General features: G+C 74.1%; 29 protein-coding genes and 1 pseudogene (1 of these 30 running past the window's edge). 5 read left to right on the top strand and 25 right to left on the bottom strand.

Annotation, left to right across the window (positions count from 1 at the left end):
- From AB0O40_RS15680 to AB0O40_RS15620, 13 genes are all read right to left on the bottom strand, one after another.
- Positions 1 to 518: the 5' end (the start) of a COR domain-containing protein gene (locus AB0O40_RS15680; RefSeq protein WP_365040754.1), read on the bottom strand. 2,227 nt of this gene lie to the left of the window's left edge; only the first 518 of its 2,745 coding nucleotides appear in the window; its start codon is at positions 516 to 518; its stop codon lies beyond the left edge, outside the window.
- 91 nt (positions 519 to 609) lie between these two features.
- Entirely contained in the window at positions 610 to 1,884 is a 1,275-nt protein-coding gene (locus AB0O40_RS15675; protein WP_365040751.1) for an amidohydrolase, read from the bottom strand.
- A 62-nt stretch (positions 1,885 to 1,946) separates the two neighbouring features.
- On the bottom strand, positions 1,947 to 3,863 hold the full coding sequence (locus AB0O40_RS15670) for a TOMM precursor leader peptide-binding protein (protein ID WP_365040787.1): 1,917 nt from the start codon (positions 3,861 to 3,863) through the stop codon (positions 1,947 to 1,949).
- A 26-nt stretch (positions 3,864 to 3,889) separates the two neighbouring features.
- Positions 3,890 to 4,645, bottom strand: a complete 756-nt coding sequence (locus tag AB0O40_RS15665; RefSeq protein WP_365040748.1) for an ABC transporter permease — start codon at positions 4,643 to 4,645, stop codon at positions 3,890 to 3,892.
- Positions 4,642 to 5,616 carry an ABC transporter ATP-binding protein gene (locus AB0O40_RS15660; protein WP_365040745.1) on the bottom strand — a complete coding sequence of 325 codons (975 nt, stop codon included), beginning with the start codon at positions 5,614 to 5,616 and terminating at the stop codon, positions 4,642 to 4,644. The genes AB0O40_RS15665 and AB0O40_RS15660 overlap by 4 nt, the downstream gene beginning before the upstream one ends.
- Before the next feature lie 45 nt (positions 5,617 to 5,661).
- On the bottom strand, positions 5,662 to 6,771 hold the full coding sequence (locus AB0O40_RS15655) for a M50 family metallopeptidase (protein WP_365040742.1): 1,110 nt from the start codon (positions 6,769 to 6,771) through the stop codon (positions 5,662 to 5,664).
- Complete coding sequence (locus AB0O40_RS15650; protein ID WP_365040739.1) at positions 6,768 to 7,883, bottom strand: lantibiotic dehydratase C-terminal domain-containing protein; 1,116 nt, start codon at positions 7,881 to 7,883, stop codon at positions 6,768 to 6,770. Before AB0O40_RS15650 ends, AB0O40_RS15655 begins: the two co-directional genes overlap by 4 nt.
- Entirely contained in the window at positions 7,871 to 10,693 is a 2,823-nt protein-coding gene (locus AB0O40_RS15645; protein WP_365040736.1) for a lantibiotic dehydratase, read from the bottom strand. The genes AB0O40_RS15650 and AB0O40_RS15645 overlap by 13 nt, the downstream gene beginning before the upstream one ends.
- A 19-nt stretch (positions 10,694 to 10,712) precedes the next feature.
- A complete protein-coding gene (locus AB0O40_RS15640; RefSeq protein WP_365040733.1) occupies positions 10,713 to 12,365 on the bottom strand; it encodes a nitroreductase family protein in 1,653 nt (550 codons plus the stop codon).
- Positions 12,366 to 12,419: 54 nt separating this feature from the next.
- Complete coding sequence (locus AB0O40_RS15635) at positions 12,420 to 14,396, bottom strand: TOMM precursor leader peptide-binding protein (RefSeq protein WP_365040730.1); 1,977 nt, start codon at positions 14,394 to 14,396, stop codon at positions 12,420 to 12,422.
- Positions 14,386 to 16,635 carry a TOMM precursor leader peptide-binding protein gene (locus tag AB0O40_RS15630; RefSeq protein ID WP_365040728.1) on the bottom strand — a complete coding sequence of 750 codons (2,250 nt, stop codon included), beginning with the start codon at positions 16,633 to 16,635 and terminating at the stop codon, positions 14,386 to 14,388. The genes AB0O40_RS15635 and AB0O40_RS15630 overlap by 11 nt, the downstream gene beginning before the upstream one ends.
- An 89-nt stretch (positions 16,636 to 16,724) precedes the next feature.
- Positions 16,725 to 18,527 (bottom strand): BTAD domain-containing putative transcriptional regulator, encoded by a 1,803-nt coding sequence (locus AB0O40_RS15625; protein ID WP_365040725.1) that lies wholly within the window; start codon positions 18,525 to 18,527, stop codon positions 16,725 to 16,727.
- A gap of 408 nt (positions 18,528 to 18,935) precedes the next feature.
- Positions 18,936 to 19,106 (bottom strand): thiazolylpeptide-type bacteriocin, encoded by a 171-nt coding sequence (locus AB0O40_RS15620; protein ID WP_365040722.1) that lies wholly within the window; start codon positions 19,104 to 19,106, stop codon positions 18,936 to 18,938.
- Positions 19,107 to 19,419: 313 nt separating this feature from the next.
- On the opposite strand from AB0O40_RS15620, the gene AB0O40_RS15615 reads away from it, so the two are divergent.
- Positions 19,420 to 20,256 (top strand): SDR family oxidoreductase, encoded by an 837-nt coding sequence (locus tag AB0O40_RS15615; protein WP_365040719.1) that lies wholly within the window; start codon positions 19,420 to 19,422, stop codon positions 20,254 to 20,256.
- Positions 20,257 to 20,283: 27 nt separating this feature from the next.
- On the opposite strand, the gene AB0O40_RS15610 is transcribed toward AB0O40_RS15615, so the two are convergent.
- From AB0O40_RS15610 to AB0O40_RS15595, 4 genes are all read right to left on the bottom strand, one after another.
- Complete coding sequence (locus AB0O40_RS15610) at positions 20,284 to 20,637, bottom strand: UBP-type zinc finger domain-containing protein (protein ID WP_365040716.1); 354 nt, start codon at positions 20,635 to 20,637, stop codon at positions 20,284 to 20,286.
- Positions 20,634 to 22,103: an ATP-binding protein gene (locus AB0O40_RS15605; protein WP_365040713.1), complete on the bottom strand. Its 1,470-nt coding sequence runs from the start codon at positions 22,101 to 22,103 to the stop codon at positions 20,634 to 20,636. The genes AB0O40_RS15610 and AB0O40_RS15605 overlap by 4 nt, the downstream gene beginning before the upstream one ends.
- 10 nt (positions 22,104 to 22,113) lie before the next feature.
- On the bottom strand, positions 22,114 to 23,790 hold the full coding sequence (locus AB0O40_RS15600) for an FAD-dependent oxidoreductase (protein ID WP_365040711.1): 1,677 nt from the start codon (positions 23,788 to 23,790) through the stop codon (positions 22,114 to 22,116).
- Between the two features lie 119 nt (positions 23,791 to 23,909).
- Positions 23,910 to 24,425, bottom strand: a complete 516-nt coding sequence (locus AB0O40_RS15595; protein WP_365040710.1) for a CAP domain-containing protein — start codon at positions 24,423 to 24,425, stop codon at positions 23,910 to 23,912.
- 409 nt (positions 24,426 to 24,834) lie between these two features.
- Between AB0O40_RS15595 and AB0O40_RS15590 the strand changes: the two genes are divergently transcribed.
- Positions 24,835 to 25,362 (top strand): hypothetical protein, encoded by a 528-nt coding sequence (locus AB0O40_RS15590; RefSeq protein ID WP_365040707.1) that lies wholly within the window; start codon positions 24,835 to 24,837, stop codon positions 25,360 to 25,362.
- A gap of 60 nt (positions 25,363 to 25,422) precedes the next feature.
- Here the strand turns inward: AB0O40_RS15590 and AB0O40_RS15585 are convergent, their stop codons facing one another.
- Entirely contained in the window at positions 25,423 to 31,638 is a 6,216-nt protein-coding gene (locus AB0O40_RS15585; RefSeq protein WP_365040705.1) for an RHS repeat-associated core domain-containing protein, read from the bottom strand.
- Positions 31,639 to 31,984: 346 nt separating this feature from the next.
- On the opposite strand from AB0O40_RS15585, the gene AB0O40_RS15580 reads away from it, so the two are divergent.
- Positions 31,985 to 35,980, top strand: a complete 3,996-nt coding sequence (locus AB0O40_RS15580; RefSeq protein WP_365040703.1) for a ricin-type beta-trefoil lectin domain protein — start codon at positions 31,985 to 31,987, stop codon at positions 35,978 to 35,980.
- Between the two features lie 73 nt (positions 35,981 to 36,053).
- On the opposite strand, the gene AB0O40_RS15575 is transcribed toward AB0O40_RS15580, so the two are convergent.
- The 5 genes from AB0O40_RS15575 to AB0O40_RS15555 form a co-directional block, all read right to left on the bottom strand.
- Positions 36,054 to 38,336, bottom strand: a complete 2,283-nt coding sequence (locus tag AB0O40_RS15575) for a LamG-like jellyroll fold domain-containing protein (RefSeq protein WP_365040700.1) — start codon at positions 38,334 to 38,336, stop codon at positions 36,054 to 36,056.
- A gap of 246 nt (positions 38,337 to 38,582) precedes the next feature.
- Entirely contained in the window at positions 38,583 to 45,614 is a 7,032-nt protein-coding gene (locus tag AB0O40_RS15570) for a ricin-type beta-trefoil lectin domain protein (RefSeq protein WP_365040698.1), read from the bottom strand.
- Between the two features lie 301 nt (positions 45,615 to 45,915).
- Complete coding sequence (locus tag AB0O40_RS15565) at positions 45,916 to 46,161, bottom strand: hypothetical protein (RefSeq protein WP_365040695.1); 246 nt, start codon at positions 46,159 to 46,161, stop codon at positions 45,916 to 45,918.
- Positions 46,158 to 48,815: a DNRLRE domain-containing protein gene (locus tag AB0O40_RS15560; RefSeq protein WP_365040693.1), complete on the bottom strand. Its 2,658-nt coding sequence runs from the start codon at positions 48,813 to 48,815 to the stop codon at positions 46,158 to 46,160. The genes AB0O40_RS15565 and AB0O40_RS15560 overlap by 4 nt, the downstream gene beginning before the upstream one ends.
- Positions 48,816 to 49,015: 200 nt before the next feature.
- A complete protein-coding gene (locus AB0O40_RS15555) occupies positions 49,016 to 51,097 on the bottom strand; it encodes a restriction endonuclease (protein ID WP_365040691.1) in 2,082 nt (693 codons plus the stop codon).
- A gap of 270 nt (positions 51,098 to 51,367) precedes the next feature.
- Here AB0O40_RS15555 and AB0O40_RS15550 point away from each other — a divergent pair, with 270 nt between their 5' ends.
- A complete protein-coding gene (locus AB0O40_RS15550) occupies positions 51,368 to 52,792 on the top strand; it encodes a tetratricopeptide repeat protein (RefSeq protein WP_365040689.1) in 1,425 nt (474 codons plus the stop codon).
- Positions 52,793 to 52,890: 98 nt separating this feature from the next.
- Here the strand turns inward: AB0O40_RS15550 and AB0O40_RS15545 are convergent, their stop codons facing one another.
- Complete coding sequence (locus AB0O40_RS15545) at positions 52,891 to 56,256, bottom strand: S8 family serine peptidase (protein WP_365040687.1); 3,366 nt, start codon at positions 56,254 to 56,256, stop codon at positions 52,891 to 52,893.
- 417 nt (positions 56,257 to 56,673) lie between these two features.
- On the opposite strand from AB0O40_RS15545, the gene AB0O40_RS15540 reads away from it, so the two are divergent.
- Complete coding sequence (locus AB0O40_RS15540; RefSeq protein WP_365040686.1) at positions 56,674 to 57,354, top strand: hypothetical protein; 681 nt, start codon at positions 56,674 to 56,676, stop codon at positions 57,352 to 57,354.
- A gap of 46 nt (positions 57,355 to 57,400) precedes the next feature.
- Here AB0O40_RS15540 and AB0O40_RS15535 read toward each other — a convergent pair.
- Positions 57,401 to 57,671: pseudogene (locus AB0O40_RS15535) on the bottom strand (sulfate ABC transporter substrate-binding protein); the annotation flags it as partial.

Raw genomic sequence — 57,671 nt, 5'->3', positions numbered from 1 at the left:
AACGCCTTGAGCAGCGAGGTCTTGCCGGCCCTGCCCTGGCCGACCAGCAGCACCTTGGACGTCCACTGGAGCTCGGAGCCGCGGCCCTGCTCGGCGAGGAAGGCGAGGATGGCGGACCGGCCGCCGGCCACGATCTCGGGCGGCGGGGAGATCAGGGGGTTGTCGGAGACGTCCAGTTCGGTGAGGCGCTTGAGCCCGCTGAGTGAGGCGGGTAGGTCGACCAGTGCGTTGCTGCTCAGGTTGAGGAACCGCAAGCGGGTCAACGCTGCCATTTCCTCCGGGAGTTCCGTCAGCGCATTGCCCTCTGCGCGGAGGGTCGTGAGCCGGGTCAGCCGCCCGATGGAAGCGGGCAGCCGGGTCAGCCGGTTGTCGTTGAGGTACAGCCGTGTCAGCTCGGTGAGTGCCCCGATCTCCTCGGGAACCTCTTCGAGTCCCAGCCGCCCGATGTCCAGGGCCTCGCTCTCGTTGCGACGGCACTCCTCGATCAGTCGCAGCGCGGATTCCCGTGCAGTTTCCACCCGACCCCCTCGCCCCTGGGCGCGGCCAGTCTGTCACGGGGGCGTCCGGCTCGTAGGGTGAACGGAGGGGGCTGCGGGGTTGGTTGGGGTGTCACCGGTCCGGCGGGGTCGTGAAGCGGTTCAGGGCCGCGGTCGTGAGGGTGGCTATGGCGGGGCGGAGGGAGCGGCGGATGTCGGGGGCGAAGCGGGGGGAGTGGTTGGGGGGTGGCGGGGTGTCCGTGCCGGGGGCGGGTGGGGGAGCCGTGCCCAGCATCCAGTAGACGAGGGGGACGCCCGGGTGTCCGTGCCCGGCTGCGCCGGCGTCGCCGAAGAGGGGGAAGTCCTCGGTGGCCGGCGAGCCGGGCCAGTCCAGGACCCGCGCGGCGCCCAGGAGGTGCCGGTGCGCCCGGCGTACGGCGGCGGTGGCGGCCGGGTCGCACCACAGCGGTGCGGCCCGGGAGGTGACGGTGAGGTCCGGTGCGCGGGGTGCGTCCGAGGCGGCGCACTCGGCCCGGACGATCCGGTGCACCGCGGCCAGCGCCCGCTCCAGCGCCGGTTCGTCGAAGGCCCGGATCCCGATGCCCAGTTCGGCGTGGTCCGGGATCACGTTGGCGGCCGTCCCGGCGCGCAGCGTGCCCACGGTCAGCGTCACCTGCTCGGCGGGGGCGCTCTCCCGGGCCACCACCGCCTGCAGCCGGGTCACCACGGCGGCGGCGGTGAGCACCGGGTCCACCGCCAGGTGCGGGGTGGCGGCGTGGCCGCCGCGGCCGTGCACGACCACCTCCAGGACCGCCCCGGCCGCCGTCATCGGCACGCCCACGGGGGCGTGCGCGACGGTCCCGGCCGGCAGCGGCGCGGCGTGCTGGGCGAGCACCGCGGCCGGCCGCCCGAAGCGCTCGTACAGGCCCTCGCCGAGCATCGCGGCCGCCCCGGTCAGGGTCTCCTCGGCGGGCTGGCCGACCACCACCAGCGTGCCCCGCCACCGGTCGGCGAGCCGGCCGAGCAGGTCGGCCGCGCCGGCCGCCGCGGCCAGGTGCAGGTCGTGACCGCAGGCGTGCATCAGGGCGGAGGCGCTGGCGTAGGGCAGCCCGGTCTCCTCCCGGACCGGCAGGGCGTCGAGTTCGGCCCGCAGCCAGACGCGCGGGCCCGCGCCGTTGTGCAGCACGCCCACGACGCCGTGTCCGCCCAGGCCCCGGGTGACCGTGCAGCCGGCCGCCACGAGCCGGGCCGCGAAGCGGTCCGCGGTGCGGGCCTCGGCGCCCGAGGGCTCCGGGTGCGCGTGCAGGTCCAGGTAGAGGCCGAGGGCCGGCCGCAGCACCTCCTGGGCGCGGGCCAGCAGTCCCTCGGCCGGTGCGGCGGGCGAGGGGGGCGGCGTGGCAGGGGGCATCGGTGCGCTCCGGGGCTCGGCCCGGCCCCCGCCCGCGGTGCGGCGGGGGCCCGGCGGGGCGGTCAGGGGAAGGGGTGCGGGGCCCGGCGCAGCTCCGCCTCGGTGAGGTCGCGCTCGCGGTGGCCGCCCCGGCGCAGCGCCGTCCGCAGCCGGGGCATCCGCAGGGCCCGCTGCCGGTTCCAGCCGAAATCGATCGGCAGCAGCCCCGGCACCACGGTGGCGACCGTGCTCAGTCCCATCCGGGCCTGCTCGGGCGGGGTCTGGTCGACCGCGATCACGTCGTGGCCGGCCCCGGCCAGGGCGTCCACCACGGCCATCACGTCGTCCCGCAGGTCGCCGGTCTGGGGCCGGCCGTGCGCCTGCCAGTGCGCGTACACCTCGTCGTACGGCCGGGCCGGGCCGGCCTCCAGGTACGAGCGGGCGTACCGGGCCATCGCCGGCAGCCCGTACAGCTGGGGGTGGTCCTTCAGGTGCCGCACCAGGGCGAAGTACTCGGCCATGGCGTCCAGTTCGGCCCGCCGCTCGGCGGTCTGCCGGGCCAGGTGCGGGATGTAGCTGAGCACCTCCGACAGCGCCCCCTCGACCGCGGCGAGCGGGTCCAGGGAGGCCGCGGCGGCGAAGGACAGGGTGCCCGGCCCGCCGTCCCGGCGCACCCCGACCACCGTGACCGCGGGCACCGCCAGGTCGATCCGGTTGTCGAAGGCGTGCACGTCGTAGCCCTGGAGGGCGGCGCGTTCGACCATGGCGGCGACCGTGCGGCTGCCGGTGGTCGCCAGGTCGACGCGGGGCAGGTCGGCCGCCCCGTACCAGCCGATCAGGAAGGAGTCCCGCTCGATCAGCTCCAGCAGCCCGCCGAGCACGGCCTCCTCCGGAGCGCCGCCGATGGCGCAGCCGTTGGAGCACTCGAAGACGAAGTCGTCGTCAGCCGTCGGGATGCTGTAGTAGACCAGCCGGGAGGGCACCAGGACCGGGCGGTCGTCGCGCAGCGACCAGCCCCACTCCCAGGGGATGGCCCGGCCGGGGTCGAAGGGCCGCACCAGCGGGTCGTCCCGGTAGGTCTCGGGGGCGTACAGCCCGCACACCGCCGGGTCGACCGCGTCCGCCCGCAGCTCGTCGTACGAGCCGACGACCGGGGCCCGGCCGCCGCGCCGGTGGGTGCCCGCGTAGCGTTCCAGCCCTTCCAGGAAAGCGAGCCGGCGGCTGGTCGCGAAGGAGTTCTCCTGGCCGCTCCAGGTCACGTCGTGCAGTCCCGCGTACCCGCGGACGAAGGCGCTGCCGGCCACCGGGGCGGTGGTGGAGGAGGTCACGTCGGTCCAGGTGCCTGCCCCCAGCGCCCCGCAGACCGGATTGGCCAGCGCGCCCTCCGGCAGCGGGTGGGCGGAGGCCTTGCGGATCCGGTAGCCGTCCGGGTCCGGCTTGGGCCGCGGGAGCGGTGCGAGCGAGGGGACCTCCCGCGCGGTGAGCGGCCGGGTGGCCGGACCGCAGTCCGGGCAGAGCGGATCGGCCAGCAGCGGGTACGTGCGCACCAGCAGGCTGCCCAGGTCCAGCCGGGTCACCTGCGGCAGCGCCCGGTCGGCGGCCGGCCCCGCCGGGCCCGCCGGCCCGGGGCCGGTCAGCACCGCCGTGCACAGCGCGGCCACCGCGTCCCGGGCGTGTGCCGTCAGCAGCGGCCAACTCCCGGCCGGGCGCGGCCCGTCGGGGCCGGCCGTCTCCAGGGCGTTGCGCTCGCTGCGGCTGCGCAGCCGCTGCCAGCGCAGGGCCAGGCAGCGCCCGCAGGCCGGGGCGCTGCCGTCGCCGCCCCACGGGCCGAGGAGCACCGCCGAGGCGGTCAGGTGCACCCGCGCGCCGGGCCGCCGGGCACGCCAGGGGTCACCGGCGACGTCCGCGGCCCCGCGGCCGCCGACCGGCACCACCTGCGGGCCGCCGGTGCCGAACTGCTCGTCCAGGAAGGACTGGAGGGCGTCCCGGGCCTGCGCCATCGGCTCCGCCAGGCGGGCGGGCGCCGTCATGAGCTCTTCGTCCAGCGGAAGAAGCGGGCCGCGAGCGCCCCGAAGACCACCGCGAAGGCGACCAGGCCCACACAGCCCCAGCCGAGGTCGCCGAGGTCGCCGCGGCCGGTCAGGGCCGCCGACACGGCGTCGTTGAGGTAGCGCAGCGGCAGCAGCAGCGACACCTTCTGGAGCCAGTCCGGCATCGAGTCCAGCGGGAAGAAGGACCCGGACAGGAAGGCCATCGGCAGCATCAGGAAGTTGGCGATGCCGGCCACCGACTCCGCGGTATCGGCGACGGAGCCGATGATCACTCCGAGCAGCAGGAAGGTCGTCATGCCCAGGACCAGCACCGGCAGCAGCAGCGGCCAGCGGGAGGCGGGCACCAGCCCGAAGCCCGGCAGCATCGCCACCCCGACGAAGAGCACCGACTGGACCAGCCCCACGCCCAGGGCCAGCACGTACCGGGAGGCGATCACGCTCGACAGCGGGGTGGGGGACATCCGGATCATCCGCAGGATGTCGTCGGCCCGCCACTGCATCAGGGTGAAGCCGATGCCGAAGACGGCGGCGTTGGCCACGCCCCAGGAGAGCACCCCCGAAGCGGTGTAGGAGAGGTAGGAGTAGCCGCTCTCCTCGACGTCCTCGCCGCGGAAGAGCAGCCCGAAGACCACCAGGAAGATCAGCGGGAAGGCGAAGGTGAAGAAGACGGTGGTCTTGTCCCGGACCTGGGCGCGGTAGCCCGCTGCGGTCAGGGCGGCGTAGGCGCTCATGCCTGCTGCTCCAGGTTGTCCGTGGCGTGCGGGGCCGGGTGGGCGGCTCCCCGGGCGGTGAGTTCGAGGTACACGTCCTCGAGGCTGGCGGTGCGGGTCTGTACGCCGTCCAGGCCGGTCAGGGCGTCGACGGCGGCGAGCACCCGGCCGGTGGCGCGGGTCTCCAGGACGAGGTGGCCGCCCTGCACGTCGACCGCGTCCACCCCGGGCAGCTCCCGGGCCTGCTGCTCGTCGAGCCGGCCCAGCGGCACCAGCAGCCGGCTGCCGGTGCCGAAGGTGCGGATCAGGTGCTGCGGTTCGTCGGTGACGACCAGTTTGCCGGCCACCAGGATGCCCACCCGGTCGCACAGCGCCTCCGCCTCGTCCAGGTGGTGCGTGGTGTACACGATGGTCCGGCCCTCGGCCTTGAGGCCGCGCAGCACCTGCCACAGGTCCCGCCGGCCCTCCGGGTCGAGGGCGGCGGTGGGCTCGTCCAGGAAGATCAGCTCGGGGCCGTGGACCAGCGCCGAGGCGATCGCCAGGCGCTGGCGCTGGCCGCCGGAGAGGTCGTCGACCCGGACCCGCTCCCGCCCGGCCAGGCCCACCGTCTCCAGGGTCGCGTCCACCGCCGCACGGTCGGCGCCGAACAACGCCGCGACGGTCCGCAGGTGTTCGTGGACGGTCTGCCGGACGAAGAAGGCCGAGGACTGGGTCTGCACGCCCAGCCGGGGCAGCAGCCGGGTGTTGCGCGGCCAGGGCGACTCGCCGAAGACCCGCACGGTGCCCGAGTCGGCCCGGCGCAGCCCTTCCATGATCTCCACCAGGGTGGACTTGCCGGCGCCGTTGGGGCCGAGCAGGCCGAAGAACTCGCCGCGCCGGATGGCCAGGGACACCCCGTCCACGGCCCGGCTCGCGCCGTAGCTCTTGGTCACGTCGACGGCCTCGACGGCCGGCCGGTCTCCGGGGCCGGTGCCGGGGGTGGGGGCGCTCATTGGGGTACCTCATTCATGGTGGCGTGGTCCTTGGCCGTCGGGAGGTCAGCGGAGGAGCAGGAGGAGGGCCGTGCAGCTGCCGGCCGCCGCGAGCAGCACCATGGCCGCCGCCGTGACCGCGTAGGCCGTGTGGATGCGGCGGGCCCGCGGCGGGTAGCCGGCGACGGCCGCCCGGCCGCCCCGCCGCAGGGCCAGGTAGGCGCGGGTCTCCGGGGCCAGCTGCGCGCTGCCCAGGGCGTGGCTGAGGATGCGGTACCCGTCCAGCGGCGGCAGCGGGACCAGGTTGCTCAGGGCCTGCACGATGCCGACGAACAGCGCGCCGGTGAGCGGCGGGCGGGCCGGGTCCGCCGGGTCGAGCAGGGCCCACCACAGCCCGAGCGGCAGCAGGAGCAGCAGGTTGACGTGGGCCCCGGCGGCGGCCACCACCAGCTTGGCCCGGCGGCCGGGCAGGAAGAGGTAGTCGTCGACGGTGCAGTACATCATCATGGCCGGGAACCGCCAGCGCAGCCCGATCTCGGTGACGTGGCCGCCGTAGTGCCGGGCGGCGATGCCGTGGGCCAGTTCGTGCAGGCAGACGCTGAACCACAGGAAGACCGCGAACGGCACCAGCAGCAGCGGGCGGCCCAGCAGCTCCCGGGTCCCGTCCAGGCAGCCGGCCGGATCGGCGAGCACCGCGACCGCCATCACCAGGACGGCCGCGACCAGCGGGAGTTGGACCGAGGGCCGCAGCAGCGGGGCGAGCGGCCGGTGCAGCCGCCCGGCGGTCCGGTGGGCGTCGGCGACCGTGCGGCGGCTGCCCTTCCAGAGGGTGCCGGTGCGGGCCGGGCCCGGCTCCGGGGGCGCCGGGTCGGGCGCCCCGGCCAGCAGCCCGCGGGCGCCGAGCAGCCCCAGCAGCCGGGTCCACTGCTCCTCGGGGAGCCGCAGCCGGTAGCGCTCCGCGTACTCCGCCACCACCGCGTCGAGGTTGCGGGTGCCGTCCAGCCGGCTGATGACGAAGTGCTCCTTGGGGCCGACCTCGAAGGTGGCGCCGCTGACCGGGTGCCGGATGAGGTGGACGGTCCGCGGGCCGCGCAGCACCGGCGGGCCGATCTGCACGCCCGGGCGCAGGGCCGGCCGGTAGGCGCGGGCCGCCGCGGCCCGGTCGGTGGTGCTCACGAGGCCCCCGGCTCGCGCAGCACCCGGCCCAGCACGAAGGCCAGGTACGCCTCGTCCCGGATCGTCACGTGCAGCCGGTTGTTGGTCATGTGCATGTACGGCGAGAGCAGCCGGGGCAGTACCGCCGGCAGGTGCGTGACGGTCACCAGCGGGGCCGCGTCGGGGTCCTCGGCCCGCTGCTGGCCGGTGTCCTCGCGGGCCGGGCCGTCCCACGCGGGGAAGGCCAGGTCACCGCGGGCGGTCAGGTCGGCCACCCGGTCGCGCAGCTCCAGGCAGTGCTCGGCCCAGCCGCGCAGGAAGACCGGCAGCCGCCCCGGCTCGCGGCTCGCCACCGCCGCCCGCAGCTGCGCGAACCGGGCGCCCAGCCCGGGCGCCATCCGCTCGTAGGTCTTCTCGTACTCGGTGGAGCCGATGAAGCCGGTGCCGGGGAACAGCCGGTGCCAGAAGGCGTAGTACGAGTCGAGGTAGTCCGCCAGCCGGTCCTCCTCGGGCAGGAAGCAGCTCGCCATCACCATCATCAGCTGGGCGGAGGTGCCCAGCAGCACCGTCCGCAGGTGCAGGTTCATGGTCCGGTACGCCTCCAGGACCAGGTCGCTGGAGTGCCGGAAGTGCCATTCGGCGAGCTCCACCCCGGCCGGGCCGCCGTACTTGGCGTACTCGGGCGCGTAGGGCTGGTACGCGAAGGAGTTGTTGGGCCGTAGCCGCATCCGGCCGTCCGGGCCCATGTACGCGGCCCGGTCCTCGCCGGGGAACTCGATGTCGAAGAGGGAGTTGTAGAAGTCCTTCAGGAAGCCCGAGTCGACCTCGTACAGCGCCGGCCGGGCCTTGAGGAAGCCGCTGACCGCCTCCTCGGCCCGGCGGCGCACCTCCGCCTCGGCGGCCGGGCCGCTGGGCCGCAGCCGCAGCCGGACGTGGGGCCCCTCCAGCCAATAGTTGATGAAGAAGTACCCGGACAGCAGCCCGTCCTCGGTGAGCGCCCCGACCAGCGGGCGCACGCAGTCGACCAGCAGGGGCTGCGGGTTGGCGGCGTAGTGGACGTGCAGCGCCAGCCAGGGCGGGGCCGCGCCGTCCACGGGTCCGCGGAAGGCGGCGGGTTCGGTCAGTTCGGGCATGACGGCGCGACCTCCGGGCCGGACGGCGGGACGGGACGGGCGGACGGGCGGGGCCCGGTGGTGAAGGTCTCGACGGCCAGCTCGGCCACGTGCCGGCCGCGCCGGGAGGTGACGTGCAGCCCGTCCTCGGCGGGCAGCATCTCCTCGAATGCCACCCGGACTCCGGGCGCCCGCTCCACCAGCGCGTCGAGCGCGGACAGGGACAGCGGGCTGTCGAAGTCGACGTAGACCGGTTTGGCGCCGGCCGGCCCCCGGCCGGCTCCCAGGACGCGGGCGAAGCAGCGGTCGGGCAGGCCGTGGCCGCGCCGCCAGCGCTGCCAGGCGAGGAAGTCCGCCGCCTCGGAGTCCGGTCCCGGCCCCGGCACCGGCAGCACCGCCGCCTCGGCGGTCCAGCTGCGCCGGGCGACCACCACGTCCCCGTGGCGCACCCGGGGCCGGTGGCTGACCCCGTCCCCGGCCGGCCCCTCCGGAACCCCGGCCCAGACGTCGAACGGCGCCATGGTGCTGGGCGAGAGCAGCAGCAGGGTCCGGGGGATGGCCGGCAGCGCCAGCGGCACCAGGTAGCCCAGGTAGACCGGGACCACCTCCGCGCCCAGCCGCCGGGAGCGCAGCACCAGCCGGCCGGCCGCCTCGTCGTGCTCGACGTACAGGTCCTCCAGGCCGATCCGGTCCTCCTCGGGCACGCTCGCGGTCTCGCCGGGGCAGACGATCCGGTGGCCGGTCAGCCGCCCGTGCAGGTTCAGGTTGCTGCTCACCGGGCCGCCGGTGACCTCGGCGAGGACCGCGCCGGCCGGGGCCCGGCCGGCCAGCTCGGCGCGCAGCTCCCCGGCCAGTCCCGGCCCGGCCGGGTCCGGCCCGTCGTACAGGTGGGTGAAGCGGCTGAACGGGAAGGCCAGGCCGCCGTAGGACTTGTTGAGCACCACCAGCGGCCGGCCGCCGGGGGGCCGGGAGAGCTGGAGGTGGTGGCTCTGCGGGACGAACCCGGCGGCGAGCGGGGCGAGTGCGGCGGCGGTCCGGTCCAGCAGCTCCGCCGGCAGCTCCACCTCCTCGGCGTCCTGCGCGCCGTCCTCCTCCCAGAGCGCGCGGACGCCCTCGTGGAAGAGCCCGCGGGCCCGGTCCAGGACCCGCATCTCCTCCTGCCCGAGCCAGTTCTCCTCGGGGACGTAGCGGCCGTCCGCGCCGAACGGGACGCGCTTGGCGGTGAAGGACACGTACTGGTCGAAGAAGTCCTCGTGGAAGTCGTGGACCAGGCCGAGCAGGTCCTCGCAGCGGCCGCCCCGGCCGTACCGGGCGAGGAAGAAGCCCAGCAGGGTGATGCGCTGGGGGAGCGTCAGGTCGAAGAGCGGCAGCACCCCCTCGACGGCCCGCAGCGCCCGGCCGGCCGGCCCGCCCAGGACGCCCGGCCCGCAGACCAGGCCGTCGCCGGTGCGGACGTCCTCGTACAGGAGGGTGCCCGGCAGCGTCGGAGTGTCGGCGCCCAACTCAATCTGGATGTCGTTGAGTTGACTGCGCAGGGTGCCGAGCAGCGCCCGCCGGCCGGGGACGTCCGCCGCCGGGTAGCGGGCCAGGCAGTCGGCCGGGCCGCCGAGCAGCGCGGCGAGCCGGTCGGCCCAGGGCGCGCCGAGCGAGCCCAGCGCCGCGCGGTAGGCGGCCAGCGGGTCGGGGTCGTGCACGTCCGTGCGGAGCAGCGGGACCTGCACCATGCCGACGTCCAGCAGGGCGGCGGCGTACCGCTCGCACTCCTCGCGGCCGGCCCGGTGCTCGGCCGCCAGCCAGTCGACCAGCTCCCGCAGCCGGACGCCCTCCGGCCGGGCCCCCAGCCACTCCAGCAGCCGCTCCAGCGTCCCGCTGCTGCGCAGGAAGAACAGCCGGTCGCGGACCGCGTCGAAGGTGACGGCCGCGCCGTCGTCCCCCTGGGTGGTCTCGTGCCGGACGTACCGGATGCGGTCGGCGTCCCGCTCCCAGCCGGGCGAGAGCACCACGGGCAGGTCCCGGCGGCGGTCCGGGTCGGCGGTGATCAGCCGGGTCAGCCGGGTGAGCTGGACGACGTTGAGCCGGACGTGGCTCACCCACTCCTCGCCGGGGTCCAGCGCCGCCCCGTCGTCCGCCGGGCCGCCCTCGAAGGAGGCCAGGCCGATGCCGGTGAAGGTGCTGAAGGGGCTGGTCTTGCACGCCGTGCGGTACAGGTACGCCAGCGCCGAACGCTCCACCTTGCGCAGCCGGTTGGCGGGCCGGGCGGCGGTGTCCCGCAGGTAGGCGTCCAGCCGGCCGTCCAGGGTGGGGGAGGCGAGCAGCAGTCCGGCGCGCAGCCGCTCCTCGGCCAGGGTCCGCCGCAAGGCGGCGCGGGCGGCGCCGAGTTCGGCCCCGAGCAGTTCGGGTCCGGAGTCGGTCAGCTCGGCGAGCCGGACCCGGTCGCGCAGCCAGGCCGCCGCGCGCCGGCCGGTCTCCGGATCGGCCTCGGCCACCAGGCGGACGGCCGCCTCCGGGTCGGCCGGCAGCCGGTTGTTGAAGATCCGCCGGCGCAGGTCGAGCAGGGCGCGGCGGCGGGCGGCGGCGGCCGGGCCGTCCGCGGGGCCGGTGGTGGACTTGACGAGGGTGTGCAGCAGGTCGCTGAGCAGGGCCCCGGTGGTGGCCAGCCGCTGTTCCTCGGCCAGCACCACCTCGGCCCACCGGCCGGTGCCGACGCAGCGCAGGGCGTGCACCGTCTCGACGGGCAGCCCGGCCGCCCGGAGCACGAAGCGCCGGCCGGGCTCCCAGCCGGCCGGCGGCGCCGCGGCGGCCCCCGGCGCGCCGGACTCTGTGGATGTCATGGGCATTCCTCCGGGGCCGTCAGACGATCTCGTGGTGGAAGTCGGCGGGCCCGGGCCGTTCGTGGCCGAGCGCCATGATGAGCAGCGGGGCCTCGTCGCCGTCGGCGAGGCCGAGCCGTTCGGCGTAGGAGACGTTGTCGAAGCCGAGCGCCACTCCGGCGCCCAGGCCCAGGGCGGCCGCCGCCAGGTAGAAGCTCTGGGCGACCGCGCCGGCGGTGGCGACCGCGAGCCGGTAGCCGCGCTCGCCCACCGCGTCCAGCACGGCGGTGGTCCGCACGGTGGGCACCAGGACCGCCCCGGCCTGCTCCAGGTTGTAGTTGGCCAGGAAGTAGTTGGCCTGGAGGAAGGCCCCCTGGGGGCCGTCCGCGACCCGGCGCAGCCCGCCCCGGCCCGGCTCGTAGGCGTAGGCCCCGGGCTCGATGCCGTCCAGGTGGCTGACGAAGGCGTAGAGGCGGGCGAGCCGCACCTCGCCGGCCGGATCGGCGTCCCCGGCCAGCCGGGTGTCGGCGCAGGCCGCCAGGACCGCCGAGAGCTGCGCCGGGGTGACCGGGCGCCGGGCGTCGAAGCGGCCGAAGCTGGAGCGGCGCTCGCGCAGGGTCCGGCGCAGGCCGGTGGCGGGCGGCGCGGGCGGCGGCAGCTGTACCCGGATCCCGCCGCTCTCTCCGTCGGATTCCCCGCCGGGGTCCGGCCGGGCCGCCGCGGCGGCCAAGGCGCCGGGCGCCGGCCGGTCGGCGGCCCCCGCCAGGGTCGCGGCGTGCATCTCCCGCAGGGCGGCGAAGTCCAGCAGGGTGCGGGAGCGTTCGGCGTCCCGGTGCCGGACCACGGGCCGGTGGCCGGGGCCGGCGGCGGGCGCCGGCCCGGCAGCGGCGGGCCCGGCCGGGGGTGCGTCCCAGTGCAGCGGCACCACCGCGAAGACGGCCTCCTGCTCCCCGGGCACGCCCAGCAGTTCGTTCAGCCCCGGCTCGTCGAACCACAGCGCCGGGGCCAGCCGCAGCCCCCGGGCCGCCGCCCACACCCGCCAGGTCTGCACCAGCGTGCCCAGGTCGGTGGCGACCACGTGGAAGGAGAAGCTGTTGTACTTGAAGGAGTTCTGCCAGTACTTCACGCCCAGCACCAGGTATTGGTCGGTGTCCGCGGCGCCGTCCGGGGCCCGGTCGCCCAGCGCCCGGCGCACCCGGTCCGTGACGTCCCCGGCCAGCAGCCGGTGCAGCGCGTGCCGGTGCACGTCGTAGTGGTGCAGCCCGGGCAGCAGCGGTCCGCTCGGCCCGGCGGCCCAGTGGATGCTCACCGGGTAGAGCCCGCCGCCGCCCGCCGTGCCGCGTGACCAGTTCGCGTGCGGGTAGTACGGCAGGCCGGCCAGGTCGGTGTTGGCCTGCACGCCCAGCCGGCGCCCGGTCAGCCCGTACGAGTCCTGCAGCATCGCGGACAGCAGCGGCAGGGTGAACCCGCGGGCCGCGTCCCCCGGCGCCACCGGGGCGAGGCCGGGCCACAGGCCGGGGGCCACCGGCACGTCCGCCAGGTCCCCGGTGCCGGGCAGGGCGAACGCCTCGGCGTGCGGGTAGTGCTTGCCCCGGCGCGGGCCGTCGGCCCAGTCCACGACGTGGTCCACCGGCTCCATCGGGACGCGGCCGCGGTGCAGGACGGCGCGGGCGTACTCATGGGCGTACCCCACGGTTTCCCCTCTCTCGGTGCGCGGCGCGTGCGCGCCGCGGTGGTCGGCGGCCGGTCACGGGAACGGGTGCGGGCCGGGGTTGAGCCCGGCCGGGGTCAGGTCGTCGGGCCGCAGGCCCGCCTCGCGCAGCGCGGTGCGCATCCGGGGCAGCCGCGGGGCGCGCTGCCGCGTCCAGCCGAAGTCCAGCGGCAGCAGGCCCGGTACCAGCACCTTCACGGTGTGCAGTCCCAGCGCGCGCTGCTCGGGGGCGCTCTGGTCGACCACCACCACGTCGAAGCCGGCGCCGGTCACCGCCGCCACCGCGGCGAGCAGGTCCGCCCGGACGTCCGTACCGGAGTCGTCGGCCCGGGCCCAGTGCAGGTCGGCGAGGCGGACCGGCGCCGGTGGCGCGGCCGGGCGGAGCAGGAAGTCGGCGTACCGGGCCATCTCCGGCACCGCGTACACCAGGGGGTGGTCGTGCAGGCTGGTGATCTTCGTGAAGTCGGCGGCCATGGCGCGGTAGCCGGCCTCGTCGCGCGCGAAGCGCTGGTGGAGCTGGACCGAGTCGGTGGCGATCTCGCAGAGCGCCGCGGCCAGCGCGGCGGCCGGCTCGGGCGCCGCACCGGCCCCGAAGCACATCCGGGCCGGGCCGCCGTCGAACCGCTCGGCGACCGCGGTCACCACCGGGACCGGGAAGGTGATCCGGGTGTCGAAGAACCGCGCCCGGTAGCCGTACATGGCCATCCGCTCCACCATGATCCGGACGTCCGGGGCGGTGTCGCCGAGGTCGATCTCGGGCAATGGCTGCCGGCCGTGCCAGGCGAGCAGGAAGGCGTCCCGCTCCAGCACCTCCATCAGCCCGCCGAGTGCCGCCTCCTCCAGACTCCCGCCGGAGGAGCAGCCGTTGGAGCTCTCCTGGACGAACCGGTGCTCGATGCCGGGCTTGTGGTAGTACGCCAGCACCTCCGGTACCGCACGCGGGGCGGCGTCCCGCAGCGACCAGCCCCACACCCAGGGCACCGGGCGGTCCGGGGCGAACGGCGGCACCCACGGGTTGGCCCGGTGGAACTCCGCGTCGTACAGGCCGGTCTCGCGCGGGTCGACGGCGGTGGGACCCAGCTCGTCCAGGGTGGCGACGAGGGTGACGGCCCGGCCCCGGGCGCGCATCCCGGCGAACCGCTCCAAGCCCTCCAGCACGCCGATCCGGGTGCTGTCGCGGTAGTTGTCGGTGTGCCCGCCCCAGAAGGTCTCCCGCAGGTAGTCGCCGGACCGGCTGGAGAAGCAGCCGACGGTGGCCGAGGTGGTCGGCGAGGTGACGTCGCAGACCACCGAGGGCCCCACGGCGCCCCAGTGCGGATTGGCGAAGGCGTCCACCGGCAGCCGGTAGTCGTCCAGGTGCCGGACCCGGCCGGAGCCGGGCCGGTGGGCGGGCGCCGGCCGCAGCTCCAGGGCGGCGGAGTCCGCGGTCACCGGCAGCGGGGTGCCGCACCGGGGGCAGTCCGGCTCGGGCACCAGCGGGTGGTGCCGGACCGTGAGCCCTTCGAGGTCCACCAGCCACACGTCGGGGAACGTCCCCGCCCCGTCCGGGGGTTGGGCCGCGAGCCGCCCGATCAAGCCGGCGACCGCCTGCGCGGCGAACGGCAGCCGGTAGGGCCAGGGGCCCGACTCCCGCGTGCCGCCGCGCAGTTCGAGCCCTTCCCGCAGCCCCACCGAGCGCACCGCCTGCCAGCGGCGCCGCAGACAGGAGCCGCAGCCGGGACGGCCCGGCACCGGCCAGGGGCCGACCATCACCTGGCGGCCGTACAGGTGCACCGGGAGCGGGGCGCCGGCGCCCTCCGGCCCGCCGTACCCGCTCTCCCCTCCGGTGGACGTCTCCTCGGCGAAGGCGTCCCGCACCCCGAGGGCCCGCACCGCGAGGGCGGGGAGCCGGATGCCCGGGGCGGCCGGCAGCTCCGCCAGCGCGCGGCGCAGCGCGGCGGCGAAGCTCCGGCAGTCCGCCTCCCGGGTGCCCGCCGCCCCGGCGGGGGCGGTGCCGGCGGGCTCAACGGCCATCGGCGGCCGCCCCGGTGAGCAGCACCCGGACCGTGTACAGCCCGGCCGCCGGCAGGTCCGCGGCGTGCGTGGGCACCACGAAGGCGTCCCGGCCGGCCGCGGCCAGCCGCTCCAGCACCTGCGCCCAGGTCGACTCGCCCGCCCCGCCCGCCGGGGTGCCCGCCGGGCCGGTGACGGGTATCAGCAGCGGATCGAGGTCGGCGAGCAGCGGGTCCCCGGTGTCGGGGGCGCCCAGCACGCCCTCCGCGGCGAGTTGGACGGTGCCGAGCAGGTCGCGCAGGGCGTCCACGGCCGCGGCCGTCCGGTCCAGGGCGGCCCCCACCGCCCAGCGGGCGGTCTCGGTGGGGCCCGCCGCCGTGGCCCGGGCCAGCACCACGGACACCCCGGTGCGGTCCGCCTCGCCGAGGTCGAGGAGTTCCACCCCGAACTCCAGGTGGCCCGCGGAGCGCAGCAGGAAGCCGGCCTCCGGGTCGTCGGCCAGTGCGGCCGGGTCCAGTACGGCGGTCTGCCCGGCGCCGCGCACCGCGCGCCGCAGCGCGTCGTGGGCCAGCGCGGAGAGCAGGCCCGCGGCGGCGGCCTCCGGCAGGCCGCCGCCCGCGCCGGCCCCGGCCCGGGAGGGTTCGAACCGCCGGTCCTGGTTGTCCGGGCCGAACGGCCGCACCGCGCCGGCCGGCACCCGTACCGGTTCCTTGGTCAGCAGCGAGGTGGCGGCCAGCCAGGCGGTCACCGGGTCGGCCCCGGCCCCGGTGGCCGTGGTCAGCTCCTGCGCCGTCACCGCCCGGACCCGGTCCGGCCGGTCCGCCCCGTCCGGCACGGGCGCCGCGGGGACCACGTGCTCGGCGTAGACGAGGGCGGCGGCCTCCAGCGCGCGCAGCCGGGCGCCCGCGGTGTGCTGCACGTCGAAGGCGGCCACCGTCCGCGTCCCGGCCGCCCCCAGGCCCAGCTCCACCGCGCCCACCTTCAGCGGGGTCTGCACCACCGGCTCGTCCGCGTACCGGGTGAACACCCCGACGGACGGGCGCAGGGCGAGGGCGCGGCGGTCCAGCTCGGCCAGCGGGCCCTCGGTCGCCGCGTCGTCCGGGGCGGCGGCCACCACCGGCCGGAAGGCCGTCCGGGCGGGCAGGCCGGTCAGGTCCACCGGCGCGGTCGAGGCCTCGCCGGCCGGGCAGTAGGGGCACCGCGGGTGCGGCAGCAGCCGCTCCGCCAGCACGTCGAAGGAGGCCATGTCCTGGAGCAGGACCTGGCCCCGGGTCTCGGCCGGCAGCGCCCCGGTGACCAGCCGGAACACCTCGTAGCCCAGCAGGTTGCCGAGCATCGCGGCGAGCGGGCCGCGCGGCTGCGGTCCGGGCGCGGTACCGCCCAGGGCCAGCGCGCTCCAGAAGCCCGCCGCCACCGCCGCATCGCCGGTGGCGGACAGCCGCAGTGCCGCGCAGGCCGGACAGCCCGCGGTGTCCGGGGCCACCACCGGCCCGACCACCGCCCGCCCGCCGAAGGTCCAGGCCGGCAGCAGCAGCCGGCCCGCCGGCACGCCCCCGCGCACCAGCTCGGCCGTGCTCCGGAACGCCGCCGGGCCTCCGGCCGCCACCACCACGTCGTACTCCTCGTACGCGCTCCAGCCCCGCGGGCCGCGGGCGGCCGGCAGCAGGGTCAGGGCGGCCGGCGCACCCTGCTCCGCCAGCTCCGCGGCCTCGGCCCGCAGCGCCCCGAACTCCCCGCCGGTGGCCGGTCCGCCGGCCGGGCCGGGTGCCACCGCGACGGCGGCGCAGCCGTTGCGCAGCAGGGACAGCGCGCACCAGCGGGCCACCGGGCCGTCGCCGAGCACGGCGACCCGGGTGCCCCGGAAGGCCGCGAACCGGGCCGGCGCGCCGTCCGCGTAGTGGTCCAGGTAGCCGATCTGCTCGGCGAACCGGGCCGCGACCGCGGGGTCGAGGACCGGGCCCGCCCCCTCCTCGGGGTCCGGCACCGGGCGGGCGAAGCCCCGCGCGTACAGCGCCTTGACCAGGCCGCCGACCATCGCCTTCTGCGCGTCCTTGAAGCCCGCGCAGATCTCGGCCACGGTCCGGCTGCCGTCCAGGTGGGGCACGAGCAGGGTGGCGAAGCGGTAGGCGGACGGGGAGCTGAGCTGGAAGCCGCCGTCGGCGTTGTGGAAGACCACGCCCTGGGGCGTCTCGGTGTAGAGCACGTCGCGGCGCACCCTGGGCCGGGTGCCGGCGGTCTCCTCGTACGGCGTCGTGGGCATGCGGGGATCACACCTCCGGGTCGCGGCCGGTCGGCCGCACGGAACGGGAAGGGCGGGGCTGCGGGTCGCGGGGCACCGCGCGGGCGCCGTCAGGCGGCCCCGGACGGGAGCGCGCGCCGGACCGCGGCGGCGACCGGTTGCGGGAGGGCGCCGGTCCGCCCGGACCGGCGCAGCGCGTGCGCCCGGAACAGCGGGTTCATCCGGAAGGTCCCGGGCTGGTCCTCCTCCAGGAGGCCGTGGTCCAGGAGCCGTTCGAGGACTTCCTCGGCCTCCGTCTCGGGGACGCCGAGGGCGCCGGCCGCGGCCGGCGCGGCCAGCGGGCCGCCCAGCCGGGCCAGCCGCAGGTGTGCCTCGGCCAGCGGTCCGGGCAGCCGGTGCAGCGCCCCGTCCAGGGCCAGCGGCACCGACATCCGCGGATCGTCCGGCAGCGCCAGCCGGGCGGGCAGGTCCCGGCGCAGCCAGCCGGCGTAGTCCGCCAGCCGGGTCTTGGGCCGGGTCAGCAGTCGCGCCCCGACGATCCGCAGCGCCAGCGGGACGTGTCCGCAGGTCTCCGCCAGGGCGTGCACGGCGGCCGGTTCGGCCGCCACCCGCTCCTCGCCGAGTACCGCGGTCAGCAGGGCCCCGGACTCCGGTGGGGCCAGGGTGCCCAGCGGCACGACGGCCGGGCCGTGGGTGGCCACCAGCGCGGCCAGCCCCATCCGGCTGGTGACCACGACCGCGCCGGGGCCGGCGGGTTCGAGCAGGGCCCGGACCTGGTCAGGGTGGACCACGTCGTCCAGGACGACCAGGCAGGGGCCGGCGGCGGTGGCCGGGCGCACCGAGCGCAGTTCGGCGGCGGCCTCGTCGGCGGGCCGGGGGGTGCCGTCGGGTCTGCTCATCGGCAGCAGGAAGCAGCCGCCCGGGTACCGGTCCGCCACCAGGTGCGCGGTGTGCAGGGCCAGCGCGGTCTTCCCCATGCCGGGGCCGCCGGAGACCACCGCGAGCCGGGGCCCGCCGGGGCCGGGCGGATCGCTCAAGTGGGCCACCAGGACGGCGGATTCACGGGTCCGGCCGGTGAAGCCGGGGACGTGCGGCAGCCGGGGGGCCTCCTGGGCGGGGTCCTCGGCGGCCGGCGCGGCGGGGGTCAGCATGGCCGCGGTGGTCTCGACGGCCGGCCCCCGCGGTTCGTCGCCGCGCAGGATGGCCAGTTCCAGCCGCCGGAGCTCGCTGCCCGGGTCGACGCCGAGCTCGTCGCGCAGGTGCGCCCGGATCCGCCGGAACTCCGCCAGGGCTTCGTTCTGCCGTCCGACGCGGTACAGCGCCCGCATCAACTGAGCGGTCAGGCCTTCGTGTTGGGGATGGGCCCGGGTGGCCTCCCAGAGGTCCACCAGGACCTCCCGACATCGGCCCCGGGCCAACTGGATCTCGCAGACCCGCTCCAGCGCCCGCAGCCGCTCCTCCACCAGCCTGGGGACCTCGTCGCGGTGCACCAGCTCCGAGGGGACGTTGGTGAGCAGGGGACCCCGCCACAGGCCGAGTGCCGTGCGCAACAGGGGGAGTTCGGCCTCCCCGGCGCCGTCCGCCTCGGTGGTCAGCCGGCGGAAGTGCAGCAGGTCCAGGGAGTCGGCGTCGGCCGGGAGCAGGTAGCCGCCGGCCACCGCGACCACCGCCCGGTCCTCGATGCCGTACTTGGCGAACAGCCGGCGCAGCCGCAGCACGCAGCTCTGTAACGCGGCCTTGGCCGTGGCCGGTTGGTGCTCGCCCCAGACGGCCTCCCGCAGCCGTGCGGTCGGCACCACCTCGCCGGGCCGTACCAGGAGCGCGGCCAGCAGCGACGTCGGCTTGGCCGGTGGCAGTACCACCACGTCCCGCCCGTCGGTGATGCTGAGCGGGCCGAGCAACTGGAATCGCACAGAGTGCCCCCTGTTGACCGTCTGTTGACCGTCTCATGCCCGCCCGGAAACCTTCGGTCGCGTGGCAGTGGTGAGTGTCTACCGGCGTAGATTCCGGGTCAAGGGGGGCGACCATGAAGCACATGGGGCGGATGTGACTCCTGAGACGATGCCGGAACGGCCCTCGCACCGGTGAAATCCCAGGTGGCGGACGTTTCAGAGGCCGCGAGTGAACTTCAAGCCGCGTGCTCCGGGTGCTCGGCGGTCCGGCGTTCCTCAAGGGTTGTCGAGGTGTTCACGCCACGTCGGGCGGCCCGGCCGGAGCGGAACCGGAGCGGCACCCGCCCGGCCCGGGAACGCGGAACGCCCGGCCGGCGCCGCCCCGCGAGGGGAGCGGCACCGGCCGGGCGCGGAAGCACCGGCCCGGGATCAGGCGGAGCAGGAGGTGGTGCTGCAGGTCGAGCTGGAGGTCGAGGTGGAGCTGGTGCTGGTGCAGCCGGCCAGCACGACCTCGCTGGCGTCCGAGTAGTCGGAGATCTCGAAGGTCTCGGCCTCCAGCTGCAGGATCTCGTCCGCGAGGGTGCTCAGGTCGTTGTTCATGGTGCCTCCCGATGAGTCAGGGCGGATCGCGGCGGCCGGTGAGTGCAGGGCGCCGGCCGGGCTCCATTCCACCCGCCCCCGCTCACCGTTCGGCACGTCTCCCGCTCACCGCCCGCTGACGGACCGCTGGCACACCGCGCCAGCGGCGTCCCGGGCGCCGGGCCGTGCGCCCGTCCGTGCGTCCGCGCGCCCCCGCATGGGGGATGGCCGTGGCCGGAAAGCACCCGCACGATCGCCTGCGCACGGTCACCCGGGATCGGGCCCGCCCGTGCACCTCGGTCACACGCCCGCTCGGGTCATCACGGAGGAACGCATGGGGAGACGCTGGCTGGTCACGGGTTGTTCGTCCGGCCTCGGGCAGGCGCTGGCCACCGCCGCCGCCCGGGCCGGGGACGAACTGGCGGTCACCGCCCGCAAGACCGCCGACCTCGAGGAACTGGCCGCCGCCTGGCCCGGCCGGATCACACCGGTCCCGCTGGAACTGCGGGACGCCGACTCCTGCGAGGCCGCCGTCCGTACGGCCCTGGACCGCCTCGGCGGCATCGACGTCCTCGTCAACAACGCCGGGGTCGGGCTCTTCGGCGCGGTCGAGGAGGTCTCCGACGCCGAACTGCGCGACCAGCTGGAGACCCTGGTCGTCGGACCTTGGCGGCTCACCCGCCTCGTCCTGCCCCTGATGCGCGCCCAGGGCCACGGGCACGTGGTCAACGTCTCCTCGGTGGCCGGCCGGATCGCCTTCCCGGGACTGGCCGCCTACATCGCGGGCAAACACGCCCTGGAGGGCATGAGCCAGGCTCTGGCCGCCGAGGCCGCACCGCACGGCATCAAGGTCACCGTCCTGGAACCGGGCATGTTCGCCACCCGCTACGGCACCGCCATGACCGAGGCCGCCCGGCACGTCCCGGCGTACGACGTCACCAACCGCGAGATGCTGGAGGGCGCCCGCGGGCTCGCCGAGAACCCCGAGACCGGCCGCCCCGAGGACTTCGCCGCCCGCGTCCTGGAGATCGTCGGGTCCGAGGCCCCCACCCCGCTGCGCATCCCGGTCGGCAACGACGCGTACGGCTACCTCGACCTGGCCGCGGCGGCCGCGGGCGAGGAGCTGGAGGCGGCCCGGGAACTGGTCCACGGCCCGCCGCCGGCGGTCTGAGGCCGCCCGCCCCTCACCCCAGCCGGGTCAGCGGTGCAGCCTGGTCGTCCAGTCCACCGGGACCCGGTCCGCCGGTCCCGGCGCCGGCTGGTCGGCCGGGTGCCCGGTCGGCGGGGCGAGCGCGGGACCGTTCTCGTACAGGGTCTCGGTGGCGAAGTCCCAGAACCACTCCTCGGCCGGCTCGAAGCTCTGCGCCAGCGGGTGCCCGGTCTCCTTGAAGTGCCCGGTGGCGTGCTGGGCCGGCGAGGAGTCGCAGCAGCCCACGTGCCCGCACTGCGCGCACCGCCGCAGGTGGAACCACCAGCCGCCGACCGCGTCGCAGTCCGCGCAGCCCGGGCCGCTGGGCGGCGCTCCCGGGTCGATGCCCTCGATCTCGCTCATGTGCCCTCGCTCTCCGTGTCGTCCTCCGCCCCCGCGGCGGGGGCGGTCAGCGGCAGCAGCACCTGGAAGCGGGTGTCGCCCGGGACGGACTCGACCGTAAGGCTCCCGTGGTGCTTGTCGACCACGATCCGCCAGGAGATGTCCAGCCCGAGGCCGGTGCCCTCGCCGACCGGCTTGGTGGTGAAGAAGGGATCGAAGATCCGGCCCCGGATCTCCTCGGGGACGCCCGGACCGGTGTCCTGGAACTCCACCAGCAGCCGGTCGCCGGACCGGGCGGTGCGCACCGTCAGCACGCCCTCGCCGCCGGTGCCGCCGATGGCCGACACCGCGTTGTCGATCAGGTTGGTCCACACCTGGTTCAGCTCGGCCGGGTAGGCCGGAACGGCCGGCAGGGAGCGGTCGTACTCCTTGACCACCCGCACCCGCGGTCCGATCTTGCCCGAGAGCATCAGCAGCGTGCTGTCCAGCAGTTCGTGGACGTCCACGTCCCGGTGCGGGGCCCGGTCCAGCTGGGCGTACTGCTTGGCCGCGTCCACCAGGTGCGAGATCCGGGTGGTCGAGTCGTCGATCTCGTCCATCAACAGCTCGGTCTCCACCGTGTAGTTGAGCCAGCCGATCGCGCCCGGCAGGATGTCCGCGGCCACCGCCGCGGCCACCTGCTCGAGCCAGTCGGTGTCCAGCCCGGCCTGCACGAAGACGGGCGCGACCCGCCAGCCCTCCGGGAAGCCGTGGTCCTCCAGCCAGTCGGCCAGCTCGTCCTCCCGGTCCGAGGCCTCCAGCGGGCTCAGCGCCGTCGCCTTGGCCACCCGCTCGGCGGTCCGCTCCTGGATCTCGATCAGCCCCGCCAACTGCTCGCGGGAGTAGGGGCCCTGCGCGATGTGTGCCAGCTTGTGACGCATCTTGCCGACCCGCTCGCGCAGCGCCGCGGTGGCCCGGACCGCAGCCGCGGCCGGGTTGTTGAGCTCGTGGGTCAGCCCGGCCGACAACGACCCCAGCGCCAGCAGCCGTTCGCGCTGTCCGATCGCCAGCTGGGTGTTCTTCGCACCGAAGAACAACCCCTCCAGCAGGTGTGCGGCCATCGGGAACCAGTCCCGCATGATGTCCGCGAAGGACTGCGCGGGCAGCACGAAGAACCGGGTCGGCTCGGTGACCCGCATCGAGTTGACGTACGTCTGCGGCACCCGCTCGCCCAGGTACGCCTGCATGGCCCCGGCGTAGACACCGCGCTGCGAGGTGCGGCTCACCTCCACGTCGTCGCCGCCCACCCGCCGGTACAGCACGACGGTGCCCTCGATCATCACGTAGAAGCAGGTGGCCGGCTCGCCCTCGGTGTAGACCGGACCGGGCTCGAATCGTTCGGTCCGCCCCTCGGCGCACAGCCGGCCCAGCTGCTCGGGGGACAGCTTCTCGAACAGGAACAGCGAGCCGATCTCCTGCGGGTCGCAGGGCAGCGCCTGGGCGTTCACCTCGGACTCCTCACGACTGCTCCAGGTAGCGGTGGACCAGCATCACGGCCATCGCGCCCTCGCCCACGGCCGAGGCCACGCGTTTGGCGGACTGGGCGCGCGCGTCACCGGCCACGAAGACGCCCGGGACGCTGGTCTCCAGGTGGTAGGGCGGCCGGTCCAGCTCCCAGCCGGCCGGCGGCCGGCCGTCCGGGGTGAGGTCCGGCCCGGCCAGGATGAAGCCGTGCTCGTCGCGCAGCACCGTCCCGTCCAGCCAGTCGGTCAGCGGGGCCGCGCCGATGAAGACGAAGAGGTACTGCGCCTCGACGTCCTCGCGGGCGCCGCTCACCGCGTCCCGCAGGGTCAGCCCCTTCAGGTGGTCCGCGCCCAGCGCCGCGTCCACCACCGTCCGGGGCCGCACGGTGACGTTCGGCGCCTCCTCGATCTGCTGGATCAGGTAGTACGACATCGAGGCCGTCAGGGACTCCCCGCGCACCAGCAGCGTCACCGACTTCGCCCCCCGGGCCAGGAAGACCGCCGCCTGACCCGCGGAGTTCGCCCCGCCGACCACGTACACGTCCTGCCCCTCGCAGGAGGCCGCCTCGGTGAGGGAGGAGCCGTAGTACACCCCCCGGCCGGTCAGGTCCGCACAGCCCGGCGCGGGCAGCTGCCGGTAGGTGACGCCGGTCGCCAGGATCACGCTGTGCGCGGCGACCGCCGAACCGTCGGAGAACCGCACCACCCGGGCCGGGCCGCTCGCCTCCAGGCCGGTGACCTCGCGGGCGGTCAGGATCTCGGCGCCGAACCGGCCCGCCTGCCGACGGGCCCGGTCGGTGAGCTGGGCCCCCGAGACGCCGTCCGGGAAGCCGAGGTAGTTCTCGATGCGGGAGCTCTGGCCGGCCTGGCCACCGGTCGCCGACCGCTCGACCAGGACGGTGCGCAGCCCCTCGGAGGCCCCGTACACCGCCGCGCCCAGCCCGGCCGGGCCGCCGCCGATCACCACGAGGTCGTAGAACTCCGACGCCGGGGTGGTGGCCAGCCCCACCCGGGCCGCCAGCTCGGGGGTCTCCGGCTCGATCAGCGCGGTCCCGTCCGGGGTGACCACCAGGGGCAGCCGGCGGCCGTCCGCGCCGGCCGCGGCCAGCAGCCGCTGCCCCTCGGCCTCGTCGCTGGAGTACCAGCGGTAGGGCACCTGGTTGCGGGCCAGGAACTCGCGCACCCGGGAGGAGGGGGCCGACCAGCGGTGGCCGACGACCTTCGTGGCCGGTACCGGCCGGTAGTCGCTGGAGCGCCAGGCCGTGAGGAGGTCGTCCAGGACCGGGTACAGCTTCTCCTCCGGCGGGTCCCAGGGCTTGAGGAGGTAGTGGTCCAGGTCGACCACGTTGATCGCGTCGATGGCCGCGTCGGTGTCCGCGTAGGCGGTCAGCAGCACCCGACGGGCCCCCGGGTAGACGCCCAGGGCCTGCTCGAGGAATTCGATGCCGTTCATCTGCGGCATCCGGTAGTCGGCCAGGATCACCGCCACCAGGTCCCCGCGCAGCTTCAGCTCGCGCAGCGCCTCCAGGGCGGACTCGCCGGACTCCGCCCGGACGATCCGGTACCCGTCGCCGTAGTGGCGCCGCAGGTCACGGGCGATCGCCCGGGAGACTCCCGGGTCGTCGTCCACCGTCAGGATGACGGTCCGCGCCGCGTCGGTGGCCTGTGCCATGCGTGTGCCCTGCCTGCTCGGGGCGGCCGGCCCGACGGGCCCCCGCGCCGGCTCCCGCCCATCGTATGTGCGATGGCCCGGGACCGCCGCGTGGGCGGTCCCGGGCCATCGGCCGCGCATCACATGCGGGTGGCGAAGTCCTGGGTCCAGTAGTGGTTCGAACCGGACACGCCGACGCCGATCTCCTTGAAGGAGCAGTTCAGGATGTTGGCCTTGTGGCCCGGGCTGTGCATCCAGGCGTTCATGACCTTGGTGGGGGTGCTGTAGCCGTAGGCGACGTTCTCGCCGTACGCGCGCCAGCGGTAGCCGGCCCGGGTGATCCGCTGGCCCGGGTTGGAGCCGTCGGAGCCGGTGTGGGACATGCGGTGGTGGACGGCCTGGTCCTTGCTGTGGTTCTGGGCGGCCTTGGTCAGCTTCGTGTTGACCTTCAGCGCGCGGCAGCCGACCTTGGCGCGCTCCCGGTTCACGAGGGTGACCACGCGGGCGGTGGCGGTCGAGGTGGCCGAGGCGGTGGCCTCGGGGGCCGGGGCGGCGCCCGCGGGGCCCGCGAGGGCGGTCGGGATGCCGAGCGCGCCGAGCGCGACGGCGCCGATGGCTATCTTCTTGAGCTGCGTGTTCTTGCGGTGCTGCTGCATGCGTGACCTCGTCCGGTGGTCTCGGAAACGTCGTGGCCCGGCCGCTGTGGCGCCGAGCGGGTCGCCATTCTTAGAAAGCCGCCAAGGGGGTCGCAAGTCCCGCCGGTTGCCGGCGGGGGCGGCCGGCCGGGGGCAGCTTGAAATGCACACGCGCTCGTGCAGTGCGGGCCGCGGGGGAGTACCGCGAGATACTTGATGGGTCGTCAAAAAGCCCTACCAACTGCGCTGTTGTGCAGATCCGCCCACCTGTCGAGACGGGCATTCCGGCGCAGTGGGGAATGTCCGTGCTGGGGCACATGTCCCGACATGCGGCAGGGTGCCAAACGGTCGTAACCCTTCCGTGATCCGAATGGTCCGGGTGATCCATGTCACGCCCGAACGCCACGCACGGTGACGGAAGATGGGCTCCGTGATCTCAAAGGAGCGTGCGGTCGAACTGGCCGAGACCTACCTGGCCGAGAGCGGTGCCACGTGGCCCTGGCGGGGCGAACCGCCCGAACTGGCTGTTTACGACGTCGAGGAGTACTCGGTCGGCTGGGTCGCGCACTGGTGCACGGCGGAGCACCTGCGGGATCCGCAGCCGACCACCGTACGTAACCACGTGTTCGTGGACCGGTACGACGGGAGCATCCACCACGTGCCGGAGGCGTGGTTCGGCGGGGGCTGGGAGGGCAAGTACCTGTCCCAGGTCAAGGGCGTCCAGCGGCCGGACCCGCTGGCGGACCGGGTGCGGGAACTGGCGCTCTCGGACGGGGTGGTGGCCGCGATGGCCCACCTGCGGACGGCCGCCCCGGCGCTGTCCCTCACCCAGGCGAAGGCGTACGTCACGGCGGTCCGGGACGGCGGCGACCCGCCCAAGGACGTGTGGCTCCTGACGCTCGACCGGTCGGCCTGGACCGAGTTCCCGATCGAGACGCTGCGGGGCCCTGCGGTCTGAACGTGGCCGCGCCCCGGCCGGAGGGATCCGACCGGGGCGCGGGTTGGCTCTACGTGGGCGTCAGCAGCCCCGCGTGCACCTCCCGTCCGTCCAGGACTTGTCGATCTTCGGGGAACCCCAAACGCCGCTGAAGGGGGCCGAGTCCAACCCGGTGTCGCTCGCCATGCGGTCCGTCATGATCGTGCGCGGGGACTGGTTGGGCAGGTACTGGTACACCTCCATGTCGGGGTACGCGTCCCCCTTCCTGGTGACGGAAACCGAGCCTCCCGACGCCCTGATGGTGATGTCGGCGTCGACGGAGAAGACCGGCAGATAGCTGTTCACGGCATGGACACCGATCCTGAGCTCCTCGGCGGTGGACTCGTTCTTGTACTCGTTGGGCTCCACGACGTTGTCCCACCCGTACGTGTCACTCGAGACGCCGCCGACCTTGAGCGGGCGCGCGGGGATGAACCGTTCACCCGAATGTTGCTTGCCGAAGCGGCTCTCGGGGCGGTTGCTGGGGAACTTGCCGCGGGTGTGCGAGCCCGTGATCGTGAAGGAGATCTCACCCGTGGCGGTGTCCCAGATCATCGTCATCCGGTAGGCGGCCGTCGGATCAGCCGTGAACTCGCGGTCGTCCCCGTACAGCATGCCCAACGCGGCCTGCTTGCTGCTGATGAAGTACGTCATGCGGATGATGCCGCGGTTCTCGCCGGCGGGGACCTTGAAGGTCCTTCGCGAGGAACCCCTGGGCTTGGACCCCCACCCCGCGTCGATCACGCTCGCGACGTAGTCCTCGATGGCGCTGTACGTGTCCTGCGGGTCCTCCGCCGGCGGCTGGTGGTAGTCCGCGTCGTTGTCCACCGGCCGGCCCTGGTGGCACTGGATCGTCCGGTCCCAGCACTCCGACAGGATGCGGCCCGTCGGGTCGGAGAAGACCACCGGGTTGTTGTTGCCGTAGGTGTAACCGTGCGCCTGCTGGGGGTCGTTCAGGTCGACGACCGGGTCGACCGAGAGGAAGCGGCCGGTGGCCGGGTCGTACTCGCGGGCGCCGAGGTGGACGGTGCCGGTGGTGCCGTCCTCCGTGCCGCCGACGAAGCCCTTCTCCGCGGCCCAGCCGGCCGCCTTCGGGCCGCGCTGCGCGCCGAAGGGGGTGGTCCTGCGCCGGGTGACCGCCTGGCCGGCGTCGGCGCTGACCTGGGTCGAGCCGGTGCCGTGGCGGTCGGCGAAGGTGAAGGTGAGCTTGGAACCGGTGCGGAAGGCCACCACCGTGCCGTCCGCGGAGTACGACCGGGTGCCGGTGACGCTGCCGTCCGGGTTCAGGTGCAGCTCGGTGTCGTAGGACAAGTACAGCGACGTGCCGGTGGCGTCCTTGCGGATCAGCCGCTGGCCGTCGGTGTCGTAGACGTACCGGCCCTTCTCGGCCGAGCCCTCCGTGACGGAGGCCAGGTGGCCCTCGTCGTCCCAGTTGAAGGTCTGGGTCGGCGCGCCGCCCAGCTTGCGGGTCGCGGTGTTGCCCACCGCGTCGTAGGTGAAGACGTCCTCGCGCGGCGCGGTGCCGGTCTGGCTGACCTTGGTCAGGTCGTGCGAGCCGGCGCTCGGGGCCGCGTACGTCCGCAGCGTGTCGGCGGCCGGGCCCGACCCGGTCCTGTGCTGGGTCTCGGTCCGGCGGTTGCCCACCGCGTCGTAGGTGTACGAGGTCCAGTACGGGTCCGCGCCGCCCACCGCCGCCGCAGAGGGCGCGGCGGCGCACTGGGTGCCCTTGTCCGTCCAGGCGTCGGTGACCCGGCGCAGCGCGTCCACCGCGAAGCACTGGGTGTCGGTGGTGCGGGCCGCGTCCTTGTCGTAGGAGGTGGCCAGGGACTTCACGTTGCCCGCGGGGTCGTAGGTGTAGTGCGAGTCGTCGATGCGCTGCGGGGCGGTCTCCCGGTCGAGGTAGGTGTCGGTCAGCTCGCCGGTGTGCTCGTCGAAGAGCTGGGTCCGGGTCAGGCTCCGGCCGAACTGGCCGAAGTTGCGCAGCACGTTGCGGCCGTAGTGGTCGTACCGGGTCGAGGAGACCAGCGGGTCGTCCCCGGCACTGACCGAGTCCAGCAGGCCCGCGACCGGGCTGTAGGTGTGGGTGACCTGCTCGGCCGGCAGGCCGCCGATGGCGGGGTGTTTGGTCCACAGCGCCGCGCCCGTGGTGGGGTCGTAGGAGGTGGTCCACTTGTACGTGCCCGCCAGTGCCCCCTCGGCGGCCGGGATCACCGTCTGGGTGGTCACCGGCTGGTAGGTGGGGCTGTAGGAGAGGACCGAGGACTCGTAGGCGTTGCCGCCCACGTAGCGGACCGACGTGTCGACCCGGCCCTTGGCGACCGTGTCGTACGCCCAGCTCGCCAGCAGCGTGGTGCCCTTCTTGAGGGCGGTGCGGCGGCCGAGCTCGTCGAGGTCGGTGTGCAGGGTGACGCCCCGGGCGTCCTGCACGTCGGTGATGCGGTCCGCGTCGTCGTAGGTGGTCTTGGACACCCCCTTGTCCGGGTCGTCGATCTCGATCTGCCGGCCGCGGACGTCGTACGTGTAAGTCCACCGGGCGCCGGACGGGTCGGTGACGGAGGCAAGCTGCCCGCGCCGGTCGTAGGTGCGCTTGGTGCTCTGCGCCGTCAGCCGGGCCGGGTCGGCGTACTGCTTCTGCTCGACGGTGCGGCCGAGGGCGTCGACCACGGTCGTGCTCGCGATGCCGCCCTGCGGGGGCGTGGTCGTCGTGGTGTCACCGGTGTAGACGGTGGTGGTGCGCTTGGTCTCGGTGCCGAAGCGCTTGGACATGACGGCGGTGGGCCGGCCGGCGCCGTCGAACTCGGTGTCCGAGGAGGACGGGTAGTCCAGCTCCTTGCCGGTCACCAGCACGCCGTCGGGGGTGCCGGTGGCGTAGTAGGTGCCGGAGGTGCGCCAGGCCCGGCCGAGGGTGTCGTAGAAGGTCTCGGTGAGCAGCCGGCCGGCGCCGTCGGGGGAGCGGCGCTGGGTCTGGCGCTCGCGCAGCATGCCGTCGTGGACGGTGAGGGCCACGTCGTACTGGGAGTCGTGGGTGAGGGTCTTCGAGGTGATCACGGTCGGGGCGTCGTTGCGCACCAGGTACTCGAAGGCCACGGTCGGCGCGTCCTTGTAGGTGACGGCCGAGCGGCCCGGCTTCCACACCTTGGTGAGCCGGCCCAGCGCGTCGTACTCGCTGGCCGTGACCTTGCCGTTGGCGTCGATGAGCTGCGTGGTGAGGCCCCGCAGCGGCTCGGTGACGGTGGTCGCGGTGTGGCCCTTGGGGTTGGTGACCACGTTCTGCGTGGGGACCTCGCCGGTGGCCGGGGTGTAGACGGTGGTGGTGGCCTTGCCGAACGGGTCGACGGTGCGCAGCTGGCGCCCGTACAGGTCGAAGTCGGCCACCGCGGCGGTGGTCACGGGCGTGTAGCCGGTGCCGGTGCCGTTGATGTGCTCGGTCCGCGTGACCAGACCGCGGGTGGGCGCGACGCCGAACGCGGCGCCGTCGTAGGAGGTGCGGACGTCGTCGATCACGTCGGCCGGCCGGGAGACCGGGCTGCCGCAGGGCACCGCGACGGTCTCGACCCGGCCGGCCCGGTTGAGGATGCTGCCGGCGCCGCGGACGTAGGTGGTCGTGGCGCACTTCTCGTCACCGGACTTGGCGGTGTCGCCGGTCTCGGAGACCTGGTCGACCATGCCGAGAGCGTCGTAGCGGCGGGTCACCTCGGTGGTGCGGACCCCGCCGGTGACGGTGGTGCGGGTGGACTCCTTCTCGGTGCCCGTCTTGTACGAGACGAGGTCGGGCAGGCCGGTACGGGTACGGGTGTTGCCCGGCGCCGAGCGCCAGGGGGTGTACGAGGTCGCCTTGAGGGGCTTGGTGGTGTCGTCGCCGAGGTACTGGACGGTCTCGCGGACCATGCCCGCGAACTGCGGCCGGTCGGTGACCTCGGCGCCGGCGGTGTCCTTGACGGCGGCGCCGTCGATGCCGCGGAAGTACGCCTTCTCGTCCAGGGTCTTCGCGTCGCCCGAGGCGCCGGTGCGGACCTGGACCCGGCCGTAGCCGCGGGCCACCGAGTAGGTGCGGTCCTCGGCCTTGGTCAGCTCGTCCGTGCTCTTCGCCCAGGCGGCCCCGCCCAGGTAGGCGTACGTGCTGACCTTGTCCGGCGTACCGGCCAGGTTGTCGCCCTCGGTCACCTGGGTGACCACGTACTTGTTGAACCAGTCGAGCTTGGCGGTGTCGCCCTCGAAGGCCCACTTCACCGGATAGCAGCGGGTGGTGTTGGTGGCGTCGGCCGGCGGCAGGGTGTCGGTGGTGCAGTCGGGCTGCGAGTAGGTGATGCCGACGGTGCCGCCGGTCTCGTTGGTGATCTGGTAGAGCCGCAGCCGGACGAAGGGCGCGAGCCCGTCACCGGTCTTGTCCACCCGGTTGGGCCGCTGCTCGCCCGCGAAGGTCGTCGGGGGCAGGGTGAGGCTGTCGCCCGCCTTGCCGGTGCGCTGGATGGACTTCAGCCACATCGGGGTCGAGACGCCGTCGCCGGCGGGCGGGAAGCTCTGGTCGAGGGCCCAGGTGTCGACGTCCTTGTACGCCCCGCCCGTCAGGACCCTGGTCGTGATGGAGGTGAGGCGCTTGCGGGACCAGAACGTCGGCGAGTTCTTGTCCTTGCACTCGGTCGCGCCGTCCTTGCAGTACAGGTCGTACGGGACGTCGGGCCAGTTGCGGGCGTTGGTCTCGTCGAAGGTGCCGCAGTTGGTCAGGCAGCGCTCGCCGACGCCGAACTGCACCTGGCCCATCGCCTTGCCGGTGTACACGGCGTCGGCGCGCAGGCCGTAGTCGATGTGGTCCAGCCAGCCGCCCCGGGTGTAGGGGGTGACGGTGCCCTTGCCGGTGGTCGAGGAGACGTTGCGGCCGTAGTTGTTCGACTCGGTGTTCCAGTAGTAGGCGATCGCGTTGCCGTGCGGGTCGACCGTGTAGTCCAGCTGCCAGCGCCAGGCCTGCTTGCACCAGGCGGCGGCGAAGGAGGAGTTGTAGCAGGGCTCGCCGGACTGGTTGCCGAAGACCGGTGCGGTCCAGGCCGAGTTGGTGACCGGGTCGTCGGCGGCGGCGCCGTTGTCCTTCCAGCCCGGCAGCCGGTTCAGGCCGAAGAAGTACTGGGTGCCGTCGGTGGTGGTGACCTTCCAGTGCTCGCCGTTGTCATCGCCGTTGGCGGCCCCGGTCAGCTTCTCGACCTTCTCGCCGGAGTCGGACTCGGGCACCCAGCCCTTGTCCTGCTGCCACACCAGCTCGGTGCTCTTGCCGCCGAGGGAGAGGGTGGCGTTGTCGTTGAACCAGCACAGGTCGCCGACCTTGGTCGTGTTGGTGCCGCCGGTCTTGTCGTCGTTGCAGGGCTTGTACCTGCGCTCGATGAAGCCCGGCTCCCAGTCCCAGCCGTCGCCGATCCAGGAGGGCTGGTTGTTCGATGCGGAGGTGCGGCCGTCCACGGACTGGGAGTTGTACGCCAGTGAGATCGAGGGGGTCAGCCCGCCGGGTACGCCCGGTACGGCGATCGGGTGCGACCAGGTGAAGGCGCCGTTGGAGCCGCCCGCGTCCCAGGAGCCGGAGGCCTGGAGGGAGGTGGCCTTGTAGTCGCCGGTCGGACCGCCCGGGTCGGCGGTGGCCGCCAGCACCATGGCCTTCGGGGCGGCGAGCGCGGTGGTCCTCGGGGCCGGCAGCGCGGTGGCCGACAGGGTCCCGGCGCGCACGTCGTTCTTCGTCGCCAGCGGCCTGCCCACCCGGCAGGCGGGGACCGCCGGGGTGGTCAGCGCGCAGGCCGGCAGCTCCACCAGCCGCAGCCGGGCGGCCCAGTCGCCGCCGTACGCGCCGCGGAAGGCCGCGTAGTCGACGGTGACGCGGGCCGGGACCTTGCCGGGGGCCGCATCGGTGCGGGCCAGGGTCAGCAGCAGGCCCTCGACGCCGGCCCGCCGGGCCGCCGGCCGGCCGGCGAGGGTCACCTTCAGACCGGGGGCGCCGGCCTTCCCCGCCCGACCGGCCGTGGAACCGGCCGTCTTGCCGGCTGCGGGCTTCCCGGCCGCGGCCACCGAGACGGGGAGGGCGCCGGCCCGGCCGCCCGCCGCCAGGTCGACCTCGGCCGTGCCCGCGGCGGGCCACTTCGGCGCGGCGGTCCGGGCGGGCGCGGCGGCCGCGTCCCGCCGCTGGACCCCGCCCGTGCGCACCTTCGTCACGGCCACCGGATCCGGCTGCCGCACCCCGGGAGTCCGCGCCGCTCCGGCCCCCGGGGCCGCGACCGCCATGCCGGGAAGAATCCCCGCCAGGAAGGCCCCGGTCACGAGAACGGAGACGGCATCCCTTCTGAAGCGTCTCACACCCCACCCCATTCATTTCTGTTTCATCGGGAAATTATCCGGCGCAGAGTAACAGGAATAGCCCGGTGTCAAAGTGTCTCGTCAAGCGGTGGTTAAGCGTCCTGAATCGGAATCACCGACCCCCGCTTGCGGTACTGAGAATTCCTTTACTGAATCTCCAGTTCCGCTGGCGGAACGGCTCTGAACTGCAGGTAGGGTCGCGTCGGGAAATCCGAGCCCGGGAGTCTGAATGCGAGTGAAAGCGCCCCGCCGGGGCAGATCGAGACAGCGGCTGGTGTCGTCCGTCATTTCCGCGGTGCTGTTGGCCGGAATGAATGCGGCCGGTGGTATATCCGCGGCGGAGGCGGCCGCCGACCCGGTGGCGGACGGTGCGGTGAGCGCGGAGGACTTCGCGCTCGCCAAGGCCAAGGAGACCGGCCGGCCCTATGAACTGCTCTCCGCCCGGAGCGAGTCCTCGGACACCTGGGCGCTCCCCGACGGCAGCTGGTCGGTCAAGCGGTACGGCACGCCGGTGCGGATCTGGCGGGGCGGCGCCTGGGTGCCGGCCGACCCCTCGCTGGCCTTCGCAGCCGACGGCCGGGTGGTCTCCAAGGCCGCCACGGTCTCGGTGGCCTTCTCCGGCGGCGGCTCCGGCCCGCTCCTGACGGGCGTGACGGACGGCCGGACCGTCTCGCTGTCCTGGCCCACGCCCCTGCCCAAGCCGACCCTGACCGGCAACGTGGCGACCTACCCCGAGGTGCTGCCCGGCGTGGACCTGCGGGTCAAGGCCGAGGTGGAGGGCTTCTCCGAACTGCTGGTCGTCAAGACCGCCGAGGCGGCGCGCCAACCCGGCCTCGCGACCCTCCAGTTCAAGCTGGACACCGTCGGCCTCGCGGTCAGCACGGACGCCGCCACCGGCGCCATCACCGCGGTCAACCCGGCCGGCCGGACCGTGTTCACCAGCCCCTCCCCGCTGATGTGGGACTCCACGACGGCGAGCGCCCCGGCTCCCAAGACCGCGGCGAAGAGCGCTGCCCGGGAGGCCGCCGCGGCCGCCGCGCCGGCGAGCCCCGCCGACGCCTTCGTCCCGCCCGCCGGCGCGCAGAACGCCCACATGCCCACCACCGTGGCCGACGGCACCCTCCAGATCCGCCCCGACCAGGCCCTCCTGACCGGCGCGACGACCAAGTACCCGGTCTTCATCGACCCCTCCTGGGCCATGAACACCCGGCAGAACTGGACCCGGGTCTACGCCAAGTACAAGAACAACTCGTACTGGAACACCCAGGAGGACGTCCGGGTCGGCTACGAGGACGAGACCAACGGCCTCTCCCGCTCCTTCTTCCAGTTCGACACCTCGGACATCAAGGGCGCCCAGGTCAAGAAGTCGACCTTCCGGATCCGCAACACCTGGTCCTGGTCCTGCGAGGCCCGGCCGGTGGAGCTGTGGGGGGTGGGTGCCATCTACTCCGACACCACCTGGAACCGGCAGCCCTCCAAGGACTTCCGCCTCGACACGGTGAACGACGCCAAGGGCTGGGGCGACTGCGCCCCCGGCAACCTCGAGTTCGACGCCACCGCGCTCGGCGTGAAGGCCGCGGCCGGCGGCTGGGCCAACGTCACCGTCGGCCTGTACGCCGGCGACGAGTCGGACACGTTCGGCTGGAAGCGCTTCGACCCCAAGAGCGCCGTCTTCGAGACCCAGTACAACAACCCGCCCGGCACCCCGGCCCGGCTCGGCACCGACCCGGCCACCCCCTGCCAGAGCGGCGGCGCCCTGGGCAACACCCGGATCTCGCTCTACGCGACCGTCGACGACCCGGACGCCGGCGCGCTGACCGCCGAGTTCCAGCTCTTCAAGACCGGTCAGGGCACCCCCGCGGCCACCGCCGACGTGCTCGCCGCCAAGGGGCAGGTCGCGACCTGGACCGTGCCCGACGCGAACCTCCCCACCGGCCAGTACACCTGGAAGATCCGCGCCAAGGACCAGGACGGCGCCACCTCCGGCTGGTCCGAGAGCTGCGCCTTCTCCGTGGACCGGGCCCGCCCGGACAAGCAGCCCTCGATCAGCTCCCCCGAGTTCCCCAGCGGCGACGCGGGCTGGCCGGCCGTCACCGGCAAGGCCCGCACCCCCGGCACCTTCACCTTCGGCGCGAACGGCGTCGCCGACGTCGACCGGATCGTCTACTACACCGACTCCGACCCGGGCCTGCGTACCGTGGCACCCGGCGGCAGCGTCACCCTCACCCCGCCCGGCTCCGGCCCGCGCATGGTGTACGCGTACAGCGTCGACAGGGCGGGCAACCGTTCCGACACCACCACCTACCTGTACTACGCGGCCCGTTCGCAGGCCCGGGACGGCGCCGGCGACCTCAACGGCGACGGCCAGCGGGACATCTGGACCACCGACTCGGCCGGCTCGCTGCTCACGTACGCGGGCCGGGGCGACGGAAAGTTCTCCCCGGCCGCACCCGGCGGTATGACGTTCCCGAACGCGCAGGTCACCGGCTCGGGCGACTGGGGCCAGGACGGCTACAACGACCTGGTCTCCCTCGAGTACGTGACCGCGGCGCAGAAGAAGATGCTCTGGGCCTACCCCAACGACGGCCAGGGCGCCGTCACCGCCGACCGGGCCGCCCTCACCGTCTCCTGCCCGGTCAAGGACCCCGCCCTGGGCTGCGACTTCGGCGCCGGCTGGACCGGCGACGACCACTGGTACAACGCCGAGCAGGTCCTCGACGCCGGCGACCTCAACGCCGACGGCGCCCCCGACCTGCTGGTCCGGCAGGGCCGCCAGCTGTGGGCGTACTACGGCAGCCGCACCTCCCGCACCCTGGACCGCCGCGGCGGCCCGGTGCTGGTCGGCAACGGCGACTGGGACAGGTTCACCGTCATCGCCCCCGGCGACCTCAACGCAGACGGCGTACCTGACCTGTGGCTGCGCGACGACGCCTCCGGCGACCTGCTGCGCACCTACGGCAGCAAGGGCCCGGACGGCAAGCTCGACCCGACCACCTGGGGCAACCCGGCGAGCCGGGTGAAGATCGCCTCGGGGCTCGGCAAGGCCGCCTACCCCAAGGTCGACACCGTCGGCGACGTCACCGGGGACGGCATGCCCGACCTGTGGGCCGCGCACGCCAACAACCAGCTCGCGGTCTTCGCCGGCACCGGCACCCCGCAGGACGTCAACGGCATCAGCCAGACCCCGGCCTTCCTGAGCAACATCACCGCCCCCACGGCGCAGTGGAAGCTCACCTCGCAGACCGGGACCACCACCCCCAGCGCGGTCGGCGCCTTCCCCGGCACCGTCTCCGGGATCACCTGGCCCAGCGCCGTGATCGCCGGCCGCAGCACCCCGTACGCCGCCTTCACCGGCACCAAGGCCACCATCAGGACCGCCGGCCCGGTGGTGGACGTCCGCAAGAGCTTCACCGTCAGCACCTGGGCCAAGGTCCCGGCCGGCGGCGGCATGGTCCTCTCCCAGGACCAGACCCGCAGCAGCGCCCTCACCCTCTTCGCCGACCCGGCCACCGGGCGCTGGAACTTCGGCATCGCCAAGGCGGACGCCGACTCCTGGCCCTACGACTGGGCGGCCGCCGCCGTCAATGCCGACGCCGCGCGGTACAACGCCGACTCCTGGACCCAGCTGACCGCCGTCTACGACGCCGCCATCGGCCGCATGAGCCTGTACGTCAACGGCGTCCTGGCCGGCTCCGGCGTGCACCTGGCGTCGAGCAGCCCCGCTCCCGGCGGTCCCCTGGTGATGGGTGCCTACAAGCGCGACGGCCAGGTCGACGACTACTACGGAGGATTCAAGGGCGGCATCAGCAACCTCGCCGTCTACCCGTACGCCGCCCCCGTGACGGCCCCGGGCTCCTCCGGCGTCATCGCCCTCGCCTCGTCCCCGGGGAACTGCCTGGACAACGACCACGGCCAGACCGGTGACACCAACAAGATCCAGATCTGGTCCTGCAACGGCACGGACCCGCAGCAGTTCACCCTCGCCGCCGACGGCTCCGTCCGGGTCCAGGGCAAGTGCATCGACCCGGCCTACGCGGGCACGACCGAGGGCACGAAGATCTGGCTGTACCAGTGCAACGGCAGCTACGGCCAGCAGTTCCTGGCCCACGCCGACGGCACGCTCTTCCACCCGCGGTCGGGCCTGTGCCTCGACATCCACGACACCAACGCGGGCACCCAGCTCCAGCTGTGGAGCTGCAACAGCACCAACGCGCAGAAGTGGTCGATCCCGATCCTGAGCACGGCCCCCCTCCCGGTCCCGCTCTGGTAGCGGGGCGGCGGACATGACGACGGCCCCCGGGTGCAGGCGCACCCGGGGGCCGTCGTCGTGCCGGAGGCCGCCGTTACGGCAGCTTCGCCAGGTCGTAGTGGTTCTTGACCTGGGCGGCCGTGAGCACCTTGCCGTACACGGCCGTCTCGTCGATCAGACCGGTGAAGAAGTCGCTGCTCGGCCGACCGGGCCAGCCCGACAGGTTGTCGCCGCCGACGTGCCAGTACCCCGTGAAGGCGGAGTGGCCGGTGACGCCGGAGGTGGCCTTCAGCTGGCCGTCGACGTACAGCGCGGCCCCGGACGGGCCCTGGGTCGCGACGACGTGGTGCCACTGGCTGTCGTCGTACCACTCGCCCCAGGGGGTGACCAGCGTGTACACCGCACCGGGGTAGACCCCGAAGACCAGCCGCCCGCCGTCGGTCAGGTACAGGTTCTCGTCGTCCTGGCTGCTGTTCTGGGTGGTGTGGCTGCCGAAGCCGACCAGCTTCCCGCCCCGCGAGCTGCCGGTGCGGAACCACGTCTCGACGCTGTAGGCGCTGCCCACGCTCTGCCGGTGGTCGCTGAAGACCTGCTGCGTCGAGCCGTCGAAGCCGATGGCCGTGCTGCCCGCCACCGCGCCCGGCGACTGGCGCAGGGACGGCGCGGCGACCTGCACGCCGCTGGTGTTCCCGCCGTCCGAGGAGTCGGCGACGTAGGGGCTGACCGTGTCGTCGTAGCGCCAGTACAGCTGCGCGCCGTCGGCCCGGACCCGGTCGGGGTAGGCCTGCGCGGCGGCCGGCACCGTCACCGAGACGGTGGCCGACTTGGCGCTGGTGTTGCCCGCCCCGTCGGTGGCCGTGACCCGGTAGGTGTACGACTGCCCGGCGGTGACCGTGGTGTCGGTCCAGGAGGCCTGGCGCCGCTCGAACTCCAGCGAGTCGGCGGTCATGGTGCGGACCGGGGTGGCCGCGCCGTTGCGGTAGACCTTGTACGTCAGCCTGCTGTCGTCCGCGTCGAAGCTGGTCCGCCAGCGGACCTGCACCTCGCCGGGCTTGACCGAGGAGGCGCTGGCGACCGGGGTGGTCGGGGCGCCGACGTCACCGGTGGACGCGAAGCGGGTCAGACCCTGCTGCGCCTTGGTGTTGACGGTGGTGAACTCGCCGCCCACCCACAGGTACTCCGTGCCGCCCTTGGCCGCCACGGTCATGGTCCGGGGGCCGACGCCCTCGCCGATGCCGCCGTTGGTGGCGGGGAACCAGCCGAGCTTGTGCGGGCCGGGCACGTACCCGTCCACCGCCGCCGGCGCGGCGCCCTTGTACTGCGTGGGCTGCGCCAGCAGGTAGCGGCGCTTCCCGTCGTCGGGGAACTCGCCCTCGGTGGCGCAGTTGTGCGCGTGCGAGGCCACGTACAGCACCCCGTCGTACGGCTCGAGGTGCTGGGTGGCGCCGAAGCAGCGGTCCCGCCACTTCTCGCTGAAGTCGGTGAGGCTGAAGGCGGTGCGGCCGTCGAAGGCGCCGCCGCCGTTGCCCTGGTTGCCGGTGTAGAAGCCGTTCGCGTCGGTGGCGATGTCCATCACGACCGACAGCTTGGGGAAGGTGTTGTACGTCTTCTTCACCGCGCCGGACACCGCGTCCGCCACCGCCAGGGCGTGGGTGGTCTTGCCGCCCAGGCTGAAGAAGTCGCCGCCCAGCAGGACGTTCTTGCCGTCCGGGGTCAGCTCGACCGCCCGCCCGGACTCGTCGGCGTCGGCGGTGAAGGACCGCAGGGCGCCCGTGGTGGCGCTGACCGCGGCGAACTTCTTCCGGGTCTTGCTCTGGACGGTGCTGAAGTCGCCGGCCGCGTACAGCGTGCTGTCGGACAGGGCCAGGCCCCGCACGGTCGCCGAGAACTGCGGGTGGAAGGAGGACTTCGGGGCGCAGCCGGCGATGTCGATCGCGGCGACGTTGGAGACCTTGACGCCGTTGACCCCGCCGAAGCGGCCGGCCGCGTACAGGGTCTTCTTGTCCTCGGACACCACCAGCGCGCGCACGGTCGCGGTACCGCTGGTCATGGTGAAGGAGAGCTTGCAGGAGGTGGGGCTGCCGGTGGCGGCGTCCAGCGCCACGAAGTTCACGGCCGTCCGGGGCGACCCGGCCGCACCGGCCGGCGGCCGTACCTCGGAGAAGGTCCCGCCCGCGAAGACGGTGCCGTTCACCTGGGCCATCGCCCACACGATGCCGTTGGTCTGCCAGGTGGGCAGGTTGTCGGCGGTGAAGGAGACCGGGGCGGTCACGGCCGCGGCCGGGGCGGTCAGGGCCGGTACGAGCCCGGTACCGGCTGCGGCGAGCAGAAGGACGAGGGCCGCGCCCAGCCCTCCGGATCTGCGTCTTTCAGTCATGCGCCGAAAGGGTGCCAGAGCCGGGTGACGGAGAATTCGGGCAAAGGGGGACCGATCCTCAGATGCCTGACGGTCACGTTGCGATTACAGGTGATGCTCCCTCAAATGCCTTTCTCCGTAGGGAAGTTGAGACTCGTACTGGCTCCGACCCGGATTCCGCTTCGGCACCTGTTACGGAATTGACACGAAGCGCGGGGGAGCCCCCGGCCGCGGGGTGCGGCCGGGGGCTCCGGGACGGGCTTCAGGTCAGCCGTGGGGCCCCTGCGGAAGGACGCCCTGGGTGAGGCGGTTCTTCAGATTGATGTCGTAGCGCTCCTTGTAGACCAGCTTCTGGAGGTTCCAGGTCTGCTCGGACCAGGTGCGCCTGGACTCGCTGAAGATCTTCTCGTACCAGTAGGGAATGGCCTTGGTGCCGGTGGTGAACCCGTCCTGGTGGAGGAACATCTCGTCGCCCTTCTGCTCGATGCTGAAGGTGATCTGCGAGCCGACGTCGTCGAAGTACTCCTGACCCACCACGTCGAAGGTGAAGCTGGTCGCGGCGACGGTCACCCGGACCTCTCCGGGTGCTCCGGCGAGGGTCGGGTTGGGCTTCACCGGCAGTTTGGGGCCGGGGTGGAGGATGCAGTCGGCGCCTTCGTAGAAGCTCTCGCACCCGGAGATCGGGAACGGGAACACCTTCTTGGGGTTCGCCTGGAACATCGCCATGACCTCTTCCGGCGATCCCATGTTCGCCCGGAGGCCGAGGTAGAACTTGTACGAGTAGCTGTACTTGTACTTGTAGTCCCCGACCGGCCCCTGGCGGTAGATCTTCTTCCGCGTCTTGGGGGAGACGTTGTACGTGCCGTTGCGCCGCGCCTCGTCCGCCATCCGGTTCGAGGACTCCCGGCAGGCGTCGAAGTTGCAGTTGTCGGAGTAGTCGCCGATCACGCCGTCGGTGTCACCGGGGACACCGGCGCAGATGCCGTCGGGGCCGCCTCCCGGTGCGCCGTGCATGCACATCTTGCCGTCCGGGTCGGAGTTGCCGACCGGGTTGTTGTTGCCGTAGGCGTAGCCGTTCCACTGCTGCGGGTCCATCTCCGACAGCAGCGGGTCCGGGCTGATGAAGCGGCCCGTGGTCGGCTGGTAGAGGCGGACGCCCAGGCTGGTGAGCCCGGTGGTGTCGTCCTTCTGGCCGGCGACGAAGCCCTTGTTGCCGGCCCAGGCCGGGGGCTGGGTGCCGCGGGCGTTGCCGAAGGGGTCGGTGCGGTTGCGGGTGACGGCCAGGCCGGCCAGGTCGATGCTGAGGTTGTTGGTGCCGTGGTGGTCGGCGAACTGGGCGACGAACGCCCCCGCCGCGGTGCCGGCGCCGGTGCGGACGATCGTCAGCCCGCCGGGTACCGGGTAGTAGCGGACGCCGGTGCGGGCCTGGGTGGCCGTGTTCACCGTCAGCTCGTCGTTGCCGAGGGTGAGGGTGGCCGAGCCGGGGTTGCGCCGGATCAGCAGGTTGCCGTCCGCGTCGTAGAGGTACGTGGTGGTGGTCGCGGGGATGCTCCACTTCTGCCCGGCGGGCACGGTGGTGGCGCAGTCGCCCAGTACCAGGTCGGTGCCGTCGGTGGTGACGTCACCGGGGACGGCGAGGCAGCGGGTGGCGGCCGGGTTGTAGAGGGTGCCGTCGGCGCGGGCGGTCCAGGTCTGGTCGGCGCCGCCGTCGCAGTCCTGGAAGGTGACCGTCGAGCCCGCCGTCGTGCCCATGGCCTGGACGCACCGGTTGCCGCTGGAGAGCGTGGAGTTCGCGGTGGCGTACTTCTGCCCGGCGTTGGCGTTGCAGGGGTAGATCTGCAGCGGGCTGCCGACCGCGGTGGAACCGCCGGCCGCATCGAGGCACTTGCCGCCGATGCCCTTGATCTGAGCCGCCGTGGTCAGCGAGGCGGGCTTGCCCTCGCTGTTCCAGGTCAGGCTGCTGGTGCCGGCCCGGCCGGCCCGGTAGGAGGTGGTGGCGCCGGTCGGGTCGTACTGGAAGCGGTCGTTGTTGGTGCTGGTCCCGGTCTTCGTGGTGGCGAGCAGCAGCGCGTGCGGGCCGCCGGTGCCGCCGCCGGTGGCGGGCGCGGCGGTCGGGGCGTTCTGCTGCCCCGGGGCGCCGAAGGTCTGGGTGGTGACCGCGTCCTTCGTGGTGTCGCCCGCCGGGTCGTGGACGGTCAGCTTCGTCCGGTTGCCGGTCAGGTCGTACGCGTACTCCTGCCAGTAGGGGGCCGGGCCGCCCACGGTGGTCTTCGCCGGGGCGGCGGCGCCGCCGGTGGGAGTGGTGTTGGTGCAGGCGCCCTGGTCGGCGCTCTGGTGGGTGAGCGGGTCGGGCCGGGTGATGCCGCCGGTGTCGGACCAGGCCTGGGTCAGCCGGCCGAGCTGGTCGTAGGCGAAGCACTGCCGGTCGGTCTGGGCCGGGGTGTTGTCCGCGATCGAGGTCAGCGAGGTGATCCGGCCGGCCTGGTCGTAGGTGTAGCCGGTCTGCTGGACGGCGCCGCCGGTCTGGGTCTGCTTGTCCACGAACTGGTCGCGCAGCCGCCCGGTGGCGTCGTCGTACACCGAGGTGGCGACGACCTGCGAGGCCCACGGGTTGACGGTGGAGCGGATCACGCGCCCGTAGGCGTCGTACTCGGTCTGGGTGTCGTAGGTGGTGGCGCCGGCGAACTTGTACAGCTGGCCGTAGTCGTTGTACGAGTAGTCGATGTCGTCCGTCGGCAGCCCGCCGAGGGCCGGCAGCACCGTCCCCTTCGGCTGCCCGGTGATCCGGTCGTAGGTGGTGCTGACGCTGTAGGTGAAGGTGCCCGAGGCCAGTCCGGCGTCGGTGCCGGGCAGGCTGATGGTGGTGCCGGTGACCCGGCCGTCGTCGTCGTAGCCCGTCACGGCGCTGGTGTACGCCTTGCCGCCGGAGCCGCCGACGTAGCGGGTGGCGGAGGCGGGCTTGTTCCTGCCGGCCGCGACCGTGTCGTAGCTCCAGCCGGCCAGCTGCTTGGCCGCGCTCACCGAGCCCTCGTACAGGCCGGTCTTGCGGCCCAGCAGGTCGTAGGTGTACAGGAGCGTGCGGTTCTTGGCGTCGGTGCTGGAGGCCAGGCGGGAGGCGGCGTCGTAGGTCTTGCTGCCGGCGCCGGCGTCCGGGTCGTTCGTGCCGGTCTCCCGGCCGCGCAGGTCGTAGCTGTACGACCAGACGTTCCCCGCCGCGTCCTTGCGGGTCAGGGGCTTGCCGTCGACGGTCGAGGTGAAGCGGGTGACCGTCGCGTCCGCGGCCTGTCCGGTGGGCGTCGCCGTGTCGTACTGCCACAGCTCGGTGGTGTGGCCCAGCGCGTCGGTGAAGACCGAGGTGGGCGAGCTGCCCTTGGGGGGCAGGACGTCGGTGCGGTCCGCGCCCGGGTAGCTGGTCGTGGTGCGGTTCTGCTCCGTGCCCAGCGACCAGTTCGAGATGACCGTCACCCGGTCGCGGCCGTCGTAGGAGGTGCGCTTCTGGGCCGGGACGGTGCTGTCCGCCGCGGTGACCAGGACGTCCTTGGGGCCGGAGGCGTCGTTGTACCAGGCGCCGTTGGAGACCGCCTCGCGGCCGTGCGAGTCGAAGCGGCTCTCCGCGACCAGACGGCCGGTGTACGCCGGGTTCGCCGGGGTGGACTGGGTCTGGCGGGTGTGGGTGAAGCCGTCCATCAGCTGGATCGAGGTGGTGCGCACCGGGGTGGCGCCGTCCACGGTCAGCTTGCCGGTGGTGATGGTGGAGGGGACGCCGGCCGTGTTGGAGACGCGGTAGCCGAAGACCACGTTCGCGTTCGGGTCGTTCTCCGGGGTGCGTCCGGGTGCCCACACCGCGGTGCGGCGGCCCAGCGCGTCGTAGGTGGTGGTGGTCGTCTTCTGGTTGGCGTCGGTGACCTTCAGGGGCAGCGACCGGCGGACGTCGTAGGTGGTGACGGTGTCCCAGGTGCCGGTGGCCTGGCCGGGCACGGGCGCGGAGAGCGTCACCGAGGCCGGCAGCTCGCCGGCGGCGGCCGGGGTGTAGACGGTGCTGGTGGTGGCGCCGTTCGGGTGCTGCGCGTCCTTGCTGGTCGGATCGGTCTTGGAGGTGACGCGGCCGTAGCCGTCGTAGGTGGTGGTCGAGTCGGTGACGAAGACCGGGCTGCCGTCCGCGGCGTAGCGGTCCAGCACCTCGCTGCGGGTCGCATCGGCGGTCGCGGCCGCCTGCCCGTAGGCCAGGCCGTCGTAGGAAGTACGGCTGCGCGACAGGGTGTTGGCGGCGGTGGCGGCCGCGGTGCAGGCGTCGGTGCCCGACACCTTCAGCTCCTCGGAGACCAGGTCGGTGCGCTGGGCGTCCGGACCGCTCGCGTAGGAGGTGCGGGTGCAGACGTCCGGGACCCCGTCGGCCTGCGCCAGCACGGTCAGCGTCCGGTTGTTCTGCGCCGGGTCGGTGACCTGGGTGGTGGTGCCGGTCCGCCAGGTGCCGTCGGCGAGCTTGGCGCGGGTGGTGGTGGTGAGCCGGGTGCCGGCGTAGCGGGCGACCAGCGCCGGCAGGCCGGTGCGGGTGTGCGTCGCGGTGGTCACCGGGTCGGCGGAGGCGTACACGGTCTGGTCGGCGGCGCTGCCGCCGGCCTGGGTGAGGGTCTCACTCTGGAGGGCCTGACCACTGAGCCAGTCCACGTCCGTGACGTCCCGGCCGAGCGCGTCGGTCAGGTGCACGGAGCGGCTGGAGCCGTTCTTGCGGACGTCCCCGTCCATGCCCTGCCGGTAGGTGGTCACGGACTGGGACCTGGGGCCGTCGGTGCCGGAGCCGACGGTGGTGGTGACCTTCCCGAAGCCGCGGAACTCGCCCCAGGTACGGGCCTTGGCCTCGGTCAGCTCACTGTCGTCGCGGTGCCAGGCCGGGGACTCGTAGGTGTAGGCGGTGATCTTCTGGGGGCTGTCGGTGACGGTGTCGGTCTCCGTCAGGGACTTGACCGTGTAGTGGTGGAACCAGTCCAGCACCGGGTCGGCGTCCGCCACCGATCCGGGCGGGGACCAACGCACCGGGTAGCAGGCCTTGTTGTTGTCGTCCTCGGCGGCCGGCATGACGTTGTTGACGCGGGAGCAGGCGGGCAGGTCGTAGTCGACGGCGAGGACCCCGCCGGTCTCGTTGCGGATCTGCTGGATGCGCGGCCGGTTCATGAGCGGCGGCGCGGGCACCAGGTTGGTGCCGTCCACCCGGTTCGGCAGCATCACCGGGGTGAAGGAGACCGCCGGCAGGTCGACGGCCGGGGAGCCGGCCTTGCCGGTGTGCCGGACGGAGTCCAGCCACAGGGCGCGCTCGCTGCCCGCGTCCTTCGGGTCGGGGAAGGACTGCGTCAGCTGGTACGAGTCCACGTCCTGCCAGGCGTTGTTCACCCGTACCTGGGTGTCGATCCGGGTGAGCCGCTTGGTCGAGAAGTACGTGGCGGCGTAGTAGACGCAGGTGCCGGTGCTCTTGCACTCGTTGCCCACCGGCACGTCGGGCCAGTTGGCCTTGTTGGCGACCGTGCGGTTGGCCACGTCGCAGGCGGTGCCGGCGGCGGTGCAGCGCTCGGCGACGGTGAAGTTCACCCGGGCCGCGGGCTGGAGGGAGCCCTTGGCGGCCACCTGCTCGGCCAGCTTCTGCCCGTAGTCGATGCGGGCCAGGGTGGTGGCGCGGGTGTACTGGGTCATCGTGCCGTTGCCGTTGTTCTGGGCGGCGCCGCGCTTGTACCAGTTGGTCTCGGGGGCCCAGTTGTAGGTGGTCAGGTTGCCGTGCGCGTCGACCACGTAGTCGAGGTGCAGGCGCTGCCACATCTGGCACCAGGACCCGGCGCCCTTGGCCGCGTCGTAGCAGGGCTGGCCGCTCTTGGGCGAGTAGACCGGCACGGCGGACACGGAGTTGGTGGCCGGGTCGCTCTTGTCGCCGCCGGGCAGGTGGTTGATGCCGAAGTAGTAGGTGGTGCCGGCGGGGTCGGTGACCTTCGCGTACGAGCCGTCCTTGACGCCGTTGGCGGCGCCGGAGCCGAACTCGATCCTCGTCCCGTCGTCGTCCTTGAGGCGCCAGGTGCCGGTGGCGGCGTCGGCGGTAGCCGTCGCCGAGCCCGCCTTGTCGTCCCGCACCAGGGTGCCCGAGTGGGAGCCCAGCGACATGGAGACGTTGAAGCCGCTCCAGCAGGCGTCCCCGGAGTCGGGGATGCCGGCCTTGTCGCAGGGCTTGTAGACGCGCTCGAGGTAGCCGGGGTTGTACTCCCAGCCGTCGCCGATCCAGGAGGCCTGGGCGTTGGTGACCGAGGTCTTGCCGTCGACCGAGGAGGAGCTGTACGCCAGCGAGACCTCGGGGGCCGCCCCGCCGAGCGTGGCGGGCACCTCGATGGCCTGCTGGTAGGTCAGCGCGCCCGAGCTGCTGCCGGCGGCCCACTTCTGCGCCCCGTCGAGCGGGGTGGCCTCGTACGAGCCGCCGGGCCCGGAGGAGTCCGCCTCGGCGGCCAGCAGCAGCGGGGCCGCGGGGGCGGCGACCAGCGCAGCGGCCGGCCGGCGCGGCGCGCCCGGTACGGGGGAGGGGGCCGGCGCGGCCCCGGTGGGCAGCGCCACCTCGGCCAGCAGCCGCTTCGTGGTCCGGTCGTACCGCGTGACCAGGGGTGTGCGCACCTGGCAGGACGGCACCTTCGGTGTGGTCAGCGCACAGGCGGGCAGGGTGACCAGGCGGCCGCGGGAGGCGAACGCGCCCCCGGTGGCGGCCTGCAGGGCGGCGAGGTCCAGGCCGACCCGCACCTGCGCGGCGGCCTTCGCGGTGCCGGCCGGGGCGGCGAGGCTGAAGAGCGCGCCGTCGACCCCGACCGCGCGGGCCGAGCGGTCGTCCGCCCGGACGACCGTGACCGGGCCGCGGGGACGCGCGGCGGCAGCCGCGGCGCCGCCCGCGCCGGCCGGGGCCTTGGCGGCCACCCACACCGGCAGCCCGCCGGCCCGGACCGGGGCGGTGCCGCCGGAGGCCAGGTCGGCGGTGGCGCCGACCGGGACGGTGAAGGGGGTCCGCGGCCTGGCCGCGGCTCGGGAGGGCACCGGGTAGCGGGGCTTGACCGAGGCCGCCTTGGGGACGCTCAGTGCCGTGACGGGCTTGGTGCCGGGCAGCGGCCGGTTCGGCGGCTGCCAGACCTTCGAGAAGTCCGCGGCCGGACCGTCGGCCGCGGCGTCGGCCGCCTGGACCGCGGGGGTGGCCAGCAGCGCGGTGGCGAGCGCCAGGACGACCGGACCGATGGTCCGGGGGCGTGGGCCGGATGTTCTTCGGCGTGCGCGGGGGTCGGGCATGAGCTTCCTCCGTCTGCGGGGGACCGGGGCGCGGAGCCCCGGCCGGCGGGCCATGGCAGCGGGTCAAGTGGCTTTGACAGAGGGGAGGTTGGGCGAGGGCCCCGGATCCACTCGGCTGCCGAGCCGGACGCCGGAAGCTAAGCAACCAAACGCTGGATGCGTCGGGATCAACGATCGTTAGTCGAGGTGCGGGCGAGTCCCCCTCCAGGAGCTCCCGAGTGTTCCGGGAGCGGGGAGCGAGGGATCGCCGAGGGGGCCGTACCGGAGTGCTTCTCCGGTACGGCCCCCGAGGTGTGGCCGGTCAGCGGTGCCGCAGGGCGGCCAGGACGCGCCGGCCCGGGCGCAGGCGGGTGACGGGCGCGGCCGTGCCGGCGCCGATCAGGACCGCTACCCATACCGGCACCGGGACCAGCAGCCGTACCACGAGCGTGACCAGCGTGAAGACGGCCAGCAGGGCCAGCAGGTCCAGCAGGGCGGCCGGCCGCCCGCCGGGGGCGGCCTCGCCCGTCCAGCCCAGCGCCTCGCGGCGGCCCGGCTCGCGGGTCATGACAGCTGTCCCATCAGGCAGCCGGCCGCCGCGACCGAGATGAAGCCCCAGGGCCCGCCCGCGAACTTCACCATCCGCAGCCCGGCGCGGGCGCGCTGGATGTTGACGGAGACGTGGTGCGACTGCACCGGCACGTAGGCGGCGAGGGCGCCGACCCCGCACTTGCGGGCGGCGTTCTTGACGACCTTGCCGATCCGCTTCCAGTTCCAGCTGAACGGGTTCCACCACGGGTCGGCCACCACCGGGAAGGCGGTGTTCGCGTCGAACTGCACCGTCTGGACCAGCGTCTGGCCCTCCAGGCGGTAGGAGGTGGGCACGGGGTTGCCACGGGCGTCCTTCGCCCAGGGGGCGTTGATCGCCGCGACCGGCTCGTCCGGGTCGGCCGAGACGATCACGATGGAGCCGTCCGGCTGCTGGCGCAGGCTCGAGCCGGCGGCCAGGGTGAGCGGCACCCGGTACTCGCGCGGCGCGGACGCGTTCTTGATGACCTGGAGGGTCCGGCTGCCGCCCGCCAGGGTGGGCTGGACGACGGTGTCCACCGCGGACGCCGCGTCGGCGTGCACCACGCTGCCGTTGACGTTGACCCCGCGCTGCGGGCCGGCGCCCGAGCCGATGCCGACCGCGGCGATGTCGTCCGGCTTGACCTCGATGCTGCCGCGGGAGTCCCAGGGCACGGTCACCGTGCCGGTCGCGGTCTCGGCGATGGCGGCGAACCGGGCGTCGCTGGTGGTGGCGGGGGTGATGTCGGCCGCGTCCAGGGCCGCGTTGGCCGCACCGAAGGCCTCGATCGCCGGGCCCGGCCGCCAGCCGGTGTCCACGGTGAAGGTCACCGGCTCCGACCACCCGTTGGCGTAGTGCTGGCCGTCGAAGGTCGTGGTGCGGAAGGTGTAGGCGCGGCCGGAGGCCAGCTTGCCGGCCGGGACCGTCGCGGCGGCCGTCTGGCCGGAGCGCACGAACGGCGAGTTGAACAGCGCGACCACCTCGCCGGTGGCCTTGTCCTTGATCTCGAAGGTGCCCTGCACCTGGTCGTCCTCGTTGACGTCCTCCGTGGTGAAACGCAGCGTCGGCGTCAGGCTGTTGACCTTGTAGACCCCGCCCTCGCTGTAGAACGGCTTGCCCGCCTGGAGGTTGGCGCCGTTCTTGGGCCGGTAGTTGAAGGTGACCGTCAGCTGCGGGACCTTGTCCTCCGTCGTCTCGGAGGAGTGGAATCGCTTCCAGGCGTACGTGTCCGACTCGTCCACGGCCTTGATGCCCACCGAGCCGGTCGGGGCCTTGGCGCTCGCCCAGGTCTTCGCCAGTTCGGTGACGTCGGCGGTGACCCGGCCCGCGGTGCCGCAGGCCGCGCTGCGGGTCTCGGTGGAGGTGGCGGCCTTCTGCCGGAGCGCGGGCTGCTTGGTCCAGCGGCTCGAGGTGTCGGCCGGATCGGCCGCCCACACCTCCCAGCCGCGCTTCTCGCAGGACCAGGAGTGGTAGTTGAACAGCGAGAGCTTGGCGTCGGTGACCAGCGCGTCGGCGAACTGGCCGGTCTCCCAGGTGATGAAGGACCGGGCGGTGCGCTTGGTGGAGCCCGCGTGGTCGCCGGGCCAGCCGATCTTCAGGTCGGTGGAGGCCGACTGGTCGGTGGTGTCACCGCCCTGGACGAAGGTGTCGAAGAGCACTGACAGGGTGTCGGTGGCCGGGTCGATGGTCACCGGGTACCGGGTGGCGGGGTCCGTGAGGAAGGCCCGGTCCGGGGTGAGGCGCAGCTCGACCGTGTCGCCGTCCTGGACGACCGTCATGGGCACCCGGGCGGTCCGCTTGCGCTCCCCGGAGCGCGCGTCGACCTGCGCGTCCCACATCACCGGCGCCGGCATGGTGGCGACCGGTTCGCCGCCCTCCCGCTCGGCGAACACCACCGAGCCGTCCGGCTGCTGGGTGGCCGTCAGGCCCGGGATCCGCAGCGGCAGGGTCATCGGCGCGGCCCCGTCGGCCGGCCGCTGCCGCAGGCTGAGGAACTGCTCGAAGCCGGTGCGGGTGGCGTCCACGACCAGGTCGGCGCCGGGCACGGCGTCGGGGTAGGTGGCCTTGGGGCCGTCCAGCACCGGGGCGGGCAGCCCGCCCTTCCACTGCACGGCGATCGTCCGGTCCCCGGTCCCCAGGGTGATCAGGTCCCGGGCCGCGGAGCCGGGCGCCTCGGCCGCGGCCCGCGCCGAACGGGCCCGGGCGCCACCGGGACCGGCCAACTTCAGCTCGCCGGGGTGCGCTTCGGCCTCGACGCCGCCGTCGGAGCGGCGGTGCAAGGTGGCGTCCACCGGGGTCCAGGTGCCGTCCTTGAGCATCCGGACCGGGCCGCCGGCGACCGTGGTGGTCAGGGTGCCGTCCGGGTTCGCCCAGGTGGTGGCGGTCTCGGTCCGGCGGTCCAGGACCTCGACGCGGTGGCCGAAGGACTGGGCGGCGAGCAGGGCGGAGCCGGCCGTGACGGCCTCGGTGACGGGCCCGCCCAGCGGGTTGGCGGCCCGCACCGCGTCCCGTACATCGGGTGTCCCGGGCGCCGTGCCCGGGCCGGACTCCTCCGCCACGGCCGGCACGGCCGACCCCAGCAGGGCGAGCGCGGTCAGCGCCGAGACGCCCCCCACCGCGACGGTTCCGGTGAATCTACGTCGTATCGACGACATGCAGGTCCTTGATCGAGCGACAGGTCCGCGCCCCGCTGCGGCAGGAAGCGGACGTGATCGACTTTGGTCGACCGCAAGATCAAAGCAGAGGTAAAGAGAAGGTAATCAGGGTCTAAAGTCCCTGTTCGGCGGGCCGATGGACCCGAGTACCGGCCCTGTTCGGCGGGCCGATGGACCCGAGTACCGGCCCGGACCGGTGCTCACGCCACCTCGATCCCGAAGTCCTGCACCAGCTCCGCCAGACCGCCCCGGTAGCCCTTGCCGCCGAGGACGAAGTCCCAGTCGCCGTTGGTCCGTCGCCGGAAGGAGCCCAGCACCAGGGCGTCCTCCCCGGGCCGCCCCTCGGACACCTCCAACTGGCCCAGCTCGGCCAGCCCCGGATCCAGCAGCCGGATCCGGGCGTCGGTGAAGCCGCCGAGGTCCGCGCCCGGATCGGCCTCCGGATCGACGGCCGCCACCAGCACCAGCCGGTCGGCCGCCGCCGGCAGCGCGTCGAACGCCACGCCGATCGCGGCCCGGTCGGGCCCGGCGGCGGGCAGTGCCCATACCGAACCGTCCGGGGTCCGGGGGTTGTTGAAGAAGACGAAGTGCTCCTCGCTCAGCACCTGGGCGCCCCGGCAGACCAGCGCGCACACGTCCACCGCCACGCTGCCGGCCCACGACATCCCCAGCACGTTGTGGTCGTCCGGGGGCGCCGCCGCCGGCGCCGGGTCCGCCGGTCCGGGCGCCCCGGCCGCCGGCGCCCGCCGGGCCCCGTCGCCCAACCGCCCGCGCAGACCGTGCAGGTGCAGCAGGTCCACCAGCTGGGGACCCGAGACCAACTCCAGCGGCTTGCCGCTCGCGAAGGCGTGCGAACCGGGCCCGAACCCCGAAGTCGTCACCAGCACGCCCTTGTTCGCGCCGGCGTCCTGCACGGTCCCGTACAGGTCGCGCACCGCGGTCGGCGGCACCGTGTTGCGGTAGCGCTTGACCTGGACGACGATCGTGCCGCCGCGGATCGGCGCCGGGTCCACCGCGTCCACGTCCACCCCGCCGTCGTTGGAGCGCTGGGTGGTCACCGCCTGCATCCCCATGGCCCGGAACAGCTCGGCGACCAGCTCCTCGAAGGCGATCGGGTCCATCGCGAACAGGTCCGGCTCCTCCTCGCCCCCGGCGGCGACCGGGACGGCCGCGGGGGACCGCACGTCCTCCGGCCGCCGGCCCGCCCGCACCGGCGCGAGCTGGTCGGGCCGGGCCGCGAGCTGCCCGCGCAGCGCGTCCGTCAGACAGCTCCCGGCGTCCACCTGCGCCAGGTGCAGCTCCCGGAAGGCCGACCGCGCCGCCGTGACCGCGGCGAGCACGATCTGACCCGGCCGGCCCGTCGCCGGGTCGTGCCCGTCGACGAAGCCGTTCAGCGTCACGGACTCCAGCACGCCCGACTCGTCCGCCCCGAACAGCTCGTGCAGCACCAGCAGCACCGACTGGGCCAGCACCTCCCGGTACAGGGAGCGCCGCTGGGTCACCGGGCGGGCGGTCTCCTTGTCCTGGTCGGTGCCGAACATGTACCGGACCGCCTTGGCCGCCGGTACGACCGCGAGGGGCGGCAGCTCCCAGTCCAGCACCAGCTCCCCGGCCCCCGGGTCGTAGGCCGCGGTCACCCGGCGGGGGAAGCCCTCCGGCCACGCCGTCGAGGAGTAGAGGGCGGCGGCGAAGTACTCGGCCACCGCGTCCGGCTCCCGCCGCCGCACGCCGTCGGTTATCGCCCCGATGTCGGCGTTGTGCCGCCGCACCTCGGCCAGTTGGCCCTCCGCCCACTGCCGGTGCTCCGCCCGGCGCGCGGCCAGCTGCCGCTGCCGGTCCGCCTCCGCGGCCTGGGCGGCCCGCCAGTCCTGCTCGAAGCGGGCCCGGGCCTCGGCCTGCGCCTGGGCCCGGTGGTGCGGGGTCCAGCCGCCCTGCGCCTGGTACCGGCGCTCGTCCGGCATCGGTACCGGCCGCTCCAACGCCCCCGCGACGAAGGGCTGGACCTCCTCGGGCCGCAGCAGGGCGGCGGCCCGGAAGGCCGGCGCCCGGCAGCCCGCGGCCAGCAGCCCCTGGAGCTCCGCGACCCGAGCGTCCAGCTCCTCGGTACGCCGCGCCGCCTCCGCCTGGCGGAAATCGCGGTGGCTCTGCGCGGCCCGCCGCTCGGCGGCCCGCGCCCGCTGCTCCTCCTGTCTGCGCAGTCCCGCCTCGACCGCCAGCCGGCGCTGTTGCTGGCGTTGCATCTCGGCCCAGACTCCGACGAGACCGGTGGAGCGATGACTCATGTGCGGCAGGCCCTCCCCAGGGCGGGGACCGGCCGGAGGCGATCTGGCCGTCCCCGTGACCAAATGCGAGGGAACGACTCTATCCAGCGACGGCCCGCACGGAAATCCGCCCGCCCGCCCCGGTCCGTCCGGGCGCCCGCACCCCGGCCTCCGGGCGCGGGCTCACCTGTTCGGGGACTGGGCAGGGAAGCCCGCAACTGGCTCCATGGGAAGGGGTGTCGGGCGACCGACCCCGACCGGAGCACGCCCTACGCGACGAGGTGAGCAGCTTTGCCGACCGACCGGTACGGCCACGACCTGTACGACGGCACCGCGGAGGCGGCCGGCCACCTGGACCGCGCCGTGGCGCACCTGCTCTTCCTGCGGCCCGAGGTGGCCGGGGCGGTCGAGGACCTGCTCGCCACCGCCCCCACCGCGCCGGTGGGCCAGGCCTTCGCCGCCTACCTGGGCGTCCTCGGCACCGAGCCGGCCGACGCCGCGGCCGCCCGCCGCCGCTTCGAGGCCTTCACCGCCGGGCTGGACACCACCCGGCTGCCCCCGCGCGAACGCATGCACACCGCCGCCGCGGCCCACCTGCTCGCGGGCGACCTGAAAGGGGGCAGCGCGGTCCTGGAGGAGCTGACCGTGGCCCACCCGCGCGACGCCCTCGCGCTCTTCGTCGGCCACCAGCTCGACTTCCTCACCGGCGACGCCACCCGTCTGCGGGACCGGGTCGGCGGCGCGCTCTCCGCCTGGCCCCGGGAGGACCCGCACCGCGGCCCGCTCCTGGGCATGTACGCCTTCGGCCTGGAGGAGTGCGGCCACTACGAACACGCCCGCGAGACCGGAGCGGCCGCGCTCGAGCGCAACCCACGAGACGTGTGGGCCACCCACGCGGTCGCCCACACCTACGAGATGCAGGGCCGCTTCGCCGAGGGCGCCGCCTTCCTCGAGGCCCGCACCGGCCACTGGTCCGGCGGCAACTTCCTCACCGTCCACACCTGGTGGCACTACGCCCTCTACGCCCTGGAGGCCGGCCGGCCCGACCGGGCGCTGGCCGTCTACGACACCTCCCTGCACCACGCCGACTCCCGCGGGCTGGCCATGGAACTCCTCGACGCGGCAGCCCTGTTGTGGCGGCTGCGGCTGGCCGGCTCCGACCAGTCCGGCCGCTGGTCGGCACTGGCCGACGCCTGGGCCGCCCGGGCCGATCCGCCCTTCTACGCCTTCAACGACGTCCACGCCGTCATGGCGTACGCCGGGGCCGGCCGGATCGCCGAGGCCCAGCGCCTGATCGCCGGCCGCCGCCGCTGGCTGGCCGAACCGGCCGCCGGCGCGCTCACCAACCACGCCATGACCGCCGAGATCGGCCTGCCCGTCTGCGAGGCGCTGGTCGCCCACGCCCGGGAGGACCACGACACCGTCGTCGACCTGCTCTGGCCGCTGCGCCGCCGCCTCCACGAGGCCGGCGGCAGCCACGCCCAGCGCGACGCGATCCAGCAGACCCTCCTCGAATCGGCCCTGCGCGCCGCCCGCCACCCGATCGCCCGCACCCTGATCAGCGAACGCACCGCCCTGCGCCCGGACAGCCCCTTCAACTGGGCGGCCCGGGCCCGGCTGGCGGACGCCCTGGGCGAACCGGCCGAGGCCGCCGCGGCCCGCGCCCGGGCAACCGGCCTGCGCGTGAAGGGAGTCCACCCCGCCGGACACGTCTGACATCCGGCCCCGGACACGCGGACGGCGCCACCACACGAGGTGGTGACGCCGTCCCGGACCGTCGACGTCAGCGGTCGGCCGCCGTCAACGGACCGCGCTCACTTGCCGAGCCACGCCTGGTGGACCGCCACCGTCGACGTGTTGCCCTGCTTGTCGGTGACCACGGCGGACAGGGCGATCCCCTTGCCCTTCGCCGGGCTCTGCACGGAGATCCGGCCGTCCCGCACGGACACCTTCCGCCAGGTCTTCCCGTCGTCGTAACTGACCGACACCGTGAGCGACTTGAGGTTGCCCCCGGCCGCCGAACCCTGCACCGTCACCGGCACCAGGACCTTCGCACCGGCCGGCAGCCGCGAGGCGAGGTCGACCGGGGCGGCGAAGCGGACGGTGGACACCGGCAGCGCCGTGGTGGCCGCCACCTGCTTCGACCGGAAGGAGAAGGAGGCCTCGATCCGGGTGCCGGCCGCGGCCAGCGCCTTCGAGCGCTGCACCGAGACCGCCAGCCGGTACCGGGCCTCGCCCGCCCCGACCGTGAACGGCACCCGGCCGGTCAGCGGGTCGTCGTTGCGGGCGACCTCGACGCCGTTGCGGTACAGCGTCGACGAGGCCTTGACGGTCGGGCTGTCGCCCAGGTGCCCCGCGCCGTCCGAGAAGAGCGGCACGGCCCCGACCAGCTGCTGCTCACCCGTCGCCGGGTCCGGCGCGGTACGGAACACGCCCAGGCCCTTGCCCAGTTGCGGCCCGAAGACACCCGTGTCGAAGTTCTCCCGGTACGTCCGGCCGGCCGCGTAGCGCTTGGCCCGGGGCATCTCGTAGCTGCCCTCGTAGGCCGGGTAGCCCCACTCGTCCGGCGGGCCCGCCTGGGTCAGCCGGGTCAGCCAGCTGACCCCGTCCGCGGTGGAGACGTAGAAGGTACGGGTGCCCGGCGCGGGCTGCGGCGCGGTGTAGCCGTTGCCCTCGGGCGCCCCCGGCAGGTGGGCGAACGGCGACACGAAGGCGCTCTTCCCGGGGGCCGAGGCGCCCAGGCCGACCTTCAGGGTGGCCAGTTCGGCCGCCTTCACGTGCTTGGTGTACCCGGTCGCCAGCCGCTCGGCCGGGCCGCCGAACGCCACCGAGTACTGCGCGGTGCGCCCCTTGAGGAAGTGCGCGTCCCAGGTCTGCAGCATCGAGCCGTCGGTGACCGCCGGACCGCGGTGGGCGGTGCGGAAACCGGTGAAGCCGCGCAGGACCCAGCCGTTGCCGATCCGGCCGATCTCGGTGTTGCGCTCGTAGTACGTGCCCGCGTAGTCGGCCTTGGAGATGCCGGGCACGGTCAGGTCCACCGGCTTCGTGGTGCGGGCGTCAGCGGTCAGCGTCAGGTCCCGGGTCACCTCCAGCTTCGGCTGGGCGATCCAGTCGGTGCCCTTGGCGTAGTCCGAAGGGTCCACGTACACGGCCGTGTTGAAGGTGTACGAGCCCTTCGGCACGCGTAGCGTGTGGCGGCCCGGCTGGTCGGCGATCCGGGCCGAGAAGCCCGCCCCCGGTCCGCCGACGCCGGTCAGGGTGGAGGCGAAGTTCTTCGCGTCGGAGCCGTCCCGGCCGAGGGTGCGCACCGTGAGGTCGTAGGACTCCGCCTCCCGGGTCGCCACCGCGGCCGTCCGCACGGACTGGCCGGCGGCGGTCGCCGTGACGTAGCCCGAGTACGCGCCGTCGGCGCTGCCGATCCGGGTGTCCGCGACCAGCGGCACCTCGGCCCTGCCACCGGCGGGCACGGTCACCTTCGCGGCGCCGAGCGAGAAGAAGCCGGCCGGGGCGGGCTTGCCCGCCGGGTCCAGGGTGGCCACCGACAGGGCCAGGGTGACCGGGGCGGTCCCGAGGTTGCGGTAGACGAGCTTCCTGGTGACGCGCCGGTCGTCGGCGTGCGGCCACCGGGCGGTGCCGAAGTCCAGCGAGACCGGGTCGGCGACCACGCTCTGCTTGATCGCCCGGTCGACCCGGATGCGGCCGGTGCCCTGCTGGAACGGCGTGTAGCCGCCGTTCTTCGCGGAGGCCGTGAGCGCGCCCTTGAGCTCGGCGTACTTCCACGTCGGGTGCAACTGCTTGAGGATCGCGGCCGCGCCCGCCACGTGCGGGGTCGCCATGGAGGTGCCGTCGAGCGTCAGGTAGCCCGGCGCCGGGTGCGGCGTACCGGGGTCCCGGTCGAAGGCGCTGCCGGCCGCGGCGGCCGCGGTGATCGCCACGCCCGGCGCGGTCACGTCGGGCTTGACGGCCCCGTCCACCCGCGGACCGGTGCTGGAGAAGGGCGCCAGCTTGTCGTCGTGGTCGACCGCGCCCACGGTCAGCGCGGCGTCCGCGCTGCCCGGCGAGGCCACCGTCGAGGCGCCGCCCTCGCCGTCGTTGCCGGCCGCGACCGCGAACAGGACGCCCTTGGTGGCGGACAGCCGGTCGACCGTGGCCTCCAGCGGGTCGGTCCCGGGGCTGTCGGGTCCACCGAGGCTCAGGTTGACCACGTCGGCGCCCTGGGCGGCGGCCCACTCCATGCCCGCGATCACGGCGGAGTCGTCGCCGTTGCCGTGGTCGTCGAGGACCTTGCCGCTGATCAGCTCGGCACCGGGGGCGACGCCCTTGAAGCGGCCGCCGGACCTGGCGCCGGTACCCGCCGCGATCGAGGCCACGTGCGTGCCGTGCCCCACCCGGTCCTTGGCATCGGGCGAGCCGGAGAAGTTCTTCTCGGCCACGACCCGCGTCTCGAGGTCGGCGTGCGTCCGGTCGACACCGGTGTCCAGCACGGCGATCTTCACGCCCTTGCCGTCGTACCCGGCCGCCCACGCCTTGTCGGCGCCGATCTGCCGGACGCTGCGGTCCAGGCTGGCGGTACGGACGCCGTCCAGCCAGACCGTGCCGATGCCGGCGGCCGCGGTGCGCGCACCGCCGGGCCCCCGATCGGTCAGCACCTCCCACAGCCGGCCCAGGTCCTGCGCGGAGGTACGGACGGCATCGGCGTCGAGCGCCGGGAACGTCCGACGCAGCGCGGTGTCACCGGCCGAGCGGACCCCGGCCCGGGCGGCGCCGGCGCCGTCCCGGTACTGCACGATCAGCTTGAGCCCGGCGCCGTGACTGCGGCGCAGCCGCGGGTCGCTCAGCACCGACAGGTCGAACAGCCGCTGGTCGAGGCGGCCCGACGCGAGCAGCGGCGCGGCGTCGGCGGGCACCACCAGGGTGCGCCCCCCGACCCGCTGCACCTGTACCGGCACGCGTTCCCGGCCCCGGGCGGGCTCGAAGGCCGTCATCCGGCCGGTGGCGTCCACCACCACCCGGTCGCCGGTGACGAGCGTGATCCGCTGGCTCCCGCCGGCCCGGACGACGTCCGCCCCGCCGGTGCCGCCGGCCCCGCCCGCGGCACCCGCCGGCGCGGGCCCGGCCATGCCCGATATCAAGGCCACCGACGTGGCCGCTGCGATGGTGAAGGCACGTGCTCTCTTCACATGTGCGCGCAAAACTCCCCCAGGAGCTTGGGATGAGGTCGAGTGATTTCCGGCCACGACGCAGCAGAACGCCCGCCAACCGGTCAGCGCAGTATGTGAGCCCACCAAGACATCGATCAACGCCGCTCAGCCGGCGTCCGGTTGGGACCCCTCGTTTCCAGCCACCGAACCACCCCCGATTGCGATCACCTCCCGACCGCCATGTGATGACTGTGTGACAGCTGTGAGATCACCACGAGACGGCCCCCACTCCCCCCAAGCAGAACCACCCCGGCCCCCCAAGACCGGAGTCCATCCTTCAAGTTGGCCGTTTCCACCCTCTTGCCGAGCGCTGGACCCGCCTCCGGAAGGGGGGACGCCGGGAGGGCGCCAGCGGTTTCCGAGGTGGCCGGCGGCCCGGGTCCTTAGGCTGGGGGCATGGAGTACAACCCGTACGGGGTGCAGCAGCAGCCCGCGCCGCCCGCCCACGCGCCGTGGACCGCGCTCGACGACCACCTGCTCTACACCTGCGGGGTCGTGTACGACCTGATGCAGGGCCGGCTCGCCGAGCGCAGACCGGTGCCCACGATGGCCCGGCTGGTGCCCGGGGAGCTGTCGCTGGCGGTGGGCCCGGCCGCCCGGCTGACCTGGCGCGCCCTGGGCGACGGCAGTTACCAGCACAGCAGTGTGATGGCCTTCGGCAGCACGGCCTTCGTGGTCGGCAGCCTGGCGGGGTCGGCCCTGGGCAACGCGGCCCGCCGGAACGCCGCCGCCGCCGACGCGCAGCCGAGGTGGGTGCACGACGGCACCGGCGAGCTCACCGTGACCAACCGCCGCGCCTACTTCGGCCACCCGCAGAGCTTCCTGGACCTCAACTGGACCGGACTCGACACCATCGACCTGGTCGCCCCCGACGTCTTCCAGTGCTCCTTCCAGAACACCCACGCCGGCGGCTACTCCACGATCCAGGTGCACTCCATGTGGGCGTCCCTGGTCTTCGTGCTCGCCGCGCACGTCGCCTTCCCGGCGCATCCCAGGCTGCTGGCCCGCGGCTGGCTGCCCCCGGACTTCGAGGCCCGCTGCGCGGCCGTCGGAGCCGTCTGCCCGCCCGTGAAGTAGCCCCGCCGCCCGGGTACTCGGCGGCGGGGCCACGTCACGGTGGTGGTTACTTGGCGCCGAGGCCGGCGTCGGTGACCTCGGGCTTGCCGGCGGCCTTGAGCACCTTGTTGAGGAGGGTGAGGTCGTAGATGCCGGTGAGGTCGGGCTGCTTGATGAGCTGGGCCTTGACGGCCCAGTCGGCTTCGGTCTTGAGGGTGGTGGCGAGGGGGTCGTCGGTGGTCCGGATGCTCGCCCAGGCGGGGTCGATGACCTTGGCGGGGAGTTCCTTGCCGGAGAGGGTCTTGAGGGCGGCGTTGGCGGAGGCCTTGGCCTTGTCG

Origin of the sequence: Streptomyces sp. NPDC089919, from assembly GCF_040684615.1 — a bacterium.
Lineage (GTDB): Bacteria > Actinomycetota > Actinomycetes > Streptomycetales > Streptomycetaceae > Streptomyces.
The sequence above is the reverse complement of the archived record's forward strand: the minus strand, read 5'-3'. Positions and strand labels throughout refer to the sequence as shown.

Coding starts and splice junctions, on each gene's coding strand:
- AB0O40_RS15675 (WP_365040751.1), bottom strand. CDS start 1,884: ATGCCCCCTGCCACGCCGCCCCCCTCGCCCGCCGCACCGGCCGAGGGA.
- AB0O40_RS15670 (WP_365040787.1), bottom strand. CDS start 3,863: ATGGCGCAGGCCCGGGACGCCCTCCAGTCCTTCCTGGACGAGCAGTTC.
- AB0O40_RS15665 (WP_365040748.1), bottom strand. CDS start 4,645: ATGAGCGCCTACGCCGCCCTGACCGCAGCGGGCTACCGCGCCCAGGTC.
- AB0O40_RS15660 (WP_365040745.1), bottom strand. CDS start 5,616: ATGAGCGCCCCCACCCCCGGCACCGGCCCCGGAGACCGGCCGGCCGTC.
- AB0O40_RS15650 (WP_365040739.1), bottom strand. CDS start 7,883: ATGCCCGAACTGACCGAACCCGCCGCCTTCCGCGGACCCGTGGACGGC.
- AB0O40_RS15645 (WP_365040736.1), bottom strand. CDS start 10,693: ATGACATCCACAGAGTCCGGCGCGCCGGGGGCCGCCGCGGCGCCGCCG.
- AB0O40_RS15635 (WP_365040730.1), bottom strand. CDS start 14,396: ATGGCCGTTGAGCCCGCCGGCACCGCCCCCGCCGGGGCGGCGGGCACC.
- AB0O40_RS15630 (WP_365040728.1), bottom strand. CDS start 16,635: ATGCCCACGACGCCGTACGAGGAGACCGCCGGCACCCGGCCCAGGGTG.
- AB0O40_RS15620 (WP_365040722.1), bottom strand. CDS start 19,106: ATGAACAACGACCTGAGCACCCTCGCGGACGAGATCCTGCAGCTGGAG.
- AB0O40_RS15615 (WP_365040719.1), top strand. CDS start 19,420: ATGGGGAGACGCTGGCTGGTCACGGGTTGTTCGTCCGGCCTCGGGCAG.
- AB0O40_RS15610 (WP_365040716.1), bottom strand. CDS start 20,637: ATGAGCGAGATCGAGGGCATCGACCCGGGAGCGCCGCCCAGCGGCCCG.
- AB0O40_RS15600 (WP_365040711.1), bottom strand. CDS start 23,790: ATGGCACAGGCCACCGACGCGGCGCGGACCGTCATCCTGACGGTGGAC.
- AB0O40_RS15595 (WP_365040710.1), bottom strand. CDS start 24,425: ATGCAGCAGCACCGCAAGAACACGCAGCTCAAGAAGATAGCCATCGGC.
- AB0O40_RS15585 (WP_365040705.1), bottom strand. CDS start 31,638: ATGGCGGTCGCGGCCCCGGGGGCCGGAGCGGCGCGGACTCCCGGGGTG.
- AB0O40_RS15575 (WP_365040700.1), bottom strand. CDS start 38,336: ATGACTGAAAGACGCAGATCCGGAGGGCTGGGCGCGGCCCTCGTCCTT.
- AB0O40_RS15570 (WP_365040698.1), bottom strand. CDS start 45,614: ATGCCCGACCCCCGCGCACGCCGAAGAACATCCGGCCCACGCCCCCGG.
- AB0O40_RS15565 (WP_365040695.1), bottom strand. CDS start 46,161: ATGACCCGCGAGCCGGGCCGCCGCGAGGCGCTGGGCTGGACGGGCGAG.
- AB0O40_RS15560 (WP_365040693.1), bottom strand. CDS start 48,815: ATGTCGTCGATACGACGTAGATTCACCGGAACCGTCGCGGTGGGGGGC.
- AB0O40_RS15555 (WP_365040691.1), bottom strand. CDS start 51,097: ATGAGTCATCGCTCCACCGGTCTCGTCGGAGTCTGGGCCGAGATGCAA.
- AB0O40_RS15540 (WP_365040686.1), top strand. CDS start 56,674: ATGGAGTACAACCCGTACGGGGTGCAGCAGCAGCCCGCGCCGCCCGCC.